The organism is Parcubacteria group bacterium, from assembly GCA_016204045.1.
GTDB lineage: Bacteria > Patescibacteriota > Minisyncoccia > Phycocordibacterales > UBA2135 > JACQLQ01.
Map to the genome: position 1 here is coordinate 111,633 of JACQLQ010000001.1, position 56,775 is coordinate 168,407.

Below are 56,775 nucleotides of genomic sequence, written 5' to 3' on the forward strand. Positions count from 1 at the left end.
CTTTGTATAAGTGAGAGCAACTCTTCATGGAGTATGCCATTAGAACAGAGCTGCCCGTCCATCTCTGTATCATACCGCTTGGGAACGTTTCCGTGTAGGTCAGTAACCACACCACCAGCTTCCCGGACGATGATTGCCGAGGCCGCCATGTCGTGTGGGGGTCTGCCGCCGAAGAAAGAGGCGGCAAACTCGCCTTGAGCAACCAAACCGGCCATGTAGTGGGTAGAGAGACCAGTGATGAAGGAAATACCCTTGTCATAGCCCTCTTCCATGGCGGGGAAGAAATTAAACACTTTCTTCATCTTGCCCATGCCGATAAGAGCGCTTTTAAGTGAAGCGTGCTTCGAGACAGTAATGCGCTTACCATTCACGTATGCTCCCTTTCCTTTTTCTGCGCTCCACATTCGATCAAGGAATGGGTCGTAGATAATACCGAGCACAGGTTCACCATTTTGGATGAGCGCAAGCGCAAACGTTGCCGTGGGTATGCCGTGCGCAAAGTTGTGCGTTCCGTCCACAGGGTCGCAGATCCAAACATTGTCGCTATTCTCTAGACAGTCATTACCTTCCTCTGAAAGTATGCTACAGGTCGGGTAGCAGCTTCGGAGTTTCTTCAGAACCATCTCGTTCACGAGGAGATCGGTCGCAGTGACGGGGGAGCGCTCGTCCTTCCACTCCTTCGCCATGTTACTCGAAAAGTTTTTGCGAATAACCTCACCAGCTGCGCGGGCAAGGGAGGAGGCCACTTCCATGGGTATGGGGTTCGGCATAGAGATAACTATAAGTATAACCCGTAACTCGATTCCCGAGTCACCTAGCCGGAAATGGGAAAGTATTGTTATGTGGACTCACCGGGAATCGAACCCGGGCCTCGGCAATGCGAATGCCGCGTAATACCACTTTACTATGAGCCCCCCTACCTCTAATCGGGGTGGGCAGACGCTTCGCTATCTCACTCTTTGGAAACCCACGTCCCTATTGCCTGCCAGCATACGCTGGCAACGGCAATTTCGCTTTGCGAATCGGATGAAAAGCAAAGCAGTTTGCTTTTCATTTCTACTCCGCCCCTCGACGGGCTCGGGGCTGCCTTCCTCCACGGGAAAACTACAGTTTTCCCGACCCCTTTCGTGTTCGGTTCTGCCCACCCTCTAAAAATATACTACACAAACAAAAAAGTTTGTTTCGTCATTTTTATAATCGGGGTGGGCAGAATCGAACTGCCGCTACGGAGTCCCGAACCCCGCGTACTACCACTATACTACACCCCGATGGGCGATGGAGGATTCGAACCTCCGACCTCTGCAATGTGAATGCAGCGCTCTAACCAGCTGAGCTAATCGCCCTGTTTCGCAAAAAGAATACCAAAAAATCCACGGTTTTACAATGAACGATACCGCGCTGTCTTCTACAAGATTGCGCGTTGATAATACTTCGTGTATGGTCTTTGGTAGAAACATCTCGTAGGGGATGTCATGGCTACGCAAGAACAGGCTCGTGCAGTTTTGAATTCTATGAAAAAAGATCTTCGCGAGAAACGTGTTGGTAGTAGTTTGAGCCGAGACGCTCGTGGGAATTGGTTCATAACACTCCGGGTAACGCGGCCCCTTAAGGATGGGACTTTTCCGAAACAGAAAGACGGCGTACGGATTGAACAGAAGTTTGTCGGGAGGATTCGCGCTCTGCCGAAGGATTCGGAGACAAAGAAAAAGCGTCCGACAAGACGAAGACGAGCGTAACAATTCAACATAAAAAAGCCAAAGGTCGTCTTCGGACGTCCTTTTTGTTATGATAAAGAGCCCAATCGGGAGTAATCCACAGGACGCTTGTGGCAATCTCTTAGGAGGGGTATACTACGGAAGTACATAAAAAGTGCCTATAAACTAACCCCAAAATCTTTTTTATGGCGAATGCAGCCCTAACAAAACCATTGAACTTATCTGCTGACCTCGAGGCCGTTGTGGGCAAGGGTCCAATGCCGCGTTCAGAAGTTGTTAAGCAAATATGGGTCTACATTAAGAAGCATGACCTACAGAACCCTAAGAACAAACGCAATATTTTGGCCGACGAAAAACTCAAGGCTGTGTTCGGGGGCAAGAGCGAAGTTACGATGTTTGAGATGACAAAGCTTGTGTCAGCCCACATGAAATAAGGGTATTTTAGAGACGTTAAGCAAAAAACAAAAAACTCTGCCAACTGGTGGGGTTTTTTGTTTTACTAAATATCAAAATCCCCCAGAATTATCCGGGGGATTCTCTACTGCTTAAGACGAAGCGTCACGAATTCAATGACTGCAACAGTGGGAATGCCACATGAATTGAGCCACATGCGCATCTCTCGCACAATGTTTCCGTAAAGACCAGAGGGCAATGTGACCAGGAATACCGAATCTCGCGCTCCAGGGTTGTCCTTTGCGCGGTACCAGAGGGCATCATCCGCTGTTCCCATTTGCATTCTCACTTCACGGCTTGAGGCATCGCGATCACGCAGTTGCACAACAGGGATACTGCGCTCTCCTCCGGGGTTCATCGGACCGTATCGTCCAGTCATCATGTTCAGCGCTACGGTGAGAGGATCACCTTCACCACTCCGCGGAATATATTCTTTAACCTCGGTTTTGTCGTCGCTACGCGTTGTTCGTATGCGAAAGAGCCTGCTTCTAAAGGTGTTGTCCGGAGCAAGAAACATTTCTGAGGTGTATTCGTATGTGGCATTCTTCAAGGGTCCACTTACTTCTAGCTTGAGCCGCGCGCCAGAAACACCCGCTGCGGTCCCCTCAAAAATAAATGCTCCCTCGATTGTGTGCCCGAGGAAAGAGTCAGACACGTACTCAAGCCGCTGCGGGACGACGCATTGGGCAAATGCTTCAAGCGGCCAGATAAAAAACAAAAGAAGAGCATACAAGAAGGCGCCGCGTTTCATGACAATTCCATCGCTACATTCTTCGCGTAGTATAGCCCGCGCCAATAGTGTGTCAACAAAAACCCCGCGTCATGAGACACGGAGTTACGAAATAAATATGGCGACTTAAGCTTTTTCTCCTTGCTCTGCTGCAAGAACGTTTTGGATTGTCTGCGGCACAGCATCGGGCATGACCGAAATAGAGTCGATGCCACAATCGACAAGGAACGCTGCGTAGTCGGGATGGTTTGAAGGGGCTTGGCCACAAATGCCGATCGGCTTGCCGAGGGCGTGTGCTTTCTCAATTGCCATTTTCATTAACTTCTTGACGCTTGGGTTGCGCTCATCCGCAATGTGGGCAAGCGCGCCGGAGTCACGATCAATGCCAACAGTCAATTGTGTCAGATCATTTGATCCAATAGAGAAGCCGTCAAAGTGAGGAGCAAATGATTCAAGATCAATGACATTAGTCGGAATTTCGACCATCATATACACCTCAAGATTATTTTCTCCGCGCACGAGACCGGACTTCTCCATTTCCCTGATGACGCGCTCGCCTTCATCGGGCGTTCGGCAGAAGGGGACCATCACCTTTACATTTGTGAAGCCGTATTCATCGCGAACACGTTTGATTGCCTCACATTCAAGTGCGAACGCTTTGCGATAGCGCTCATCTGCGTACCGTGATGCACCTCGCCAACCCAGCATAGGGTTTTCCTCATGCGGCTCGAAGAGGTGTCCACCCAAAAGGCGGCGGTACTCGTTCGTCTTGAAATCGGAGAAACGGACAATAATCGGGTTCGGATACATTGCTCCAGCGAGTAGGGCAATGCCTTGGGTTAGTGTGCCCACCACATATTCGCGGAGTGTATCGTATCCCGCCGTAAGCTGCGCAACTCTCTTGCGCTCCTCGTCTGCAAGCGGAAGAAGTTGAAGGTCTTGTGTGGCGAGTGAAGGATGAAGCCGAATCAGGTTCTCCATGACAAACTCGAGCCGTACCAGACCAATGCCATCATTGGGGTACGCATAGAATCGTTCGGCGCTTGCCGGATCCGCCATGATGAACATCACTTTCGTGCGAGTTTGCTTCTTTGCCTCAAGGGCAGGACGGAGATCGGTAGTCTTGGTCTCAAGGATCAATGTTCCTTTGAAAATAGTACCCTCGCCGCGCTCATTCTGATTTGCGTCAACAGTGACATCGCTCTTGCCTTGAAGGACCTCGGTCGCATGCTTTGCGCCAACAATACACGGAATACCAAGTTCGCGAGCAACAATTGCCGCGTGCGAGGTTTTGCCGCCTTCGTCAGTGACCACTGCCTTGGCTCTCCGCATAGCAGGAAGCCAATCTGGATCAGTCATCTTCGCAACAAGAATATTGCCAGTGCTAAACTGCGAAATGTCTTCGGGAGAATCAACGACTTGCGGGACACCACAGACGGCTCCGGGGGAGGCTGCTGCACCGATAGCAAGCACTTGAGCAGACTGGCCAACCTTGACCAGCGTCGTTATTTGAATAAACGGATCTCGAAGTGCTGTCGCGGGACGCGTTTGGACAATATAGATTTTGCCGTCACCAATCTTCTCGCCATCACCAAACTTTGCCCACTCGACATCAATGGGGCGGCCGTAGTGCTCCTCAAGGAGAATCACTTGTTCAGCGAGGTACATCATTTCTTCTTGAGAAAGGCAGAAATGCTCGCGCTCTTCTTTTGTCGTATCCACAAGACGGACTGGTCCATGCTCGCCATATCCATAAATACGCTTGACAGTCTTGGTGCCGAGCTCTTTGCGAGCAAGTATGGGACGCGCGCCCTTCGTCGGCGGCTTCAAGAGCATAAACGTATCCGGAGTGACTTCACCCTTAACCACAGTTTCGCCGAGCCCCCAACTTCCTTGGATACAAACGAGGAAGGGTGCTTGGGTCACTGGTTCGTGTGAGAACGCAACACCGGACGACGCTTTGTCGGAGCGAACCATCTTTTGCACGACAACGGCGATGCCATCTTCTGGGAAGAGTGGAATGCCACGTTCGTGTCGATACGCGATTGAACGTGCGGTAAAGAGGGACGCGAAACACTTGATAATGTGTTCAATCACATTCTTTGTACCGCGAATGTTCAAGTATGTCTCGTGCTGTCCGGCAAATGAAGAGTCATTACTGTCTTCACATACTGCCGAAGATCGCACGGCGACATCGGTGTTTTGGTCTCTGCTGTATTCTCTATCCAAAAGAAGGTACGCCCGGTGTACGGCCTTTTTCAAGCGCTCTGACATTTCTGTGTTTGCAATGTCTCGCCAAATGTAGCTTGCGTATTGACCGAGAGAACCGTCATTTGCGTCGAAGTTGATATGTCTCAAGTGCTCCTTGATAGTTGCTACGAGGTTTCCTTCCTCCATGAAGAACCGCCACAACACAGTAGTGACTGTGAAGCCATTTGGAACGGCAACACCCTTTGACACCAACTCTCCCAGATTTGCACCCTTACCACCAGCAAGGTTGAGAGAATCTCTCGTCATGTCCTTAAACCAGAGAATGAGTGGCTCCCTTTTCATCTGTGCCTCTTTCAAACATCTGTCTCTCCACACTATAACTAGAAGATAAGGGTGTAGAATACTTGCCCCCACACCTTTCAGTGTGTTGTGTTTTGGTCAAGTAGGAGAGTTGTCGTGCTACAATATTTCTAATGAAAGGATATAACGCAACACTTTTTCTCATCATTCTTTTCCTCATCATTGGCGCCTGGTTTATTCAGGTGTTAGGGGAAATCCTTCATGTTTCGATATCAGTTCCCACAGAGACGATGATAACCAGTTTTGAAGAATGCGCTAAAGCCGGAAACCCTATTATGGAGTCATACCCTCGGCAATGTCGCGCGGGCGGAGAGACGTTTGTGGAAAACATCGGAGACGAACTCGAAAAGCAAGACCTGGTTCGTATTGCCGCGCCGCGGCCAAATATAATTATCAATAGCCCGCTTGTTGTAGAGGGTGAGGCACGAGGCTTTTGGTTTTTTGAGGCGACATTTCCTTTGGTACTTGTAGACTGGGACGGTAAAATAATTGCGGAGTCATACGCACAAGCAGATGGGGAGTGGATGACCGAAGAGTTCGTGCCGTATAAAGGCACGATCGTATTTGAAAAACCGATTTTTGTCGGCGATTTCTCCAAACGAGGTGCGCTCATCCTCAAAAAATCAAACGCATCGGGACTTCCGGAACATGATGATGCTCTAGAAATCCCCGTTAGATTTGAGTAAAAACATTTTTGCAATGAAACTACTTTCGTGGAACGTTAATGGTCTTCGTTCGGTGCATCGAAACGGCTACTGGCCCGCGTTTTTGAAAGAGGCCCCGGACATTTTTTGTTTTCAGGAAACAAAAGCAGAGGTAGAACAACTACCACTCGAAGTCAGGGATGTGCCCGGTTATTTTTCGTACTTTTCCTCTTCAAAAATTAAGAAGGGGTACAGCGGTGTTGCAACATATACAAAAAAAGAGCCGGATAAGGTGGAATACGGAATGGGGATTGAGCGTTTTGATTCCGAAGGGCGTCTGCTCGCTGTGTATTTCGGCAAAACAGTACTTTTCAACGTGTACTTTCCAAATGGTGGAGGTGGACCAGAACGCCTGGCGTATAAGTTCGACTTCTATGATGCATTTTTAGAGCACATTGAAGCTTTACGCAATGATGGGTACAAAATTATTTTCTGTGGCGATGTGAATACTGCGCATGAGGCAATTGACCTGGCTCGGCCCAAAGAGAACGAGATGAATACCGGCTTTCTCCCGGAAGAGCGCGCATGGATTGACGGGGTGGTGAACCATGGATATCTCGACACCTTTCGCCTTCTCCACCCACGCGACGCAGGTGCGTACTCCTACTGGGACATGAAGACACGCGCACGTGATAGAAATGTCGGTTGGCGTATCGACTACTTTTTCATAAGCAGTAATCTGCGACCTCGATTAAAGGATGCTTTTATTTTGCCCAACATCCTCGGTTCTGACCATGCTCCCGTTGGGATAGATATTGATCTATGAATAAGCTTTCGTCTCGAGACATCGCGCGATTTCAAACTAAAATCTGGCAGTATTACAAAAAACACGGGCGCGATCTCCCTTGGAGACACACAGTACACCCCTACAGAATCGTCGTTTCGGAGATAATGCTTCAGCAGACGCAGGTGAAGCGGGGACTTGCGAAGTACCCCTTGTTTATCAAAGCGTTTCCCTCGTTTCGTGCGCTTGCGCGAGTCCCTCTTGCTCGGGTACTCCAGGAGTGGAGTGGTCTCGGCTACAATCGCCGAGCAGTCAATCTTCATCGCCTCGCGAACATAGTTGTAAAAGACTATTCTGGGCGATTGCCGAGCGATTTTGAATCGCTCAAAAACCTTCCCGGCATTGGCAGTGCAACAGCCGCGTCCATTCGCGCTTTCGCTTTTAATGAACCCACCCCGTTCATCGAGACCAACATACGAACAGTTTTTATTCACCACTTTTTTGAGAATCGTACACGACAAAAAATAAAAGTAGACGACAAAGATATTTTAAAATTGGTAGAGCAAACGCTTCCCGCGGACAATCCGCGTGAGTGGTATTGGGCGCTTATGGACTACGGCACTCATATCAAAGAAATGTATGGAAATCCGAATGTGATCGCGCGAGCGTACAAGAAACAATCTCGTTTTAAAGGTTCAGACCGAGAGATTCGTGGAGCGGTACTCAAGGCCCTTATTGGGAAACCCGAGGCTCTTTCTTTGAATACAATTATCAAATATGTAGGAGGGGAGAAACTTCGTATACAAAAACAACTCTCAGCGCTCATTCGCGAAGGATTTCTTGAGGTCACTAAGAGAAAAGGCCTGCTTCTGTATTCGCTGTCGACCTCTACAAACACAAAGCCCTCCACCCGCATTCTCTCTTGAATGCTTACGGTGGAGGGCTTCCTACGTTCCCCAACATGGTTTCTCCTTTCGTTGGGTGCTGGTTAGGGTTCGACGCCGCGCTGTCGCCACGCAGGCGTCTGGTCACGGATCCACTCGAGGCAGGTGTCCAGATTGCTCTCGGCGCCCAACTCAATCGGCGGAAGCTCTGGAACCCCAAGCCACAGGCTCTGCACTCGACGCGCTTGATGCTCCATCAAACTCCAGTTTTCGCGCTTCAGCCACGAGAGGTTTCTTTCCTCTTCCTTGGCAAGGCGCGTGAGGGCATGCATCTGCGCGTGGTGTGTCAGTTCGTGCACGAATACTGCGCGCGCGCACGGATTCCCAACGATGTCGAGACCACTACGGATGTAGATTGTCCAAGTGGTGTCGTTGTAGACCCCCAGGGCGTGTCCGGCTGCGGGGTCGTACCCCGGGATCTCCTCGACGTTCTCGAAGATTTCCAAGCGGAATGGTCCTGGGTCGGTAAAGGGACCCCTGGGGCCGGGCGCGTGGAGTACGCTCGCGCGCAGGATGAATGTCATCTCCGCGGCGTACTCGACGAGCGGATCAACGTTCTGCGCCTCGGCTTCGAGACGCGGAACAAGTACGGCGATCGTTGTGGCGACCACCAGGGCGCAAGCTATTCGGAACATGATTTCTCCAATTCTTCCGTTCTGGGTTGATGTGGCTCAAAAACCTAACCAAAAATCAAACAACGCTTACTGGTTCCATTATACCAAAAAATAATCAGTTTGTCAATCATTTTTAGGCTCCCAAACAAAGGCTTTAATTGCTATCGCCGCCAAGAGAGTCCTCGAGGAGTTTTTTTAGTCGTGGAGCGTCGTGTTCGTCAAAAACATGCTGTATTTCCACCATGTCTTTTTCGAGAAATGCTTTTAATGTAAGCCCTATACTTGCCTGCAGGCTCTCGTCTATATGGAACAGTGTTATTGCTCGTAGTTCGCGTTCGGATGTCGTCTCTCCTTCTGTGCGGGCAGTGATGAGCCCCACGAGTGTTCCATCTTCCAAGCTTACAACGGCGCCACCCGAAGATCCCTCTTGGGCACCAACAGTACCTGCTATGCCAAAAATATCGGGGGTATATGGTTCTGTTTCTCGAAAGGTGTATACACCCAAGACTGTTGTGACACTAGAGATTCCCCACAAATCGCGGTTTATGGTCGTGCCACCCAGGAAGCCTGCAGGGTAGCTTGCGACGAGAACAGGGAGCCCCTTCAAATCCGCGTCATTCTTTATGGCAGGAGTGAGTGTGGGCACAGATGAAGGAAGTGCGTCTTCTTCCAATATTCTCCCCGTAATGCGGAGAAAGGCGTAGTCATCTTTTCCGGTGCCTCTATTGTCGTCTTGGGAAAGTTTTTGCGCACTCCTCTCGACCCACGAGGGTGAGAGATAGACCAACTCTGCGCGATAGGTGGGGTGCGCAGGGCTTCCCGTGCGGATGATGCAGTCAATGAAATCCTTAATACCCAAGTAATCACGGAGCAGAAAATATTGCCCAACATGGGCGTTGGTCAGGATGATGCCGCGCGGGTCGATCAAGACCCCACTTCCCGAGAGTGGTTCAAATAATCCTCCGCTTTGCGACAGGCAAAATACATTCACAACAGCACTGCGCGCATCGGTGTTAATCTCCGGAATCGAAACGCGCACTTCGTGTTTAGGTGCACGAATGCGACTCAAGGCTTCGTCGATAAGCGCCTGAGAGATTAACTCTTGTTGTGGCAGTACCTCCGCCGAGACAACAGAAGCCGATGGTTCGCTTGGCGTACTCTCTTTCACAGGAGTTTCTTTTGCGGCCTGTTCGGTCACGGCTTCGCTTTGCACCTCCGTTCCCACGACAGAGACCGGTTGGAAATGAGCCACCGGGTCTGTTGTAGCATTGCCTCCAATACCTAAAAAAAGGGCGATAGTTGCCACAAATGTCGCAAGCCCCTTTAAAATGGTAAGAAAAAAGGTTTCCATAGAAGGGTTTTCTGCTATTTCTCGGGGACAGAAAAGTTATACCCAGCACAATACCACGGATTAAGAGAAAAATCTATTCAAGCATTGAAAAATAAAGAGGTTTTGTTTATTGACAGAAATATTTTTTAGTAATCTAATATTGACAAATGTGATCAAATAGAGTAAAATGCAACTACAGCTTGGACATACCAAGTTGTTTGCTTTTTACCAGCTGGTTTGGGGCCTAGCGTTTGCTACGCCCTTGGCTTGTCCCAAGCCGTCGAGGGACTGTAACGCAAGCAATTTACCATGATTTACAACGACGAAGTAACGAAGGCAGGAGATGTGGCAACTGAAGGAGCACAAACTGAAGCTCCTGAAGCTACGGAGGCAGAGAACGCCTAACACAAAACACCCCCGACCAGAGGTCGGGGGTGTTTTGTGTTAGCTGTATGTCGCCTCAAATGTGTGATATATAGTATGACTAAGGAAGCGGGATTAGTTAAATGGTATAACATCAGTTTTCCAAACTGAGGTCGGGAGTTCGATTCTCCCATCCCGCATTAAATGAAATTTTCGTACCTTTAGGTACCGAAATTTTATCTCATTGGGTATAATGGGAGAATCGAACGGGAAGGGGGTCGGGGAAACACATGTTTCCCCGTAGAGGAAGGCAGGGCGAAGCCCGTTGGAAAACCGCAGGTTTCCAAAGAGTGAGATAGCGAAGCGTCTCCCATCCCGCATCAAATGCAAAAATACGCCTTTTTAGACAGAGATGGAACATTCCTTTGGGAACCAGAGCGTCCCGAGGGTGTCGATCCGCGAGAAACTTTTCCATTGAAATCCATGGATGAGTTTAAGTTCATGGAGGGTGCTATTGAGGGCATTCGTAAACTCGCGGATAAGGAATACAAACTCGTTATGGTAACGAACCAAACTTTCCTCGGGACACCAAAACATCCCAAAGAAATGTTTGATAAAGTTATGGAAAAAATTGACGAGGAGTTGGCGAAATATACTATCACTTTCGAGTTCAAAATGGTCTGTCCACACGGACCGGATGAAGGGTGCGATTGTCGAAAACCGCAAATTGGCGGCTTGGAAGATTTTTTACGAGAGCATGAGGTCGATTTCACGCACTCGATCATGTTCGGAGACAGAACAACCGACGAGGAGTTCGCAAAAAACATTGGTATACGATTTGTAAAAGTGAAGACAAACGAACACTTTGTTGTTCCGGACGATATTTAAGTACATAATGAGGATGTGAAAGACTTTAGTCTCAAATTCCTTGATGTCATGATTGGGCTCGTGCTCGGTTTGGGTTTCCAGTGGTGGCCCAACCTCGTGGAGCCGTGGCAGTACATCGCATTCGTATTCGTGTATTTTGATATCGTCGACCATTGGATTGACTATAGTCCGCAACTTAGGAAATTCCCCCCCAAAAGAGAGCTCGATATTTTGTTGAACATCGGGCTCATGTTCGCATTCTTCCTCTACATATATACAACACAACTCACACTCGTACATTTTTTGGCCGCCTTCGTCTTGTTCCGTGTCCTCGACTTTTTCTGGCTCCTTAGTTCAAAGCGCGAATATCATCCTACGGGGAATGACAAGTCCTATGTCGATGTGTGGTTAAGATATAACGTCTTTGAAATAGTGACCACTCTCGGATTACTTGCGGTCGCCTATTTCTATACATTTCCCACGCTCTACCTCCTACTTGCATATATAGGGATACGAGTACTAGTGAGGGTCTTTGCAAGCTGGCAGTACAAAAAGGTACATTTTGTTTGATTAAATAATGCCAGCAAGAGAAGTGTAAAATAGTCCGCCCCGCCCTATTTTTGGTGGGGCGGCAAGGCGTCGTCATACCTTTCTTGCGTCGTCAAGGAAAGCGCGCTACACTACGAAAACTATGCAAACTGTTGAGGTCAAACCACTCGATAATTCTGAAGTGGAAATCACCGTAGAGATTGCTACAGAAGAATTTGAAAAGCACCGGGCAAAAGCATTGAAAACGCTTGGTCTACACGTCGAGATTTCTGGGTTTAGAAAGGGTCATGTACCGGACGATGTGCTCTTGAAGCACGTTGGAGAGGGGACCATCTTAGAGGAGATGGCCGAGCGAACCATTAACGAGTGGTACCCAAAGATTATTATCGAAAAGAATATACACGCGATTGGTCAACCGTCGATTACGATAACAAAGCTCGCGACTGGCAATCCTCTCGGTTTTAAAGCAAAGACTGCCGTAGTACCAGAGGTTGCTCTCCCCGACTACAAGCGACTCGGAGAAGATATTCGCAAAGAGCCAACAGAGGCAATCATCGTGACTGATGAGGAGGTGGAAAAGGCTATTCAGCAGATACAGGAGAACTTTGCGCGGCACGACGCGCACGCACATGACGAAGCCGAGGGGGGCGAAAATGGTCCCATGCTTTTAGGCGCGGATGGTAAGCCTATAAAAAAAGAGGAAAAGAAACTTCCAGAACTCACGGATGACTGGGTGAAGAAATTGGGGAAGTTTGAGAACGTTCAAGGTTTCAAAAACAAAATACGCCAGAATCTTGAGGAAGAGAAGCGTGGACGCGAGAAGGAAAAACAGCGCGCCAAACTCGTCGAGAAACTTCTAGAAAAGACGAGCGCAACCCTCCCGGAAATTTTGATTGGGCACGAACAAGACCGCATGCTCGCCCAGTTCAAGGACCATATTGCGCTCGCGGGAATGCAGCCAGACGAATACTTCAAAAAGGCGGGCAAGAGGGAGGTGGACATTAGAGAAGAAATGCACGCGGAAGCACTCAAGCGAGTGAAAACGCAACTTGTGCTCGCCAAAATTGCGGAGGCAGAGAAACTTGTCGCCGCGAAAGACGACATCGAGAAAGAGGTAACGCGTCTTCGTGAATACTATCAAGGGGCGCCAGAGGAGAACATTCGCTCCTACGTCGAGAATATTCTCATCAACGAGAAACTCTTTGAGACGCTGTTGGGGGGTGCGCCCGAAAACGAGGAGCCTTCCCAGGACAATGCAACAAAAAACACTGATGCCTAATTGGCAATCAGTGTGTGGCCGTATTCGCGTGCCATCCACCAAATAAGTAGGGCGAAAACAGGCGCGACCGCGACCAATCTTTCGATAGTAATGGAGAATACTGGGCTCCCATCACGCACAATCCCGGCTTCGTCGTACTTTATTGGTCCGTTGATAAGGTAATCCCAAAGTTCGTCAGTCATGCCGCTCAATTGTACCTGTTCTCGTATGTGGTGGTATCTGCGAATGAGTGCCGCAACAAACATCAGGAGAATACACGCGGCAATGAGTGAAAATAAGAGTACGATTATTTGTAACGCCCCAAGGACTTCTGTAAAAAACATTGCGACACCTCCGCCTTCTTGCTTGACAGTAGCACATTTTATGATACAGTCAAGTCATTGTAAAACCCAAATACTACTAAGACCGAAAATACTGTATACTATTTAAACATATGAGTATCTTAATTCCCACAGTTATAGAAAAGTCCCCGTTTGGGGAGCGTGCTTATGACATTTACTCGCGCCTCCTTCGTGAGCGCATCGTCTTTTTGGGCGGGCCCATTGACGATCATGTTGCAAATCTAGTGATAGCCCAACTTCTGTTTCTTGAGTCGGAAGACCCAAAGAAAGATATTAGTCTCTATATCAACTCACCCGGTGGTTCTGTAACTGCAACGCTCGCCATTCACGACACCATGAAGCACATTAAGCCCGATGTTGGCACAATGTGCATCGGTATCGCCGCATCGGGTGCCTCTGTCATCCTTTCGTCGGGTGCAAAGGGCAAACGCTACATCTTGCCGAATGCGGAAGTGATGATTCATCAACCGCTTGGGGGTGCCGAGGGACAGGCCTCCGACATCATCATCACCGCGAAGCACATCCTTAGTGTCAAAGAAAACCTGAACAAAATACTTGCCGAAAACACGGGTCAACCACTTGAGAGGATAGAAAAAGACGTTGACCGCGACTTCTTCATGACCGCAGATGAAGCAAAGAAGTACGGCATCGTTGATGAGATATTAAAACCAAAGAATCACAGAAAATAACTAAAAAATCCTCCCAGCGGAGGATTTTTTAGTTATTTACCGGGGGGCTTGCCATTAAGAATTTGACATTAACAATTTTCTATTGTAGAGTAGAAACATAGTTCTTCCGGTAGACAAGTACAAGGGGATAACCGAATGGCAGCAGTGTTTGTTCTTTGTGCACGCAACGGTCCGGGTGGCCTAGAAGTTCTTTTGGGCGAAAAACTCGATGACAGGAAACAAGACCAAGGACTTACGGTTCCAACTGGGCATATCCGGGGCAAGCAGGAAAGAAAAAGTCGGGTGTTCGCAGCAACGCGCGAGCTTCGTGAAGAAACGGGTATCGCTCTTTCTCACGAAAGATTTCTTGGGTTTCGCATAAAAGGCGGTGATTACTGGTTTTGGTCCATGCTGACATGCGAAGAACCAAGGCCTGAACCAGAATTCGACCGTTTTGGACGTGCGGTATGGGGACCCGCTCGATTTTATCCGATACAGGAACTTCCAAAATTACCAATTGCCCGGTGGCACAGAAAGAAGTTGTTGAGAGCCGTGGGGCACCTTTTAGAAGAGGCATCTGTCGGAGAGATCGCTCAAATAGAGCCGCCCAAAACATGAGGCGGCTTTTGCTTGTAGGAAAAATACAAAAAACCAACAAAATTGGACAGATTATTTTCTGCGTGCTACGCTCAAAATATACTGATTGATTGACTTTGGATGAACGATATCTTTAGCTTTTTACCAACAAATTAAGGCGGATAAGCCCTCGCAGTTGCTCAAAGAACGGCTTTCCGCTTCGTGTCAGTGCTTTCAGAGAACGGTTTTCTCTTGAAACAGAACAGCTTCGAACTCTTGCCTGACGGTTCCTCATGGGAAATTTCTTCATAGCTTTTCAAAAGACCATTTCCTCTTCGGGGCGAGCACTCGTGGCCCCCAAGCATACGCGCACTCCCGTGCGCGCCTTTCCGTTTTTGTAGTCCTACGTGAGAGAAGGACGCTCATAAGCTCGAGAATGCATAGTTCTGAAAGCACTCATACCACATTCGTATGGGTCTGAAATTATTTGTGCTTATTGCAGGTAGTGCGGGGATCGCCGGCATTCTTGTCGGCTACTTCCTCCGCTGGCTTGTGTCGCTCGGCAAACAAGGCTCAATCGAGCTTCGGGTTAAGCAGATGGAGCTGGATGCCAAAGAGAACGCAAAAACAGTGATAGCTGAAGCTGAGCGAAAAGTGCTTCAGCTGATGGAAGAACAGAAAAAGGTGGAGCGTGAGAAGACTACGGACTTCAAAAAAACAGAAGAACGCCTTGTAAAAAAGGAGGATTTTCTCGACAAGCGACAAGGGGACATAGACAAGGAAGCAGAAGCTATAAAAGCAAAAATTGAAGAGGTAAAAGCCATCCGAGAGCAAGCATTAGCCCTTGAGGAGACAAAGAAGAAGGAGCTCGGGCGAATAGCGAACCTTTCGGTTGAAGAGGCAAAGAAAGAACTACTTGGGGTCTTGGAAAAGAACCACCAGGAGGATTTGCTCATTCGCATGCAAAAACTCGAGATCGGTGGCATGGAACAGTTTGAGAAGCGAGCAAAAGAGATTTTGGCAACGGCGATACACCGTCTCGGGAATGCTGTTCCAAACGAGGTGTTCACAACAAACATCCCAATCCCAAACGATGAAGTAAAGGGCAAGATTATTGGAAAGGAGGGGCGAAACATTCGTGCTTTTGAACGTGCCGCGGGAGTTGAGCTTATTGTCGACGACACCCCCGGGATGGTCATCATCTCTTCCTTTGACCCGCTTCGTCGTCAGATAGCTCGTATTGCGCTCGAGAATTTAATCTTGGACGGTAGAATACAGCCAGCGCGCATCGAAGAGATTGTCCAAAAAGCTCGAGAAGAAATCGGCCGCATTGTAAAGGAGAAGGGGGAGCAGGCGGCATATGAGTGTGGTGTTCACAATATGGACCCTCGGCTTATTGCCATTTTGGGACGTCTCTATTTCCGAACGAGTTATGGCCAAAACGTCCTTCAGCACTCAACTGAAATGGCGCATATTGCGGGAATGCTTGCCCAGGAACTCGGTGGAGATGTCGCCATAGCACGAGCGGGTGCATTATTTCACGATATCGGCAAGGCTGTTGACCACGAGGTCGAGGGAACCCATGTGGCGATTGGAAGGAGAATACTCCAAAAGTTCGGGGCTGATGAACGAATCATCAAGGCGATGCAGTCACACCATGAAGAGTATCCATACGAAACACTCGAATCAATCATTGTTCAAGTAGCCGACGCCATTTCCGGCGGACGTCCCGGTGCTCGCCGTGATACAGTCGAAAATTATCTCAAGCGACTCCAGGACCTCGAAGCGATAGCAAACACCTTCCCAGGCATTGAGCGATCTTTTGCCATTCAAGCCGGACGAGAGATTCGCATTTTCGTCTACCCCGATAAAGTCTCCGATCTTGAGGCGCGCAACATGGCCCGCGAAATCGCCAAAAAAATCGAACAAGAGCTTAAATATCCCGGTGAAATCAAGGTAACCGTGATCCGCGAGACAAAAGTCATAGAATTTGCCAGATAATCTGCAACATACTTGTTTTTGTGTCAAAATATCCGTGTGGACACCAAAATGCTTGTTATTATTAGGCCTCCTGGCTATAATTGGGCCAGGTCATATTAAGCGGTAAGCTTTTATCAATCTAAATGTTTGTTATGGCGCACAAAAACAAAAACACACTTGTCGAAAAGGTTCACGAAGTACTCGGCACCTCAAAGGCAGACGCTGAGCGAGCAGTTGATGCGGTGATCGACACTATCGTCAACGCGCTTAAGGCGGGAGAAGAGGTGTCTATCGCAGGGTTGGGTATCTTTGTTACCAAGCAGCGCGCTGCTCGCATGGCAAGAAACCCAAAGACGGGAGCACAGGTACATGTTCCCGCAACACGCGTTCCGAAGTTTAAGCCAGCAAAGGCGCTCAAGGAAGCGGTGAAGCAGTAAACTAGAAAGGTAATTAAAAGAAAACACTCGCCTAGGCGAGTGTTTTCTTTTGGATTTGGGACGCTATTACAGATTTCCGAGCTCTGCTTCGATTTGTTGTAGTTCTGTGTCTAGGCCACCAAGTTCAGTTCCGCTCAAGTCTGCTTCTATGGCGGTTATCTCATCGGACGTACCCTGACTCTCAAGAGCTTCTTGTACTGGGTCTACTGCGCCGAGGATTGCTTCTTCAGTTGGGGGAGGGGTTAAGGATTCCTGTTCCACCAACTTCTTTCCCCAGAAATAGAGGCCGCCAAGGACGAGGACAAGGACGACGATAACGATGCCAATGGTTGCCCCTACTCCACCCCGCCTTCCACTCGAGGACGGGACAGGAGTTGGGGTACCGCTTTGAGGAGTATACATTTCTTCTGCCATGGAAAAGTATTGTTGATTAGTTATTAAAACCTATTCTTCTTCTGTCTCAACTCTGTCATCTGCCTTTAGGGCGCTAATGGCTTCTATCAATGCTTTGTGCGCCATTTGTATTGCCTCAACGGCTTCCTCTTGTATCCTTTTCTTCAGTTCTCCAAAGAGTTCGCGAGCGGTAGAACCCTCTTCTGCAAGAGTGGGAACTTCTTCTCGAAGTGTTTTCAGAATTGTTCTTGCCTTTACTATCGCATCCCTTGCTTCCCCAAGTTTTTCTCGCGCCTCGCTTACGTCAACACCGCGCTCTGCGAGTTTTTCTGCGCGAGACTCGACGCGGTCGGCGAGTATTGTGAGGCGATCGAGAGCGGCGTCCAAGCGGCGGAACATTTTTTCAAAGTATGCCTTAATTGCCGTCCTGCGTTCTTCTTGTAATTGCTCACGCTTTTCAGCACGCTCCTTTTCTTGTTCAAGACGCTTTTCCTCTTGTTCTGCTCGCTTCTTTTCTTGTTCAATGCGACGTTCGTTCTGGAGTTTCTCTCGTTCCGATTGTTCTTTGCGGAGCTTTTCTACGCGATCAGTTTCGGCGGCAGCATCGTCAGTCTTGTTTTCTCTGCGGATTACGGGAGTTGGTCCGCGCACCTCGGAGGTCCTGGTCTCTACGGCGTTTACACGTTTGATCTCTGGTATAGCGCGGACTGGGACTGGCTCTGTCCTTGCTTTTGTTTCCTCCGCCTTCTCTTCGGCGGCATTTTGCATACGCAGAAGAATCGCACGTTTTTCTTCTGCCGTGACCGACACCTCTGTCCTAACCCCCTCAACACCTTCAATCTGGGCAGATTGACGAGATGCATCAATGGCCGCCTTGGGTTTCTCCACTCGATTAAAAAGAGAAAATGCTCGTTTCTCTACTGGTTCTTCGGCGCGAACGCTTACTTCTCGAGTTTCTGTTGGGGCGGCGATTGCTGCATTGTCGGTGCCACGCTCTTGTGCCTCAGTTGTAAGTGGGGAGAGAAGCACAAGGAGGGCCATGGTCGCGATGATACTTTGTGTTGGTCGCATAGATACTAAGTTAGTTAAATAGGTTACCAATAATGGATAGCATAAGTGTATCGCGGAGCTCTACCAAATTCAATCCCCAGTCGTTTCAGGCGACTGGGGATTGAATTTGGTAGCTATTTCGTTTTCTCTCTATGCAGGAAACTTGTCTTTATAGAGGGCAATTGCTCTTTCAACCACTTTCTTGGCGGCAGTTTTGTCTTGCCACTCTCCTACTTTCACTTCTTTTCCCTGGAGATCCTTGTAGACAGTAAAGAAATGTTTGATTTCAGCAAGAAGGTGTTGCTCAAGGTCTTTGAGATCAACCGTTTCTTTGAAACGAGGGTCTTTCGCTGGTACGCTCAACACTTTTGCGTCGTCTTCTCCGCCGTCAACCATGGGGAGCACGCCTATCGGGCGCACCTCAACCAATGCACCAGGAATAATCTCTTCGTGCGTCATTACCAATACATCAAGAGGATCGCCATCATCCCACAATGTTTTCGGCACAAAGCCGTAGTTTGCGGGGTAGTGCATTGGTGAGTAGAGGACGCGGTCAAACTTAATCAACCCCGTCTCTTTGTCGAGTTCGTATTTAATGCGCGAAAGCTTCGGGATTTCAATGATGACATTGAGACTATCGGGTGTGCCTGGTTCAATTGAATGCCACAAATTGCTCATACAATGAGTATATAGTATTTAGTATCTGGTATATAGTATTCCGACCTTACTCACTTTTCTCATTAGCTTTTGACTCCTCCTTCGTTTTCTCCGCATCCACCGTTACATCCCCCGTCTTGAGTTCTTGTTTACCCGTCGACTCCTTAATATCAATTCTCCAGCCCGTAAGACGTGCAGCCAGTCTCGCGTTTTGACCGCCCTTGCCAATCGCAAGAGAGTATTGGTCCGGGGAGACCATTATTTCTGCACGACGCTCCTCACTTTTTAGTGTTACATCAATGACATCTGCCGGCGAAAGCGCGCGTGCGATGAACTGTTCTTCTTGGGCCGCCCACTCGATGATATCGATCTTTTCCCCTCCGAGCTCGTTCATCACGGCGGTGATGCGGACGCCTCGTTGTCCGACACACGAACCGACTGGGTCTATGTGTTCATCATTTGAGGCGACAGCAACCTTGGAACGGCTCCCTGGTTCGCGAACGATACCCTTAATCTCCACTGCGCCGTTTGCGATTTCGGGGACTTCAATTTCCATTAGCTTGTGGAGAAAGCGAGGGTGCGACCGCGAAAGGCGGAGAGTAATCTCTCGTGCCCCCTCCTCGATGTCGTAAAGATATGCGCGGATCCGGTCTCCTTGGCGGAAGTACTCACCCGGGATTTGCTCATCTCGTGGCAAAACACCAGTTGTTCTTCCCAGGTCAACAAAGATGGTCCCACGCTCAATGCGTTGCACGGTCCCGTTCACAACCTCCCCGCGTCGCTTGCCGTATTCTTCAAATGCAGATGTTCGCTCTGCTTCTCTGATGCGTTGGATAATCACTTGTTTTGCAGTTTGCGCGGCGATGCGGCCGTAGTCGTCCTTGCTCTCAAGGGGGAAGATGATCTCATCTCCGATCTCCGCGTCCTTCTTCATTCTGCGCGCTTCCTCGGGGAAAAGGTGCTGTTCTGGATTGTAGCGAATTTTTGTCTCTTCTTCTGCTTCCACACCCTCGCCCGCAACCTTCGTTTCATCAAGCACTCGTCCGCGCCTTTCTGGTGTCTGCGGAAACACATCAATCTCTTCTTCTCCTTCTTCAGGCATGCGCACCTGTTCTTCGTCCACAACAGTCTTCACCTGTGAAAATTCTATAGAACCCGTGTCGGAATCAAAACGGGCACGAATAACTTGCCCACGTTTTCCGTAGTCTTTTTTGTATGCGGCGGCAAGGGCATCTTCGATTGCCGCAATAATCTTTTCTCGTGGGATACCGCGCTCTCCCTGGAGTTGGTCAAGAGCAACGTTTAACGCCTTCAAGTCAAGCATGGCCATAAAAATGAAACAATGATTATTAAATGAGTCCGCTTTTGGGCGGACATAGAGTATTTTTCAAGTATACCAGATACCAACCCAGTTTGTCAACAGGTTGGGTTATGCACACATTTGTTTTTAAGTATATTTCGTTCTGCGATATAATAATGATATCTCCTTTTCTCTATAGTTATTCCCTATCCCAATCCCCAACTTTATGCAGCACCCCTTCGCACTCAATGAAGATGGACGAAGAAACATAGTTGCTTGGCTCATCCTTCTTGTCGTGCTCATTGTTGTCGCGTGGTATACACTCATCCGTGATAGTGTCCCTCTTCCCATCGAGACTGGCACGCTCTTTACCAAAGATGAGAAACTTCACGTTCTTCAAGCGATTTCAGAGAGGAGTCAGGACAACGGTCTTACGCGCGCTGACAAGCAAGCAATCCTCGAAAGCATCGCGCGGGACAAGGAGCGCACTGCGCAAGAGTAGGACTCTACGCACTAGAACTGCCTCTATCATATGCCCAAGACAATCTCATTCTTTATCCTTGCCCTCTTAGTAATCAGCGCAGTCGCCTTTTTGGGGGGTGCTGATACTACAAACGCTCAATCGGGCAGTATCCCGCTTAATGGGTGGGCGTGGAGCTCCAATGTCGGGTGGGTTAGTTTTAATTGCGCCACGACAGGCACATGTTCAGGTGTGAACTATGGAGTGACCGTGGATTCAAATAACGGTCAGTTTTCAGGATATGCGTGGAGTCCTACCATTGGGTGGATTAGTTTTCGCGGGAGCGATACAACAGGCTGTCCAGCGTCTTCTTGTCAGGCAACACTCACAAACGGCGTAGTTTCTGGTTGGGCAAAAGCGCTTGCGGGGTCTGTTTCAAACGATGACTGGGATGGATGGATCAGGCTTGCCGGGTCAAATTACGGAGTAACATTAAGCGGTAGCAACTTTAGTGGATATGCATGGGGTGACGATGTTGTGGGTTGGATGAAATGGAACCCAGTCACCTACGGGGGTGTTACTTTGGCAGCAAATCCACCCACAGTGACTATGAGCGGCGATCCTCTTTCGGTGCCCGCCGGTGATACTGCGACATTGACGTGGAGTTCCACAAACGCAAATGCGTGTACGGGTACCGTGGGTACGGCTGATTGGCTTGGCGCTAAAGCGCTCTCAGGGTCTGAAGTCGTTGGCCCCGTTGATCAGACAACCACGTATACGATTGAGTGTACAGGGCTTGCAGGAAGTGATTCAAAAAGCGTCGTTATCAATGTACTTCCACCGGATTTTGCACTCACCCACACCAATGACCCAGTCCTTAATTTTGTGGGTGCCGGTAGTGATACCTCCAACCCGACGAGAATTAGGGTGACGGCACTCTATGGGTTTAGCGGTGACGTAGCACTCTCCGCATCGCCGAGTTCACTTGATGGTGAAAGTGCTACCTACACATTTGGTGATGCCACACTTTCCTCAAGTGAATACAATGCCGGTTCGTCCTTGACCATCACCCTCAATAACCCAATTTCAGAAGGAATATACACCATTACTGTTCGAGGAGAGGCGGCTGGGGGGCTTGTCCGAACAGTGAGTATCCCCGTGGAGGTCAATGTGTTTACGCCGGGCTTTGAAGAAATCTGAGTTTTCTACGTAACGTTAAAGTTTTTAAAAATTAATTTCTAATCGCTAACAGCTAATAGTTCAATACTATGTCCCACACCATCATCCACTTCGCTAAAGGATTCCTACTCGCCCTCATTTTGGTCGTCGGTATCTCCTACGTCCATGCCGCATGGTCAGAGCCGACAGCGACACCCCCCAACAACAACACCGCTCCTCCCATTAACGAAGGTGCTGTGGACCAAGTGAAGGACGCGGGTCTCTCGGTAGACGCACTCACCGTCTTCGGTGACTCCTATATCACAGGAAAGGTTGGTGTCGGTGTTGTGCCCTCTGGCTCAACACAGAAGATCGAAGCTGCTGGGTATGTGAAGGGGACAGGCCTTTGTATTGGTAGCGATTGTCGAACCTCATGGCCATCAAGCGGCATTGGCTCTGAAACAGATCCAACCGTAACCTCAAGCGTGAAGGATGGTGTCTCATGGAGCGAAATCCAGAGCATGCCCGGTGGTTTCTCTGATAACGTCGACAACACAGGTGTGACTTCAGAGTCCGATCCGACCGTCACCGCATCAGTGAAAGACGGCGTCAGTTGGGGTGAGATCTCAGGACGCCCTTCTGGACTTGATGACGGTGACCAGATTGGTCTCACGTCTGAATCTGACCCCACCGTTCCGGGGAACATCAAGGATGGTATAAGTTGGTCAGAGATTAGCAGTCGTCCCTCGGGCCTTGATGATGGTGATCAAGTCGGGCTTACGAGAGTTTCGCCAAGTGATGTGGACTTTCGGATCGCAAAATGTACTGATACCAAAAACAACTGCACTCCCTCTTGTCCCGGGGGATATACTAAAGTCTCCAATGATATGGGGATCTCTGGGTACACACAATGGTCTCGCATTGCAATTTGCATGAGGAACTAAAATCCTGGTTCAAAGGATTGCAGATTTAATAAATAGGAAAGTACGAAAAACACACTGGAAACAGCGTGTTTTTCGTCTTTTGAAAGAAATACCTTGATTTTCCATAGAAAGTATGCTATAATTGACTTAGAAACTGCGGCGTGGTGTTGCGTGCTGGTGCATGCAAACTAGAACCGCAATGAATGAAGGAGCACGTTGATGAGAATCGTTCTATCGCTTTTCGCTGCGGCGCTTCTCGCCGCATGCGCAGGAAGTATCGATATCCCCCCGCCGCGAGGAAATATCGTTCCCATGACCTTCGAGCGTAACGAGCTCGACGGCAAGCTCCACAAAGTCGGCGAGGAAGAGTCCATCCAAGCAGGCGTTGTGGTGCCGCTTTTCGAGTTCGACAATCTCCCCGGTGAGTGGGGCGAGTCCTGCATGGTAGGCGCGAGACGGGTGGCCAAGCAGACGGACTGGTACAACATAGGTGAGATCTGTGCCCCCGACTTCCACGGTGTCTACCGTCTCGGGGGCGGCAAAAACAAGGATGTTTGGATTACCGTGCGTCCGCTTGTCGCTACGGGGCAGGTCCCTGCTGCAACAGTCAAAAGCTTCGCGCTCGACTTTGTCAGCAAAGCATTTGCCGACCTCAACGGCCGCCAAGGCCCAGTCACAGTGTTGGTCGCGCCTTCGGTGCAGGAGCTTCCAATTGCTGGCCACATCGCTTACTGTGCTACGGTTGACGCGGTGTGGGAGGCAACATCGCGCGACGGCCAATTCGTTCGTCGCTTCTATGACTGGTGTCACGTTTTTGTCGGTAAAAACGCGATCCTCGCCTTCACGTTTGAGTATCGCGCGACCGACGGGGATGTCCCGCTCGACTTCAAGGCGTACATTGAAGCGACGATTCGCGATCTCCGCTTTTTCGACTGAAAGCTAACACGTTACAACAAAAGATGAATGACTGTGTCCGCCGGCCCAACTCGGGATCGGCGGACTTTTTTATCCAATTATCCACACACCACGTTCTCCCCATTCCTTATTTCCTGTAGTATGGAGGTATGCATTACATGGGGCATGTTGCTGTTTGGGGTTTTGTGCTCACTCTTTTTTTCTTTGCACCCACCTCTCCAGAAGAGCGTTTAGAGGTTTTCTCTTTTGAAAATCAAAGTAGTTTTAACGTTTTTGCCGCTCTTGGGGATGTGGATGAGCAATTAGATGAGTTAGGAGCGCCGCCTGACCCGGAGGGACCACCACTTTTAGATGAGCCAGTCATCATAGTCACTAACGAAGACGGTGGATGCCAAGGTTTCTTTGATTGTTTAGGAGATTTTCTTGATGATATAGGTGATGCAATATCTGGCCTTTTTGGCGGCGGAGGCGATACTGGTGGAGGTGGTGATGAAGGAAGGGGGTTTGGCGAGGGAGGAGGTACGGGAGCTGCTCCAACGAGCCCCCAGGGTGTTGCATGGAATGCGCCACAAGTGGGGCGAGGCACAGATGGGTGTCCTTTGGAGGATTGCCACCTTGTTTCGCGGTCATTCGTCACAGAAACTGGTGATCGCGCGGTTGTGTACTCTGGCTATAATACTAAGGGCGATCTTGTTTATATTACACCCGTTGAGCCCCCCGAAGCGGGGGAGGCCCCAGGAGGTGACGAACCCTCGTGTATATTCTTTGGTCTCATATGCCCAGATACCGGTACTGAAACTACTACCACGACTACTACCACCACAGATGATGACGATGATGATACTAACACCACCACAAATGGCAACGGGACTAACAACACCGTAGACACCGATGGTGATGGAATTAACGACGCTATAGACACCGACGACGATGGTGATGGAATTAACGATACTGTAGACACTGACGACGATGGTGACGGGATTGACGACGCCGTGGACACCAATGGTAGGGCCACAAGCGGAACACCCGGAGGAGGCACTAGTGGCAGTAGCGGTGGATGCAACCCTCTAACACAGGACTGTGACGGTGGTAATACCACGAACGTGAGTGGATGCGACCCAGCAACAGCAGATTGTGATGGCGGAATTGCTGGTGGGACATCGTGTGTCTCAAACTACAATGGGAACTGCACAGGGACACCAAATGCATGTGGAATGTCTTATTCTGGACGAATCACCTGCACGGGTTCTTGCAACGCGCCAATGCGTCCCAATACCGACTGCCCAAGGCCGACTATCTCATTAAGTGCATCTCCGGATTTTGTCGAGCGAGGGAATGCGTGCACACTTACGTGGAGTGCGCAAAACGCAACCGAATGTGTAATCACTGGTTTTGGTGTCAATCACACAGGCGGACCCTCTGGTTCCACCCTGACCCCAGGCCTTGATCGTCAAGAAACGTATACCGCCCGTTGTTTCAATGGCCCCGATGTCTCTGGAACTGCCCAAACCACCTGCCGGCTCAATCCTGAATTTGAAGAGATCTAAATCCAACTAAAACAGAAAGGCGCCTTCTCCACAGCTTGAAAGGGAGAAAGGCGCTTTTTTGCTATACTTAAAGCATGCTAGTGAGCCAAGACAAACTCAAGGAGTTTCTTGTTGATTCGGATCTTGTAAGCCGCAATGATGTGGAACGCGCCGCGAAAGAGGCAGAGGAAAAGCACACTCCTCTTGCAGAAATACTTGTACGCGGAGGAGTTCTTTCGGAAGACGAAATCCGGCGTGCGCAGGCGTATGTCATCGGTATCCCCTTCATATCTCTACAAGGGGAAAAGATTCCTTTTGAGATACTTTCGCTCATCCCGGAACCGATTGCGCGAAGCCACAACGTCATTGCGCTCAAGAAGAATGACAATGCTCTTGAGGTGGCGATGCTCGATACCGACGACCTCGGAGCAATTGACTTTGTGAAGAAAAAGGTTGGCTTGAAGATACTTCCTCGCCTCACTGACAAAGAATCGATTAAATCAGCCCTCCTACAATACCAGAAGAGCCTGAAGGCCGAGTTTGGCGATATCATTAAAAAAGAGGCGGGCACTCTGGAAGAGATGGGGACATCCCCAGATGTTTCTGATGCCGGGGAGTTGAAGAAACTTGCCGAAGATATCCCTATTGTCCGTATTGTAGACACCCTGACATACCACGCAATTCTCCAAGATGCCTCCGATATTCATATTGAGCCCCAAGAAAAACTCGTACTCATTCGGTACCGCATTGATGGGATTCTGCACGATGCGATGGAGTTGCCGAAAAATGCTGCGTCCGGGATTATAGCCCGTATCAAAGTTCTCGCGGACCTAAAACTCGATGAGAAGCGTTTGCCACAGGACGGGAGATTTAGGATTGAGAAAGAGGGACAAAGAGTTTCGTTTCGTGTTTCGATACTTCCGACCTTTTACGGTGAGAAAGCCGTTATGCGGCTACTCAAGGAAGATATTAAGGGATTTACCCTCGAAGAACTGGGTTTTCATGGCGAGGGTCTCGAGCGTATTCACAAAGCGTTGCGCAAGACCACAGGTATGATTTTGGCAACGGGACCGACGGGGTCGGGCAAGACGACAACACTCTACACAGCTCTCGAAATTTTGAATACCCCGAAAGTCAACATCTCCACTATTGAGGACCCTATTGAATACCAACTACCACGCATCAACCAGACCCAGGTCAGACCGGAAATAGGGTTTATGTTTGCAAACGGACTGCGCTCGCTTGTCCGCCAAGACCCAGACATTATTATGGTCGGTGAGATCCGGGATAGAGAAACGGCGGGGCTCGCTATTAACGCCTCACTAACGGGGCACCTCGTATTATCGACACTGCACACTAATTCTGCCGCAGGGGCTATTCCCCGGCTCCTCGACATGCAGGTCGAGTCCTTCCTCCTCACCTCAACCGTCGATGTCATCATAGCGCAACGTCTTGTGCGTCAACTCTGCCCTGACAAAGAGAAATATTTTCTCACAAAAGAAGAAATCAAGAATCTTGCAGAAAAAGCGGATCTAGACAAAGTCCTGTCAGTGCTCAAAGAAGAGCATGTTGTTCCAGCTGAAGCAGAGTGGGAGACAGTACCTTTTTATCGCCCCAAAGAAACAGCAGATTGTAAAGAGGGGTATCGGAGTCGCAAGGGCATACACGAGGTGTTGAAAGTGACCCCGTCTATTAAAGAGCTCATTATGCGAGGAGCGAGTACAGATGAGATTGAAGCACAGGCACGAAAAGAGGGAATGCTCACCATGATCGAAGACGGGCTTTTTAAAGCGGCTGGGGGGATCACTACCATAGAAGAGGTGTTGCGCGTTATTTCTGAGTAGTACTATGCGTTTTACATACAAGGCACAAACCAGAGAGGGCGAAATCACGCAGGGCGAAGCTGAAGCCGCTGATCGTTTTGCATTGGCTCGCTCACTACATGAGGGCGGGAAAACGGTAATCACCGTGGAGCCACTTCACGATGATGAGGAAAACCTTTTTACGCGCATAGAGAGCTTCTTGGGAAGCATTCATCTTCGCGACAAGATACTCTTTGCGCGCAATCTCTCGTCGATGATTGAGGCGGGGCTACCACTTTCGCGTGCACTTAGTATCTTAAAGCGTCAAACACGGAACGAAACACTGAGGAATGTTACAAGTTCTCTTGAAGGAGATATCGCGAAGGGCTCCTCTTTCCATGGAGCTCTCCGCGCATTTCCTGATGTTTTTTCACCACTCTTCGTCGCTATGGTGAAGGCGGGCGAGGAGAGTGGTAAGTTGTCGCCCTCGCTTGCAATCGTCGGTGAGCACCTTGAGCGTGTCTATATCTTACAAAGACGTATTCGCGGCGCGCTTGTGTATCCGGCTATCATTGTTATCGCGATGGTTATTGTCGGTGTTTTGATGCTTACGTATGTAGTGCCCTCGCTAGCAGCGACATTCAAAGATTTGAACGTTGATCTGCCCGCGAGTACGCAATTCATCATCATAGTGAGTGATTTTTTTTCAGAAATGCCCCTCCTTTCATTCACACTTCTCTTTATTGTAGGGCTCGCAATATTCTTTGCGCTCCGATCACGTGTGGGGCGTGCAAAATTGGCCGAATTCTCCATGAGAATCCCAGTTATTGGGGAAATCATTAAAAACATAAACTCTGCCCGTACTGCCAGGACACTCTCTTCGCTACTTGCTTCCGGGGTCAATATGGTTGAGGCCATCACGATTACAGAAGAGGTGCTCCAAAATCGAGAATATAAAGAGGTAATGCGCGAAGCAAAAGAGCGCATCCAAAAAGGCGAGACGCTTTCAAAAGTATTCATTGAACACGAAGATGTGTACCCGGTCCTCATTGCGGAGATGACTGCCGTCGGGGAGGAGACAGGCGCTCTTTCAGGGATGCTCCTTAAGGCCGCGACGTTTTATGAAGACGAAGTTGAGCAGGCGACAAAAAATCTTTCGACAATCATTGAGCCAGTTTTGATGGTCGTCATCGGAGTCGCTGTCGGCTTCTTTGCTTTTTCCATGATAACTCCTCTCTATTCAGTCTTAGGCGGTATCTAAATACCATGAGAGGAATTACCTTACTCGAAATACTTGTTGCTCTAAGCATCTTCGGGCTGCTCGGCACATTTGGTGTCACGACGCTATCAGGATTTAAGAAAGCAATTGATCTCAGTGGAGCAGCAGATACAACAATTGCGATGCTTGAAGATGCGCGATCTCGCACCCGGTTTTCGAACGATCGTTCGCAATACGGTATTCACTTTGCGACAAACAGAGTGACACTCTTTCGCGGCGTGTCGTATGTGGAGGGGGCTCCAGAGAATGAGAGTACAACCCTACCGCAAACGGTTGAGATTTCTACCGTAACACTAACCGGAGGGGGTTCAGACGTTCTATTTGAAGTATTAACCGGAGAGGCAAATAAGACAGGTACCGTTATCATACGACTCAAAAGTGACGTTTCAAAAACACGCATCGTCGAGATACAACAATCCGGAGTTGCTGGAATACAATGAATTACTGGCGCATAGGAGCCACAACCGAACATGTTCGTTCAACATTTACTAAAAACCATACGCTATAGACCAAAGACTAAACAAGGGTTTGGTCTGTTGGAGATTGTCATTTCATCGGCCATCATCTCAGCTTCGCTCATCGCGCTCGTTACAGCAACCCAACTTTCGTACAGGGCAGTGGAAGAGGTTTTGCAAAGGACGCAAGCGGAGTTCCTCGCAGAAGAAGGCTTTGAAGCGGTGCGGGTATTGCGCGGGGCAGGATGGTCCCTTGTTATTACCCCGCTTATTAACGGAACGGTTTATTATCCAACGTTTGCTACCTCAACATCGGCCTGGTCACTCTCACTCTCTAATCCGGGCTTAATAAACAATCTTTTTACTCGCACTGTTGTTTTTGCGGCCGTGTGTCGGAAAAACGCTGATGATGACATTGTCGCTTGCAACGCTCCCGACCCACACTATACAGACACTGGCACACGAGAGGTGTTGTCCCGTGTGACATGGGGGGTGAATGAGGAGGTTGAATTCCAGGGCTACATTACAGATTTGTTTGATAACTAGTCTTCTAGGTATTGTTTTGGCGTGCATATCTATGCAAAAAAAAAGGCACAATCAAAGACACGAAGGAGTTTCCCTTATTGAGGCGGTAGTTTACGTCGCTATTTTTGCAATGGTGTTTGCAATCGTCGTAAACACCGCGGTGGTGCTTGCTGACTTGCACGGCAAAACGAGGGCAAAAAAAGAGATCTTAACCGAGACGCGTCTTGGGGTTGAGCGCATGTTGCAAGAAATTCGTTTTGCCCAAAGCATTGATGTCGCTGGGAGTTCGTTCGGAGTTAACCCGGGGACATTGAAGCTAAACACAACAGTTGCTTCTGACGATGATACGCCGATTACCCGGGCATTCTTTGTCCAAAACGGCGCCCTTATAATGAGGGAGGGGGTCTCAAATGATATTGCACTTACATCTGGTATTACGTTTTCTCGTCTTGTTTTTTACAATATTACGCAGGCGTCTACTTCGGAAGCCGTCCGCCTTGAGGTTACGGGAGAAAGAGGGATCGGGGTGCGTAGGGCCGAGCGTAAGTTTGAAAGCACAGCGGTACTTCGAAGGAGTTATTAATGACAAAACATGCTCGCGTATACGCAATCCAAAGATTTACATAGGGGGCAAGCGGCACTTATCGGTGTGTTCCTTTTTGTCGGCGTTACGTTCTCAATCGCTTTTGGAGCCTCAACCATTGCTCTTAAAGAGACCGAATTAGTTCGCGACAATGCTCTCGCTAAGCAGGGATATTATGTGTCAGAGTCTGCGCAAGAAGATGTCGTGTATCGCCTACGCACAGGCATGGATGTCAGTAGTCAGGAAGTGCTCAACGTCGGTGACTTCTATGCCACAAGCACAGTGGTTGATGATGATGGTACCAAGACGACGACAACAAGTGCCTATGTTGGGGAAAACTTACGAAAGACAGAAACAATAGTTTCTATAGCTGATGGGGTCACGTTTAATTACGGTGTTCATATTGGGCTTGGAGGGCTCCTTCTCGAGAACTCCTCGTCTATAGCCGGAAATGCACTCTCGAATGGCCCGGTGACAGGTAGTGGCAACCTCATCAAAGGGGATGTGATTTCAACTGGTGCAGTCGGATTAGTTGATGATATCCACGCAACATCAACAGTCTATGCAAACACGATTCGCGACTCGTACATTGAAAAGGATGCATATTATCAAACTAAACAAAACACCACGGTGCTCGGCACAAGCTACCCAGGAAGCCCCAACCAATCAGCGGTTCCTCTCCCCATCTCGGATGTGCTTATCACAGAATGGGAGGCGGCCGCGGCTGCGGGTGGTACCCTCACGTGTAACGAGGGTGACGAGCATGAAATTAAAACAGATACCACACTCGGTCCTGCCAAAATCCCCTGTGATCTAGAAATTACGGGATCTCCAACAGTCACCTTGAACGGCCCCATTTGGGTAACTGGTAACATTGAAATAGCCAACTCATCCCGCCTTATCACCAACGTGTCCCTTGGGACCGATGACGTCGTCGTAATTGCAGACAATCCTTCTAACCAATTATCTTCAAGCAAGATTGACATCAAAAACTCTGCTTCTTTCGAAAGTGGCACAACCGGCTCCTACATCCTCCTTCTTTCACAAAACAAAAGCACTGAACAAGGGGGTGGCGAGACAGCGATTGAATTTCAAAATACCGCTACCGGATTGAACTCGTTGCTCCTCTATGCTGGTCATGGCGCCATTCTCATTCACAACTCGGCGAAACTTCGAGAAGTCTCCGCATACAAATTGCATTTAAAGAATACCTCTCAGGTAGAATACGAATCAGGCGTCGCGAACTCTATCTTTGAAAGCGGCCCTGGCGGCTCGTATGATATTATTGATTGGAAAGAAATAGAGTAAGTACTATCTGGTTGCATGGCCCAAAACAAGGTAATTGTTGCTAACTGGAAAATGAATCCCGCTTCAGTAGGAGAAGCGGTGAAGCTTTTTGCTGCAATACAGAGGACAGCAAAGGATTTAAGAAGGACACAGGCAATCGTATGCTCGCCATCCATATTTTTACAGGCGCTTTCTAAACGTCTTAAAACAGCGAAATGTGTGCTTGGTGCACAAAATGTTTTTTGGGAACCCGATGGTGCCTTCACTGGAGAGACCTCACTCCCACAACTCGAGCGATTCGATGTCGGATTTGTTATTGTCGGGCATTCGGAGCGTCGATCCCTCGGAGAGACCGATGATGTGGTGGCAAAAAAGGTTAGGGCATGCCTCGTGCGTAACTTCACTCCAATCCTATGCATTGGTGAACGCGTGCGAGACGTAGACGGAGACTATCTTTCTTTTGTTAGAGGAGAATTGGTGAAATCTCTCGAAGGCATTTCGGCAGAAAGACTTTCGAGAATAGTGATTGCGTATGAACCCGTTTGGGCTGTTGGCCCAGAGGCAAAGGCAGCCGATACACCCCATGCATTTTTTGAGATGTCAGTCTTTATCCGCAAGACACTCGTCGATATGTTTGGAAGGAAACACAAGACAATGATTATGGGGATCCCCATTCTCTACGGGGGTTCTGTTGATGAAGATAATGCAGAAGGGTTTCTGAAGGAAGGAAACGCAGCGGGACTCTTGGTGGGCAGGGCTAGTTTAGATGCAAAGCAATTCTCTCTAATTTTGAAAATAGCGGAACGTATACGTTCTTAAATCAAACCATGAACATACCACCCCTTAAAGACATCTCAGATCTAAAAGGAAAGCGAGTACTCTTGCGTGCTGATTTCAACTTGCCGATTGTTGGAGGTGAGGTAAGAGACGATTTCCGTCTTAAGAAAGCTCTTCCGACGATAGCGTTCCTCCAAGAAAAGGGGGCAGAGATTATCATTCTTTCGCACCACTCTGATGCGGCACAAACACTCCATCCTGTTGCGAGACGTTTAAACGAAGAGTTTCCAACATACTTCGTAGAAGACATTTATAATGAAAACGAATTTGCAAAAGCGCGTGATATTGGAAAAAGAGGGACGAAGCACATTATTTTTTGTGAGAACCTTCGAAAGTGGCCTGGCGAAAAGGGGAATGATCCTGCTTTTGCGGGCCACCTCGCATCACTAGGTGATGTATATGTTAATGACGCATTTTCGGCATCGCACAGGAAACACGCCTCCGTGGTACTCCTCCCAACACTCCTGCCGTCGTATGCGGGAATGCTTTTTGAGGCGGAAGTGGAGGCGCTTTCTCGTGCATTTACACCGGAGCATCCCTTTCTTTTTATTCTTGGGGGTGCCAAAACTTCAACAAAACTTCCTGTAGCCGTGAAGCTTCTTTCCACCGCAGACTCCGTTTTTATCGGTGGCGCTTTAGCCAATACTTTTTTTAAAAAAATGGGATATGAAATCGGACGCTCCGTCTATGAAGATATGGACAAAGAAGTAGCTCTTCTCCTCGAGAGCAAAAAACTTACGTTGCCCGTGGATGTTCTTGTTGACAATGAAGATGGCATTTTTGCCAAAAAACCAGATGAAGTTCTGCTAGGAGACAAAATATTGGATGCGGGCCCTGAAGCGGTTAAATTTCTTGAAGAAGAAATACGCAAAGCCGCATTTGTACTTTGGAATGGTCCACTGGGAGCGTATGAAGAAAAAGGGTTCGCGCATACTACAGAAGTATTGATTCAAGCAATCACAAAGAGCAAGGCATACTCCGTTGTTGGCGGCGGTGACACAATCGCAGTTATTTCTAGCATGGGCTTGGAAGACAAGTTTGGTTTTCTCTCAACCGCCGGGGGCGCAATGCTCGTCTTTTTGTCAGAGGGGACATTGCCAGGTATAGAAGCGTTAAAAAAGTAACAAAGGACGGCGTGTAATCGCATTGACACACAGGCCCCTCAAGCGCATACTCCATCCAGACGGATAGGGGTTGCAAACATGAGAAGCGCTGGTTTTTTCGCTGTCTCCGTGATCAGATCCTTTCTGGTAGTGACCGCCTGTTTTCTGTTGCTATCTTTTTGGAGGGTTGTTTTCCCTGAAACGATTATCTCTCCGGAAAGCGGATTTCGCATTACCAGAGCTGATACGCCCTACATCTTGTGGACTGAAGTTGAGTATCGTTTTGACGGAGTGAATGGACGGGGCACAGTTTCAAGACATGGCCTCGGTCCTAGCTTTTACGTAACGTACGATTACATGTGCGCGTGCGTAACCTATTTTTATGACTACCGGAGCGAGCGTACAGTGAGTTATCATCCGTCGAGCCGCACTTATCGGCTTGACGATGGAATTTCTGACAGAGAAGTGCCGTTCGATGTTGTGAGAGATGATCTCGATCGTGCGATATTGTTCTACGCAAGATACTCGACCAAATATTGGCCCAAAGAATACACGGTTTAGTACAAACACAAAACTCGGTCCGATTATGGTCGGACCGAGTTTTTATAAGAGTGTTTTACAAAGCAAGATTCTGTCGTATTTTCTCTGCATTGCCGGCAAAATCTTTTTTGTCCCCCGTCGCTTCATATGCCATCGGGAAGAGCCATACATGTGCGTGTGGCACCTCTTCTCCCATCACTTTCATCCACACCGTGTCTGTCCCAAATGTTCCCTGAATTGCACGGGCAATTTTTTTAACAAGAAGAAAATATTCTGCAAAGTTCTCTACGTCCCACACATAGCGCACATGTTTTTTTGGAATCACTTGCACGTGCCCAGGCGCTTGCGGGTTGATGTCCATAAACGACACAAAGTCGTCGTTTTCGTACACAACTTCTGCGGGGATTTCTTTGTTTGCGATTTTGCAGAAAATACAATTTTCCATGTACTAAGTATCTCGCAGAAGACCACTCCCATGCAAGCGTCAGGGGTGGCTTGTCTCTGGAACCACGCCATATGAACCCTGCACCTAATCAAAAACCACTCGCGCGAGGCGAGTGGTGTGTTATGAGTGCCGTTAACCAACCCTTGACGTTTGACGATCTTCGCGCCAAATAATCTTCATGCTCGCCGTGGAGCCGATACGATTTGCTCCCGCCTCTATCATTTTGAGAGCATCACCATACGTTTTAATGCCACCTGATGCTTTGATACCCATATCTGGTCCAACAATTTTTCGTATGAGGCGGACATCTTCCAGCGTGGCGCCCGCAGTAGAAAATCCAGTTGATGTTTTCACAAAATCAGCCCCAGCCCTTTGAGCGATCTCACACGCAAGCTTTTTTTCGATCGCATTTAGGAGACAGGTTTCAATAATTGCCTTGAGGACCACCTTGTCTGGAGGAGCATTGCCACGATAGGTTTCTCGATACGTCTCGTCAATCCTTCTCCGCACTTCTCGAATTTCGTCTTCAACAGTGTCCACATCACCGTTTTTCAAGGCGCCGATATTTATGACCATATCGATTTCTTGCGCCCCATCTCGAACAGCAACGGCTGCCTCCAACGCCTTCGCATACTTCCCGTTCATTCCAAGGGGAAAGCCGATCACCGCGCATACTTTTGTGCTGTCTCCGTTCAGAAGATCTGCGCAGACCCGCACCCAATAGGGGTGTACGCAGACAGCAGCAAATCCCAAGCCAAAACCAAGTCCGCGGCTTTCCATGCAAAGACCTCTGATTTGCTGCTCCTTTGCATCGGGTCTAAGGAGTGTGTGATCAATGTAGCGCGCAATGTTCGACATTTCGTGTCGCACCCGTGCCGTATCTACTGAGAACGTATCAGGATTATTGTGGGAACACAATAGCCGCAAAGCTCTCACCTCTAGATGCCTGTAGAAGGCAACCAAATGATTACGCAGTGCCCCCACAGTTGACTTTCTTGCTATATAGGAGTAGTATAGAAAGTAAGAAAAAGATTGCCCCCAGGGGCAGTTTTTTAGAGGTTTAGTGGTATAATCTAGAGAAGCTTTTTATGGCAAAAATACTCAATTATCTCAAGGAAACCAAGATGGAAATGCGACACGTATCCTGGCCAACCAGGAAACAGGTTACGTATTTTACGATTCTCATTATTGTGATTTCACTTTTAACAGCGATTTTTCTCGGCTCCTTTGATGTAGCGTTAACACTACTTATAGAGAAGTTTATTCTCTAGCGGCTAACTTATGAGTAGACAGCAACCAACACAAGAGAGAAGCTGGTACGCAATTCATACCTATTCCGGGTACGAAGATGCTGTCGCCAGGAACTTAAAACAGCGTATCGAATCCCTCGGCATGGAGGACAAGATTTTTAATGTGGTCGTCCCCAAGGAAAAGAAAATTAAGATCAAGGGCGGTAAGCGCGTCGAAGAAGAAGAGAAGATTTACCCAGGATATGTCCTCGTCGACATGACGGTTACTGACGATTCGTGGTACGTTGTTCGTAACACGCCGCGCGTGACCGGGTTCGTTGGCACGGGTGTGTATCCGGTACCGCTTCGCAAGGATGAAGTTGACTTCTTCTTCAAGCAAATGCAAACTGATGTAACGAAGCACGCCATTGATTTGGGAGTAGGCGAGCCCGTGGTCATCATCGACGGACCATTTAAAGAACAGGAGGGGAAGGTAAGCGAAGTAGACGAAGAGCGCGGCAAGGTAAAGGTCCTCGTCCCCATTTTCGGACGTGAGACACCCGTTGAACTCGACTTCCTCCAAGTAAAGAAAATCTAGCAATCACTATATGGCAAAACTTACACGTAAACTCAAACTACAACTTCCTGCTGGTGCAGCAACTCCTGCTCCGCCAGTTGGTACGGCATTAGGTCCTGCCGGTATTAACATTGGTGAATTTGTCACACGCTTTAACCAAGCGACACAGGACAAGAGAGGAAGCATCATTCCCGTAGAGATTTCTGTCTACGACGACCGAAGTTTCGATTTCATCTTAAAGACCCCTCCCGCTTCTGACCTATTGAAAAAGGCCGCTGGCGTAGAGAAGGGATCTGGCAAGAACACACTCGTTAAGGCAGGCAAAGTCAGCAAGGCGCAAGTTCGTGCTATTGCAGAAGAAAAAATGTCAGATCTGAACGCAAACGATGTGGATCAGGCGGCAAAAATCATTGCCGGAACAGCACGCTCGATGGGTATTGATGTAACTGAATAACTTTTTAACAAAACACGGTCCGACGATCGTCGGACCGTGTTTTGTTAAGGCGTTGTCTTTGTCTCAAAGATATAGTACCTTTGCCGTAGAAATAGTCGCGGGAGCTTACTGTGACTACGCGAACGGAAGTGTCAGTGCCAAGGCTAGAGGACTTCAACATCGCTCCTCGATGCGGGTTCCTGCCAGAGCGAGAGCCGCTCGAATTTTTTCAAGAAGATGGTGCGGGCGGTTACTGGCCATGGGCACGCGGAATTCAAGATGTCGCAAACGTACTCCCGAAACTTTTGACGACAAAACATGTGCGCAGGTGTATTGCAGAGGAGGTCGAAGGCAAGTGGTCTTCACGCGATAATGAAAGAATCCTCAAGCTTTCCAAATCCGCCCAGCACTGCTTAATGCGCGTAGTCTCTTTTGTTGGCAATGCGTGGGTTCATGGTGGCATCATTGATATGTGGGGCAGTAAGGCAGAGGCGCATGTGCCAGAGTGGCTTGCTCAACCTTGGTGTCTCCTCGCAGAAGAGCTGGGCACTACGCCAACACTTTCATATGCGTGGTACGCGCTTCACAATTGGAAGCTTACCGATCCTTCAGGTCCGATCTCGCTTGAAAACGTCGTGCTCATCAATAATTTCCTTGGGGGACTCGACGAAGAGGGATTTGTGAAGGTTCATATCGCCGTCGAGGCCGCTTGGGCCAACCTTCCGCTTGCGACGACGCGTGCTATCAAGGCTGTTTTCGATGACGACCCGAGAGAGCTCGAAGATGCGCTTAAGAGCGTACGAGACGGGCAAAAAGCTGCTCTTCAAGAAATGGAGAAAATGTGGCAATGGTGTTCGCCAAAAGTGTATTATGACCGCGTGCGCCTTCACATTGCAGGATGGCATAACAATCCCGCACTCCCGAATGGTATTGTCTATGAAGGGGTGGAAAAATTTGGAGGGAAGCCGCAGCAATTTGGCGGTGAAACGGGTGCGCAGAGCTCGGGTGTGCCTCTACAATACGCCTTACTCGGTGTTCAGCACGAGGATGATGCATTCCTCAAGTATCTCCTTGGGATGCGGCAACACATGCCGCGCGAACACCGAATGTTTATTGAGAAAATAGAAGAAGTGAGTCGATCAGGGCTTTCTATCCGTGAATACGTGCTCGTGCATAGGATTTCGCATCACTCACTCCTCAAGGTGTATCGAGAGTGCCTCGCCATGCTCGAAGCGTTTCTTGCGCTCCACTACCGGTTTGTTGAGGAATATATTGCTGCGCAGGAGCAAACACTTGCTTTCAACACCACAAAGTACGGGACCGGGGGCACACACGCGCTTCCGTACCTCATGAAGCACCTTGATCGCATCCGAGTATTAAGGGAGGAAACATAACCACCGCCCACGGCACATCCGTGGGTTTTTTATTGACCACGTACGAAGTCGCGAATGCCAATTACAAAGTGATGCAACACGGCATACACCACCTCCTCCTATTTTTTATCAAGAAATTTCTATTTGTCTGTTCGCGTTCTACTTTGTACGTGGTTGACACCGTTATCGCAACTCTATACATTTGAAAAAGAAAAGTAGCAATGAAAAGAGAAAAAAGATGCAACAGTATCTGGATGTCGTCAGAACTGTTTTGACAGAAGGGCAGTGGAAAATGCCGCCGCACGGCATACGTCGTCTCTCCGTCCCGGGGCTTACCATGCGTTTCGATTTGGACGAGGGTTTCCCACTCATCACAACTCGCGATGTGAGGGGTTCGTGGAAGGCAATGCGCGCGGAGCTTCTCTGGCTTCTCTCGGGAAGCACGGATGCGAATGAACTTGCCGAAAGATTCGGCATCAAATTGTGGAAACAATGGGCAACCAAAGAAATTTGCTCGGCGTTTGGTCGTCCGGAAGGGCAGCTCGGCCCTCTTTACGGGCATCAGTGGCGCAATTTCGGGGCAACAGTAAAGAAGACAACTGCTACCGGACATACGCTTGAATACAATCAAGACGGTTTTGATCAGATTGCTTACATGATCAAACTCTTGAAGACGAATCCCGATTCGAGCCGCATTCGCGTGAGTGCTTGGAATCCAAGGGATGTTTGGAAAGAACCAGTGGAAGACTTCAACGAGAACGTATTCATTACCCCGTGCCACGGCACTTTCCAGATTTTTCACGCGCAAGGCGAATTGACGCTCATTCTTACCCAAAACAGTGCTGACGTACCAGTCGGCGTTCCTTTCAACATTGCTGAATACGCGCTACTTCTTAAGATGATCGCACATGTGGTTGGGATGAAGGCAAAATGTCTTGTTCATGTGCTCAATGACGCCCAAATCTACGAGGATCAGATTGATAACATGAAGGAGCTCTTAGGGCGTGAGCCGCTTTCCCTGCCACAGGTGAACATAGTCCGCGATGTAAAAGACATCTTTTCCTTTGCTCCGGATGATTTCGAGCTCGTGGGGTACAACGCGCGTCCAAAGATGAACATTCCGGTCGCTGTATGAGCGAGGCAACACGCGATGCGGTACACATTAATGACTCTTCGCCGAACGAGGATTACAAAAAGGTTCTCCGGAGGATATTGAAAGATGGTGTGTGTCCCTTTTGCGAAGAGCACTTCAAGTACCATGACGAGGCTATTCTTCATCGGGTTGGCGATTGGGTTATCACCAGGAACCAATATTCGTATAAAAACGCGAAGTTAGCACTTCTCATTTTGAATCCAAAGCGGCATCTTGAGAGGTATGAAGAACTTAGCCCCGCGGATCACCTTGCTATCTCAGAGCTCGTCTCTTGGGCAATCCGTGAGTTCCGTATCGAAGGTGGTGGTGTTGCACTTCGCTTTGGCGAGCCCAAGCACACAGGTGCATCAGTGCGCCATCTGCACGCACACCTCATTGTTCCAGAGATTGGGAAAGATGGTAAAGCGATCCCAGTGTACTTTCCGTTTGGATAACAAACATACAACAAAACTCCGTCATTACGACGGAGCTTTTTTAAATCAGATAACCTGCACAATCTCGACACCCTGTGAACGCATGACTGTTTCGCCGTCTAAGCTCGCGTGGCCTGAGCCGAAGAAACATTTGGTGATTCCAGAGAATGCAATAAACTTTGCACACACTGGGCAAGGAAAGGTGGTCACATAGATGTGTGCTCCCTTGAGCGACACCCCTTCACGCGCGGCGCGGACGATCAAGGCCCACTCCCCATGTAGTGTTGTGGAGAGGTCGCTTCTCTGCCCTGCCTTAATGTAGTCTCGTGGATCCCCAAGAGCATACGGCATGTGTTCACTTGGAACATGACGGTTATGTTCCGCAAAGAGGACTGTCTTTCCGGAGACGGCTACTGCCCCCACATGTCTCCACCAGTCGGATGATTTTTCCGCCTCCCCTTTAGCGAGCTCCATCATGGAGCGGTCAAATGCGTCATCAGATGTCCTATCGTGCGTGACGACTTTCTGCGAGAAGACAGAAGCCTCATCCCACCTCAAGAATACTTTGTCGAAGACGGGAGAGGCGTCAGCAAGATATTTTTCGGCGAACTTCCTGGAGATCTCTTCTTGGGGCAATATCACTCTTTTGCCCGCTAAACGCGTTAGTTCGTCCTTTGTAAGAACGCTGACGTTGGCTAGGAACAACGTGGAAATCAGTACTTTTACAACCGCCGGATTCAGTCCGCGTATCTCGGTATGGAGCGGCATTAACTCTCCGACAAAATCTGCCCCAAGGATGAATACTTCACGTCCTCCATCCCCCAGAATCGTACCTGTCACGTTTCTATCGAAGAAATCAACGTACCCCTGATGAAGAACAGGTACGTACGCGACGATCGCAATCTTCTTTTCACTCACAGCTTGCCCAAAAGTTTGGCAATATTGTTTTTCAGGAGATTGCGGATCATGTCAGAGGTAGAAGTCTTCGCCTGCCGAGGAAGGACAATAACTTCTTTTGCTCCGTTGGCTTTGATTTCCTGAATCTGCCAGTCGGGGTAGCTGTCTTCCACCGCGATGAATACATCAGGTTGGACGAGCTTAAGAAGAGCGTATTGCCACTTACCCGCATCATCAACGTCGTCAATCAATGTGACGAGGTCAACGTTCAAGTAGCACAGAAGCTCCATTCTCTCGTCTTCGGGAACAGCTGGGCGGCCCGGGTCCTTGTATAGTTTCATGGTTCTGTCACTATCTACTCCGGCTATCAGCACGTCTCCGTGCTCTAACGCGGCCGCTAGGTAGCGTGCGTGGCCGATGTGATACAGATCCCAAGAGCCGATGGTCATGACGATTCTGTGACCCAACATTCGCCACACCTCTACAACTTGGCGCACCTTATCGTAATCCAGTACGATCTTTCTGCGAAGATGCTTCACTGTATCGCATACCTGAGGTTCTTCCCGTGTCTCGGTCGTACTCACAGTATCCTCTTTTGCTAAGGGTCTAGCAGCATCTTATGGGTAGAAAAAAACGGCGTCAAGATTGACGTCGTTTAACTAACAGCACCCTTTCGTTCGTAGAGAATAAGCGTTGCGCTATGCTCACTTTTGTCATATCGGTTCGCAAAGGCGGCCTTATACGCGATATTCCACTCCGAAGGGTCAAGTTCCGGAAAGAATGCGTCACCTTCCGGCTCGGCATTAACAAGTGTGTAGTAGATGCGCGTGGCGTATGGCAAGAGGAGTTTGTAGATCTCTCCGCCACCAATGACAAAAACCTCACCCGCCTCATTTTCAAGGAGCGTTTCCAATTCTTCGATTGAGTGGGCAACAATACAGCCCGGTGCCGCAAAGTTTGCTTCACGAGCGAGCACAATATTCTTTCTCTTGGGAAGCGGTTTTCCTAACTTTTCTACGATTGATTCATACGTCTTTCGTCCCTGTACCACCGTGCTCTCGGGTTGTCTAGTAGTGAGCCATTTGAAGTGCGCCATGTCATCGGGGAGATGCCATGGAATCTCGCCCTTATTGCCAATGCAACGATTCCTCGCGGCTGCTACGACGATCGAAAGATTTCTCATTCTCGCTCCCTCAACCACACTACGTTCTGTAGTAAGCGTATGGTTTTTTGAAATAAGGTCAAGCCCCCACACCTTTCATGCTGTCGTTGTGCGGAGGACGATGATGCACTGACCAGTATGGAGCTCCGCAGACCGACGTGGAATATATAATTGTTCCCAAAAACAACAGTCCGCAACAGCACGAAAGGTGTGGGGTCAAGTTTAGCACCCCAATAGTGTTAGTGGTATTATGGTACTATCGGTTCAAGTCATGATTCAGGAAAAACTTAAAGAGATGATACAAGAAACGTTGCGTGAACTCGGCATTGAAGCTGGGGACATTCACTTGGAACATCCGACGGAGTTTGTGCATGGAGATTTTGCGACAAACGTCGCTATGTCCGTGGCAAAAAAGGCAAAAACAAATCCTAAGGCGCTTGCAGAGCAGATTGTCGCAAAGATAAATGAGAGCAAAGATAAAGATATCGAAAAAGTTGAAGTGGCTGGTCCCGGCTTCATTAATATCCACCTTTCGCCAGCTTTTTTTGCGGACAGCGTTAAAAAAATCGTGGACCAAGGAGATGTGTGGGGCAAGAATGATGCATTTGTGGGAAAAAAGGTGATGGTGGAATACACAGACCCAAACCCGTTTAAGGAGTTTCATATCGGACACCTCATGTCGAATGCGATTGGAGAATCCATTGCCCGGCTTATTGTATTTGGTGGCGCAGAAGTTAAGAGATCAAATTGGCAGGGTGATGTTGGTCCTCATGTTGCGAAAGCTATTTGGGGAAAGATGCAAAAGCCTGAACTGAAATGGGGCGAGGCGTATACATATGGAGCAGAACACTATGAAGAGCGGAAAGAAGAAATTAATGGGATCAACGAGAGGGTGTATGCCAAAAGCGACCCGACGGTTAACGAGTTATATGAAGAAGGCCGCGCCTCTTCGCTCGCACACTTTGAAGAACTCTATAAAATACTGGGGACATCTTTTGATTATTACTTCTTTGAGGGAAAAGAGGGACTCTTGGGAAAACCAATTGTCGAAGAGTTTCTAAAGAAAGGCATTTTTGAGGAGAGTGACGGAGCGGTCATTTTTAAGGGCGAGCAACACGGTCTCCATACACGTGTCTTCGTGACTTCGCGCGGATTGCCGACCTATGAGGCGAAAGAACTCGGGCTCAACAAAGTAAAGTTTGAAAGGGAGCCGGATTTGGACCTCTCAATTATCGTAACCGCGAACGAGCAAACTGATTACTTCAGAGTGCTGCTTAAAGTGATTGAGCTTATTTTTCCTATTATTGCTGCAAAGACAAAACACATTGCTCACGGTGTCATGAAACTTGCCTCGGGCAAGATGTCCTCGCGCAAGGGGAACGTGATAACAGGCGAGTCGCTCATCTCCGACGTGAGAGCATTGGCGCGGGAAAAGGTTCGAGAGGGAAATCGTGCCCAAGACAATACCGAGGCCCTTGCTGAAGCAATAGCAGTTGCCGCGATCAAATACTCGATATTGAGACAAGGAACAGGCAGAGACATCGTCTTCGATTTTGAACAATCCCTCTCCTTTGAGGGCGATTCGGGTCCCTATCTCCAATACACCCATGCGCGGGCGAAATCGATCTTACGTAAAGCAGGAGAACGCGGGACGGTGTCCACCAAGGAAAACAGAGATGTGGGCGAAGTCGAACGACTACTATATCGTTTCTCAGAAGTTACAGCGCGCGCTGCGAAAGAGTATGAACCGCATTATGTCACGACGTATCTTACAGAACTCGCGGGAGCGTTCAACACTTTCTATGCGAAAGAACGTATTTTAGACGCGGGAGAAGATGCGCCCTATCGCTTGCTTTTGACGCAGGCGGTGGCAACGACACTCAAGAATGGTCTCCACCTCCTGGGCATTAAAGCACCGGAGGTAATGTAATCCCGATAGTGTTAACACGAGTATAGAGCGTTCGCTCACTTGGGGCGTATACTATTGGGTAGGATGTTTTACAAGGTATGAAAATTACGGTCGTGCAAGCACGACCTAACACTATCGGGATGTAACAGCACACTTGCAAAAAACGGTTCGAGGCCGATAATGTGGAAAGAGGGTACATGGGGGCGTATATGGCTGATAAGACCCCAGTTGTTAGATTGCAGTGGGGAAGCAACGGATGGGTTGTCGAAGACGTCACGGAGACGTCTCTCGAGGGGGTTATAGCCATCCTTACTTTTCTCGTAACCAAAGCGCCACGTTTTGTTGCCTCTTATGGGAACATTCGATTTGCAATGGAATCTCCATTCCCCATTGCAGAGAAGATTCGCTCCGTGCTTATACCCGTTGTAGAAGGGTGGGCTCTTTGGAGGGCGAACGATAGTTGTCGCGACGATCTTATTTTTACTTTTGAGAAAGGGCCCCAGTAAGGCCTTTTTTGTTTTTGCATAATGTCTCGAAACTGGTAGTATTTTAATATGTCGAAGGCAGAAGATTCTCAAAAAAAGAGCATTGCTGACCTCGAAAGAGGAATACTCCGCTTCTGGAGTGATAACAAGATTTTTGAGAAGTCCCTTGCCAAGAAGTCTCCTAAGGGCGAGTTTACTTTTTATGATGGCCCTCCTTTTGCGAATGGCTTGCCCCACTACGGTCACATCCTCACTGGTGTTATTAAAGACGCGATACCTCGTTTCCAAACGATGCGTGGCTATCATGTTAACCGTCGCTGGGGATGGGATTGCCACGGCCTTCCTGTCGAGTATGAGATAGAAAAAGAACTTGGACTCAAGACAAAGCGCGAGATTGAGGAATACGGCATAGAAAACTTTAACAAAAAAGCCCGCGAGGCAATCATGCGCTATGCGGGTGATTGGCGCCAAATCATCCCAAAAACAGGGCGGTGGGTTGATATGGATCGCGACTACCGTACGATGGACTCGTCGTACACCGAATCAGTGTGGTGGGTCTTCAAGTCGCTCTATGATAAGGGACTCGTTTACGAAGGCTTCAAGCCAATGCACCTTTGTCCTCGCTGTGAGACAACGCTCTCGAACTTCGAGGTGAGCCAGGGATACAAAGACGTGACCGACATTTCTGTGACGGTGAAGCTACCGTTAAAAAAAGAGCCGGAAACCTCCCTCCTTATTTGGACTACAACGCCGTGGACACTTCCTGGCAATATGGCTGCGGCGGTTAATCCGAGTACCTCATATATCAAATACAAACTTCTTGATACCGAGGTCCCCGCGGGGGAGTTTGTTATTATCGCCAAAGATCGAGGTGCCGAGATCCTCAGAGATAAGAAGTACGAAATAGTCGAAGAATTTACAGGTGACAAACTTGTAGGTCTTTCTTACACCCCACCCTTTGCCTACTACACGGACGCCACACTAAAGCACAAAGGGCATGCATGGAAGGTATACGCAGCAGACTATGTTACAACGACTGATGGCACTGGAATTGTGCATCTGGCGCCAGCGTTCGGAGAAGATGACCTAAGGCTCGCAAAAGAAAACGACATACCTGTCGTGCATCATATTGGAACAGACGGAAGATTCAAAAAAGAAGTTACTGACTTTGTCGGTGAAATGGTAAAGCCCATACAGGATTTGCAGGCAACTGACGTGCTCGTCTTGAAGAACTTATCTCACCGAGGACTTCTTTTCGCAAAAGAGAAGATTACTCACTCGTATCCGCATTGTTGGCGATGCGATACACCGCTTTTGAATTACGCCGCAAGTTCATGGTTTGTAAAAGTGACCGCCATCAAAGATGATCTCATAAAAGCAAACAAGAAAGTTTCATGGGTCCCGGAAGATATTCGTGACGGTAGGTTTGGAAAATGGCTCGAGGGTGCGCGCGACTGGGCAGTGTCTCGTTCGCGGTTTTGGGGAGCGCCAATCCCCGCATGGAGATGTCAAAAATGTGAACGCTTAGAGATCGTCGGCTCACTCACTGAACTGCGAGAGAAGAGTGCGGATTCAGGTAATACGTTCTTCATCATGCGGCACGGCGAGGCGCGAAGTAACAAAGAAGGATTTGTGAGCGCCTCCATCCATGCAGGCAACCACCTTACGGAAAAAGGCAAAAAAGAAGTTGATAAAGCAGCGAAGTTTCTGCGGAGACAAAATATCGATCTCATCATTGCCTCTCCACTCGAACGTACCAAAGAGACAGCGCTTCGCACAGCAAAAAACATCGGGCTCAAAAAAGATAAAGTTATCTTCTCCGACCTCATTCGAGAGGTGGGCGTTGGTGTGTATGAAGGGAGGCCACTTTCAGAATGGCGTTTACAATTCCCTTCATTGGAAGATAAATTTAAAGTGCGTCCGGATGGTGGCGAGAACCTGCCCGACTTGAAGGGGCGCGTTACATCTTTCCTCTACGAACTTGAGCGTAAATATACAAATAAGAACATTCTTATTGTTTCCCATGCTGATCCGCTTTGGGCGCTTTACACGGGGGCACTCGGGTACACGGAAAAACAAGCGATTGAAGCGCATGGGAGAAAGAAGGATTTCATAAAAACAGCAGAAGTAAAAAAACTTCCTTTTGCACCATTACCGCATGACGAAATGCATGCACTCGATTTGCACCGCCCCTACGTCGACGAGGTGAAGTTTAAATGTCTCTGTGGAGGGAAAATGAAGCGCGTACCAGAAGTCTTTGACTGCTGGTTTGAGTCTGGCGCAATGCCGTATGGGCAAATGCACTACCCGTTTGAAAACAAAGACACCTTCGATCCAGAAAAGAAACGGGGATTTCCTGCGAACTTTATTGCAGAGGGACTTGATCAAACAAGAGGCTGGTTCTACTCACTTATCGTCCTTGGGGTTGCGCTCTTTGGAGAGAGCCCATACAAAAACGTCATCACCAACGGTCTCGTTCTCGCGGAAGATGGACGAAAGATGTCGAAACGACTCAAGAATTACCCTGAGCCAACAGATATTATGGCGAAGTATGGTGCGGATGCATTGCGTCTCTATCTCATCTCATCTCCTGTAGTACGCGCAGAAGATCTTCGCTTTAGTGAAGATGGTGTTCGAGAAATACAAAACAAAATAGTGAGTCGCCTTCGAAATGTGGCATCTTTTTACCACACGTATGCCCTTGATGCAGTGAAAGGGACGAGTGTTCCAAAGTCAAACAACGTTCTGGATACATGGATCCGTGTGCGTCTTACTGAAGTAGTCAACAAGGTCACAGAGGCGATGGAGCACTACGAGCTTGATAAAGCCATCCGTCCGATTGGCGAATTTATCGAAGATCTATCGACGTGGTATCTCCGAAGATCGCGCGACCGCTTTAAGTCAAAAGACGATCTTGACCGCAAGAATGCAATAGCAACGACGAGCTATGTGCTGACAGAAATTGCCAAACTCATTGCTCCGTTTGCGCCTTTTGTTGCCGAAGAAATATATCAATCTATTACCTCCAACATGGAGAGTGTTCACCTCGAAACGTGGCCCAAGTATGAACCTCGTTTCCCAATCTGGCCCAATCCGATGGCGCTTTTTCACCGTATTTTCAGATCCCATGGTGACATAAAGATTCTCGAAGACATGGCAGAGGTGCGACGCATTGTGTCAGTGGCTCTCGAAGCTCGCGCAAGCGCGGGTATTAAGGTGCGTCAACCATTAGGGAAACTTACTGTTAAGAACAGTAAGACAAAAATTGCGGGTAATGAAGATCTGCTCACGCTCATTAAGGATGAGGTTAATGTAAAAGAAGTTATTTTTGACGCCGCTCTTGTTACAGATGTCGCACTAGACACAGAAATTACCGAGGAGCTTAGAGAGGAAGGAGTCCTTCGCGACCTCGTTCGCGTTGTGCAAGATCTGCGTAAAAAAGAAGGATTGCATCCTGGAGACTCTGCGACGCTCTTTATACGCGGGGGTGTCCAAGAAGTTCAGTTTATCAAGAAGTTTGAAGAGCAACTTAAAGACTCAACAACCGTCGGCGTCATTGAGTTTCGAGATGATGTACAAGGGGAGGAGGCGAAGATCGACACATTTTTGTTTGCTTTAGCTCTAAACACTCCGACGCTTTCGGCATCTACTAAAAACGAATAGTCTTGTGTATACCATCTTTCACACTGACGCCATTGTGCTTGGGGGTCAAGATCGCGGTGAAGCAAGCCGCACACTCGCACTTTTTACACGTGAGCACGGGCTCATACATGCCCACACCCAAGGCCTTCGTGAGCTCAAGTCAAAACTGCGCTACGCACTACAGGATTTTTCGTGTGCCCACGTTAACCTTGTACACGGCAAAAACGGTTGGAAAGTGACAAGCGCCATCCACAAGCGCTCATTTCTACCTGGGGGTGAAGAGAAGGCGCGACTAGGGGCTATTGTACGTGTCTCAAAACTTCTACGTCGCTTGCTTCCAGGAGAAGAGAAAAACGAAACGTTATATGACGAGATTCTTGAGACTTTTTCCGTAATTAAAAACACACCTCTTAGTGCTGAATATGTTTTTAACATCGAAGTAATACTTGTCATGCGCATCCTCGCGCTCCTTGGGTATTGGGGCGACGATGCTCGGTTTGCTCCTTTTTTGGAAAAAGGCACAACAAGGGAGGAGTTACTCCAACAAATGATGAATATAAAACCTTTTGCTATTCGCGAAATCAACAAAGCGCTTAAGGAGACACAATTATAGTTGGCCCTGGGGGGTCGTATTCAAAACAGTCGCCTTAGTTAGGCGACTGTTTTTAAATTAAAAACCCGCCTGTAGCGGGGTTATGGGGCGGGGAGAACTTTCGTATTCTCTCCCCACGTGAGGATGTATACATTTTTTTGGACATAGACTTCGAAGCGCGTCGCGCCTGGGTCTGCGTAGCGGCCGTGCACAAAGCGGAAAGGCACAAGCTCATCATCGATCGTCACGACGACATCTTCACCCAGTTGCCGTACAATCGTAATCACGCCATTGACCGTTTGACACCCAGATTCTTCGAATACCGAGCGCATTGCATTGAGCCCAAAACGTTTTAGGGTGTTTAGCACGCTGGAGGCCGCTTCTTCATCGAAACAGGCAAAATAGACGTCATCGGTTAAATGTTTTTGTTGACCGATGATATAAGGACCTTCGTGTTCAGCATTTACGACCGGTGTCCAGAGTAGCATCGCGATGCCAACGACCGTCACCTTGAGCAGGGACTGCAAGATGCGCACGGCTTTTCCTCAAGACCAGTACCTAAAAGTTAGCGTATACCCACACTAAGGCTTTTGCAAACAAAAACCACTACGCAGGGGCGTAATGGTTTTAGCGGATTGAAAGGTGCTTCCCTGCCTTAATACACTTTGTGCAGGCCTTCATTCTCTTACCTGAAAGTAATTTTGCCCATTGCAAATTAGGCTGTCTTCGACGCTTTCCTGTTGGGTTGAACTGTGTCGCACGGACCCTGTTAGAGTAACCGCCGCCCATACTAGATTTTTTTTCGCACAATGGACAGATTTTTGCCATAGAAGACTTGGCGGGCAAGTTAGTACGTTCTCTGCTTTGCCCGTTCGTTCCCAAGATGCTATCATACCTAAGTAAATATGGCAATTGAGCTTCTCATTCCCCTTGTTTTGATCCTCATTATCTCGGTCGTCGCACATGAGGTGTCGCACGGGTATATGGCCGAGATGTTGGGAGATCCCACCGCTCGTCTAGAGGGACGCCTCACCCTCAATCCACTGAAGCATCTTGATTTGTGGGGCTCCATCTTGATCCCGCTTCTCCTTATCGTCACGAAGGCCGGGTTTCTTATTGGGTGGGCAAAACCAGTACCGTATAATCCATATAATCTTCGCGACCAGAGGTGGGGAGAGGCAAAGGTGGCCATTGCGGGCCCCCTCGTCAATCTGTGTATCGCGCTTGTTTTCGGACTCCTAATTCGTTTTGGTGCACAAGGTGGGCTTCTCTCAAGTGTTGCCCCTGAAGTAGTGCATCTGCTCGCGTTCGTGGTGTACATAAACCTCTTGCTCGCATTTTTTAACCTCATCCCAATCCCGCCGCTCGACGGGTCAAAGGTGTTGGCGGCAATTTTACCCTTTCATCTAGCAGAGCGATATCGCGCGTTAATGGAGTGGGCACTACAATACGGCTTTTTTGTCACCATTGCGTTTGTTTTCTTATTCCTCTATTTCCTCTGGCCGTTCTTCTTCGCATTTCTCACAATGCTTTTCGAGATCATTACAGACATTCCTTTCGAGGTGTTTTTGGGGTAGGGGGTTTGCATTTTGAAACGCCTTGCTTTATAGTACCTAGTACTTGGCTTCCGTGCCGAGTTTTGTTTTAGCGCATGGCAACAATAAACCAACTGATTAAAAGACCGAGAAGGACACCAAAGAGAAAGTCCAAAACACCCGCAATCGCGCGTGGTTTCAACACGCTCAAGAACAGGCCGGTCTTTTACCCATCTCCTTTTAAGCGTGGTGTGTGTGTGCAGGTTCGTACCACAACCCCTCGTAAACCGAACTCTGCGGTCCGAAAGATTGCACGTGTACGCCTTACTAATGGTCAGGAAATTACAGCGTACATCCCCGGAGAAGGACACAACCTTCAGGAACACTCCGTGGTCCTAGTTCGCGGCGGAAAGGTTAAGGACATCGGCGTTCGCTACACGATCGTTCGCGGTATTCTTGATGCGGCCGGTGTTGATAAGAGGCGCCAGGCAAGAAGTCTGTACGGCGCGAAGCGTCCCAAGAAATAAATCAAAACTCCTAAGTAACAATGAGGCGTCCAGTAAAAAAACGACATATCGTACCAGCCGATTACAAATACAATTCTCAAAAGATTGAGAAGTTTGTTAACTATGTAATGAAAGACGGCGAAAAGACCGTTGCAAGGAAAGTCGTATACGGAGCACTCGACGAGATTGCCAAGAAGGTTAAGACAGACAACCCACTTGAGGTGTTTGATAAGGCAATCAAAAACATTGGTCCGACAGTCGAGGTGAGAACGCGCCGCATTGGTGGCGCGAACTACCAAGTACCACGCGAGGTCAAAACCGATCGACGTCTCGCGCTTGCTATGCGCTGGCTTCTTCTCGCCGCGCGTGGCAAGAAAGGGCGCCCCATACACATAAAGCTTGCCGATGAGATTATCGCCGCTTCAAACAACGAAGGTGAGGCGGTGCAGAAGAAAGCGAATGTTCACAAAATGGCCGAAGCCAACAAGGCGTTTGCCCACTTTACGTGGTAATTTGAACGGCTTTACGACCGAATATTTTTATGCAACGCGACTATCCTCTTGAACGAGTTAGAAACTTCGGAATTATCGCACACATTGACGCAGGAAAAACCACCACATCGGAGCGGGTCCTTTTTTATACAGGGATGACGCACAAGATTGGTGAGGTGCACGAGGGAGATACTGTTACTGACTGGATGGAACAAGAGCGCGAGCGTGGCATTACCATCACAGCCGCCGCTATTACGTGTTTTTGGACGAAGACCGACGAGGCAGACAAGAGCATCAACAAGAAGTATCGTTTCAATATCATCGACACTCCCGGTCACATCGACTTTACCGCAGAAGTGAAGCGTTCTCTTCGTGTGCTGGACGGCGCCGTCGTCGTCTTCGACGGAGTGGCGGGCGTTGAGCCACAATCAGAAACAAACTGGCGTTATGCAGACGAAGCGCAGGTGCCCCGTCTCTGTTTCATAAACAAACTCGACCGTACGGGAGCATCTTTCGAAAGATCCTACGCGAGCATTCTTGATCGTTTGAATAAAAACGCTATACGTATGCAGATTCCGATTGGCGAAGAGAGTGGTTTTGAGGGAGTTGTGGATCTCTTGAAGATGAAGGCATACCACTTTGTGGGGGAAATGGGGGCAAAAGTCGTTGAAGTCGAGATTCCAGAAAACCTCAAGGCCTCGGCAGAGAAGTTCCGACATGAGCTAGTCGAAAAGATTGCTGGAGAAAACGATGAGTTAATGAGCGCGTACCTCGAGGGCAAAGAAATTCCCATTGCTGATTTGAAAAAGGTGCTTCGCGAACTGGTTATTAAAAATAAGATTTTTCCAGTGTTTGTTGGTTCTGCACTTAAAAATAAAGGAGTGCAACTGGTGCTCGATGCCGTTGTCGATTATTTGCCAGGACCTCTCGACATCCCTGCGGTTGTTGGAACTGATCCGAAAACTGGAGAAAAAATTGAGCGTCACCCTTCCGACGAAGAGCCCTTTACCGCACTTGCTTTCAAATTACAAAGCGATCCGTTTGTTGGCCAGCTCACATTCTTCCGTGTGTATTCCGGTTCTGTTGAGGCGGGTTCATATATTTACAACTCCACAACTGGTGAAAAAGAGCGCCTCGGCCGTATCGTGCGTCTCCAGGCAAATGAACGTGAAGAGGTGAAAAAAGTTTTTGCCGGGGAAATTGCCGCAGCCGTCGGGCTCAAAGGCACAAAGACATCTCATACGCTTTGTGATGAAAACAACCCTGTTGTTCTTGAAAAAATAGTATTTGCAGAGCCAGTTGTCTCCATGAAGGTTGAACCAAAAACAAAAGCCGACCAGGAACGTCTTGGTATGGCGCTCTCGCGACTTGTTGATGAAGACCCGACATTTCGTGTTAAGACAGACACGGAAACACTTGAGACCATTATTTCCGGAATGGGCGAACTCCATTTGGAAATTCTCGTTGATCGCATGAAGCGCGAGTTTAAGGTCGAGGTAAATGTCGGCGCACCGCAGGTTGCATACCATGAGACAGTTACAACTCTTGCAGAAGCAGAGTCTAAATACATTCGTCAGACAGGTGGCCGTGGTCAATATGGTCACGTCAAGATTCGCGTTAAGCCGCTTGAGCCAATTGCAGAAGGCGAGAAGATCCCAAAGAACGTGAAGCGAGGTGATCATTTCGAATTCGTCAACTCGATTAAGGGAGGTGTTGTTCCACAAGAATATATTGCACCAGTTGAAAAGGGTGTTAAAGAAGCCATGGAACGAGGCATTTTGGCAGGGTTCCCTGTAGTTGATGTGTCCGTCGATCTTTATGACGGGTCGTACCACGAAGTCGACTCTTCGGAGCTTGCCTTCAAGATTGCTGGATCCCTCGCATTCCAAGATGCTGCGAAACGCGCAAAGCCGGTACTCTTGGAGCCTATTATGAAGCTTGAGGTAATTGTGCCGAAGAAGTTCATGGGTGATGTGACTGGAAACTTGAACTCCAAACGAGGTCAGGTCACAGACATGGAGGAACGCGGGGAGCTTCAGGTCATCCACGCGCTCATTCCTCTTGCAGAAATGTTCGGCTATGTCACCACCCTCCGTTCTATGACCGAGGGCCGAGGCACATCCACGATGGAATTTGAGAAATATGAAATAGTGCCACGTCACGTTGCCGAGGAAATCATTGCAAAACGAGCGTAATAAAATAAGCACCAACAAAACCCGCCTGAAGGCGGGTTTTGTGTTAGCGGTCTTCGCGTAAGTGGGGAGCATATCTTGACTCGTATATTTATATGTGCTACTATTTTGCCGGAAGTACCAGGATTTGCCACAAGGGAGTTTCATGGCAAAAGTGACAAAAAAAGATTGTGTTATGAACCTTTCTGCGTTGGGCGCGCTTGTACATGGCGAACCGGGCGAGAGTAAACAGGTGTTTGAGCAAAGGAAAGAAGCATTTAGGCGTAAGTTTTCGAGGCAACCAGCTAGAGTGCTTCGTAGAAAGGTGAGGGCCATAACAATACAGACGCTCTCAGATGATCCCGAAGAACAGAGAAAGCTTAGGCGTCTATCGACCCCGAGGCTTCGTGCAAAAGCATTGAGATTTGCACAAAGCGCTTTGAAGCAAAGTCAGGAGCGGGCTAATGGCCAGGTATAGTCCTGAACAAATCGAAACCTTACGTCAACTTCGCGCATCGCTTCTTTTGCTCTCTGGATACATGGAGAGTAAACCGTTTGGGACGTTTGGTTTAAGGCCATCCAGACGTAAGCACTTGCTCGAGTTCGTATTCGTACAGCCGCACGGTAATGAGGTGTTTAACACGGCGGCAGTCGTGCGCCTCTATCGGGGGAAGGTGCGTATCCAGTTCTTTTACGCAAATACGTGGCCACGTATAGTAACAAGGGCTCTTGTGAAAGAATTTGGTGAACGCGTTCAATTTGCTGAAAAACCAATATGGGGGCATCGTGAGCTCCTCTCATCGGGGCCGGCAAGGACATGGAAGGAATATGCCGACCCCGAACAGATTAAGAGCTTCATTTAGCTAATAAAGAGTACGCAACCGAGGTTTCCCCTCGGTTTTTCTATTGAAATGATAGGGATTGACCCCGATAGTGTTAGCGGACGTCTTATTGATTGTGGTGAGTAAAGATAAAGGGGTTGTGGAGCACCACAAAAGATGAGAAAACGGACTTAAATCCTGCATCCGCGTCCTAACACTATCGGGGTTGACTCTTTCTTGCAGTTTGCTATAGTGGTAGAAATCGCAATCGGTGCGCGTTTTTCGTTTTGAAGGTAGCGCCGAATAAGCATTAATAAGTAATTAATTATTAGTAAAAAACATTTTTATGGCAGAACAATTTAAGCGAGACAAGCCACACGTGAACGTCGGTACTATCGGCCACGTCGACCACGGTAAGACAACTCTCACCGCGGCTATTCTTCACGTCCTGAACCTTTTGGGACACAAGGTGAAGTTGCGTGGCGTTGACGAAATCGACAACGCACCAGAGGAAAGGGAGCGTGGTATTACTATTGCGCTTTCGCACAACGAATACGAGACCGCAAAGCGCCACTACGCGCACATCGATGCTCCAGGACACGCAGACTACGTCAAGAACATGATCACGGGTGCTGCGCAAATGGACGGCGCCATACTTGTCGTTGCCGCGACTGACGGTGCAATGCCCCAGACACGTGAGCACATTCTCCTTGCAAAGCAGGTTGGTGTTCCAAAAATCATTATCTTCTTGAACAAATGCGACATGGTAGACGACAAGGACATGATTGACCTTGTTGAAGAAGAAGTACGCGAGCTTTTGACAAAGTACGGTTACAACGGCAAAGAAGTGCCTGTAATCCGTGGTTCAGCACTCAAGGCTCTTGAGGCAACCTCCAAAGATGATGAATGGGTAAAGCGCATTGCTGAATTGGCAAACGCTCTTGATGAATACATCCCACAGCCGGATCGTGACCTCGACAAGCCATTTCTCATGCCTGTTGAAGACATCTTCTCCATTGAAGGTCGTGGTACAGTCGTTACGGGCCGTATCGAACGTGGCAGGATCAAGGTTGGTTCTGACATTGAAATCGTTGGTATTAAGCCAACAACAAAGACCACAGTCACAGGTATTGAAATGTTCAACAAGTCTCTTGACGAGGGTCAGGCAGGTGACAACGCAGGCATTCTCCTTCGAGGTAGCAAGAAAGAAGACATCACGCGTGGTCAAGTTCTTGCGGCTCCTGGTTCTGTTACACCTCACACAGAATTTGACGCAGAGATCTACGTTTTGACAAAAGAAGAAGGTGGTCGTCACACCCCGTTCTTCACGGGCTACAAGCCACAGTTCTACATTCGTACTACAGACGTAACAGGCGAGGCCATGCTTCCTGAAAATGTGAAGATGGTTATGCCTGGTGACACAATTACTATCAAAGTGAAACTCATTGCTCCGGTTGCACTTGAGGAACAGCAACGCTTTGCCGTTCGCGAAGGTGGCAAGACCGTCGGTGCGGGAGTGGTAACCAAGATTACCGTATAAGGCTCTAGGCCTTAGGCACTAGGCGCTAGGGCGGTGCCCCTAGCACCTAGACTTAAGTTCTCGAACACTATGGCAACAGAAACAAAACAACCCAAAACAGCACGTCCTCGAAAGAAGAAAGAGGAAGCGCAAGTGCACCGCCTTCGCATACGCGTCATGGCATATGAAAACAAAGTGCTCGACGCAAGCGTGAAGCAAATCATTGACACCGCAATGCGCTATGGAGCAGAGCTCCACGGGCCAGTGCCTCTTCCAACAGAAATCAAGAAATACACCGTTAACCGCTCAACGTTTGTGCACAAAAATGCCCGCGAACAGTTTGAGATGCGTATTCACAAACGACTGATTGATATTGTGAATCCATCACCGCAGGTGATTGAGTCATTAACCAATCTTACGCTGCCGTCAGGTGTTAATATCGACGTCAAAATGATCTAACATGTCGTTCCTACTCGCAAAAAAACAGAATATGATTCAGTACTTTGACGAAGACGGGCGGGCATACCCCGCTACTGTTTTAGTTGTGGGACCAACGACAGTGCTGCAAGTCAAGAATGTTGAAACCGATGGTTACAACGCCGTACAAGTTGGCTTTGGTGAGCAGACCCACACACGCCTCTCAAAAGCGCAGAGAGGGCACTTCAAGAAATCGGGCACAAACCCACGCCATGTTAAGGAATTCCGCACACCTGAAGCCCCGACACAAGCTGTTGGTGAAGTGGTACGAGTCGCCGATGCTTTTAAGGTGGGTGAGCGTATTGTGGTCACCGGAGTTTCCAAAGGTAAGGGTTTCCAGGGTGTTGTTAAGCGGCATGGATTTGGCGGCGGACCTCGTTCTCATGGACAGAAACACTCGGAGCGCGAGCCCGGTTCTATTGGCGCTACGTGGCCCCAGCGTGTTATTAAGGGCATGAGAATGGCGGGCAGAATGGGGGGTGATCGCGTGACGGTAAAAGGCCTCAAGGTTTTGAGCATTGATGCAGAAAACAACCTTTTGGTAGTGAGCGGTGCAGTGCCAGGAAGGCGGGGCACACTCTTAGAAGTCAGGAGCACAAAGTAGTGCCTTGAGTATCATGTAACAAAATGGAATCATCAATTTACAACCAAAAAGGGGAGGAAGTCGGGAAGATCTCTCTGCCGGAGAGCATCTTTGCTTTGCCATGGAACGCCGATTTGGTGCATAGGGCTTTTGTTTCCTACACCGTTAACGACCGGATGTCGATTGCGCATACGAAAAACCGAGCAGAAGTAGCTGGTGGAGGCAGGAAGCCATGGCGACAAAAAGGCACGGGTCGTGCACGGCACGGGTCAATCCGGTCGCCCTTATGGGTTGGGGGTGGTATTACGTTCGGGCCTCGCAGTGAGCGAGTGTATGAAGCAAAGATAAACAAGAAAGAAAAAACAAAGGCGCTCTACGTCGCGCTCTCTGAAAAGATGCGCCGGGGACAAATTTTCTTTGTCGACACACTCTCTTTTTCAGAACCAAAGACACGAGAGGCAAAAAATCTCCTCACAACACTCGGTACTGCGTTGGGGAATGATATGGGGGGCACTCGTACACATGGGGCGCTGTTTCTTACTGAGAAACATGAAGCAGCGCTGGCGCGCAGTTTTCGCAATATTGGAAACGCAGAGATTAAGAATATTTCTGATGTGAATCTACCCGATGTTTTGCGCTCTAAGTATCTTGTCGTTGTCGATCCGAACAAAAGCCTCTCTATATTGGAGGGGAGGAAGCTACACCGTCGCGCAAATGCCTAATC

The 56,775-nt window shown here is 48.7% G+C and carries 62 protein-coding genes and 4 tRNA genes (1 of these 66 cut by a window edge); 46 read left to right on the top strand and 20 right to left on the bottom strand.

Features of this window, described 5'->3' with window-relative positions; genetic code table 11:
• The 4 genes from HY455_00640 to HY455_00655 form a co-directional block, all read right to left on the bottom strand.
• Window positions 1-770, bottom strand: the 5' portion of a protein-coding gene (locus tag HY455_00640; GenBank protein ID MBI4118036.1) for an inositol monophosphatase. Its footprint begins 16 nt before the window's first position; only the first 770 of its 786 coding nucleotides appear in the window; the start codon lies at window positions 768-770; the stop codon falls past the left edge of the window.
• Window positions 771-843: 73 nt separating this feature from the next.
• Window positions 844-914: transfer RNA gene (locus tag HY455_00645), tRNA-Ala, on the bottom strand.
• 283 nt (window positions 915-1,197) lie between these two features.
• A tRNA-Pro gene (locus HY455_00650) sits at window positions 1,198-1,268 on the bottom strand.
• A gap of 1 nt (window position 1,269) precedes the next feature.
• Window positions 1,270-1,343 (bottom strand) — tRNA-Val (locus tag HY455_00655).
• 129 nt (window positions 1,344-1,472) lie between these two features.
• On the opposite strand from HY455_00655, the gene HY455_00660 reads away from it, so the two are divergent.
• Both HY455_00660 and HY455_00665 read left to right on the top strand, forming a co-directional pair.
• Window positions 1,473-1,736 (top strand): hypothetical protein, encoded by a 264-nt coding sequence (locus tag HY455_00660; GenBank protein MBI4118037.1) that lies wholly within the window; start codon window positions 1,473-1,475, stop codon window positions 1,734-1,736.
• 164 nt (window positions 1,737-1,900) lie between these two features.
• A complete protein-coding gene (locus tag HY455_00665; protein ID MBI4118038.1) occupies window positions 1,901-2,149 on the top strand; it encodes a hypothetical protein in 249 nt (82 codons plus the stop codon).
• Window positions 2,150-2,253: 104 nt separating this feature from the next.
• Here the strand turns inward: HY455_00665 and HY455_00670 are convergent, their stop codons facing one another.
• Together HY455_00670 and ppsA are read right to left on the bottom strand one after the other, a co-directional pair.
• A complete protein-coding gene (locus HY455_00670; GenBank protein ID MBI4118039.1) occupies window positions 2,254-2,919 on the bottom strand; it encodes a hypothetical protein in 666 nt (221 codons plus the stop codon).
• A gap of 105 nt (window positions 2,920-3,024) precedes the next feature.
• The gene (ppsA, locus tag HY455_00675) at window positions 3,025-5,451 is read right to left on the bottom strand and encodes a phosphoenolpyruvate synthase (protein MBI4118040.1); all 2,427 of its coding nucleotides are present in this window, start codon (window positions 5,449-5,451) and stop codon (window positions 3,025-3,027) included.
• A 131-nt stretch (window positions 5,452-5,582) separates the two neighbouring features.
• Between ppsA and HY455_00680 the strand changes: the two genes are divergently transcribed.
• Genes HY455_00680 through HY455_00690 form a run of 3 tightly spaced genes read left to right on the top strand, consistent with a single transcriptional unit; the run spans window position 5,583 to window position 7,823 of the window.
• Window positions 5,583-6,155, top strand: coding sequence for a hypothetical protein (locus HY455_00680; GenBank protein ID MBI4118041.1), 573 nt, complete (start codon window positions 5,583-5,585; stop codon window positions 6,153-6,155).
• A gap of 13 nt (window positions 6,156-6,168) precedes the next feature.
• Window positions 6,169-6,939, top strand: coding sequence for an exodeoxyribonuclease III (xth, locus tag HY455_00685; GenBank protein MBI4118042.1), 771 nt, complete (start codon window positions 6,169-6,171; stop codon window positions 6,937-6,939).
• Window positions 6,936-7,823 carry an A/G-specific adenine glycosylase gene (locus HY455_00690; protein ID MBI4118043.1) on the top strand — a complete coding sequence of 296 codons (888 nt, stop codon included), beginning with the start codon at window positions 6,936-6,938 and terminating at the stop codon, window positions 7,821-7,823. Before xth ends, HY455_00690 begins: the two co-directional genes overlap by 4 nt.
• Window positions 7,824-7,885: 62 nt before the next feature.
• On the opposite strand, the gene HY455_00695 is transcribed toward HY455_00690, so the two are convergent.
• Together HY455_00695 and HY455_00700 are read right to left on the bottom strand one after the other, a co-directional pair.
• Window positions 7,886-8,476, bottom strand: a complete 591-nt coding sequence (locus tag HY455_00695) for a hypothetical protein (GenBank protein ID MBI4118044.1) — start codon at window positions 8,474-8,476, stop codon at window positions 7,886-7,888.
• Between the two features lie 133 nt (window positions 8,477-8,609).
• Window positions 8,610-9,806: a trypsin-like peptidase domain-containing protein gene (locus HY455_00700; protein ID MBI4118045.1), complete on the bottom strand. Its 1,197-nt coding sequence runs from the start codon at window positions 9,804-9,806 to the stop codon at window positions 8,610-8,612.
• Window positions 9,807-10,277: 471 nt separating this feature from the next.
• Between HY455_00700 and HY455_00705 the strand changes: the two genes are divergently transcribed.
• From HY455_00705 to HY455_00720, 4 genes are all read left to right on the top strand, one after another.
• Window positions 10,278-10,348: transfer RNA gene (locus HY455_00705), tRNA-Gly, on the top strand.
• 184 nt (window positions 10,349-10,532) lie between these two features.
• Window positions 10,533-11,036 carry an HAD-IIIA family hydrolase gene (locus tag HY455_00710; protein MBI4118046.1) on the top strand — a complete coding sequence of 168 codons (504 nt, stop codon included), beginning with the start codon at window positions 10,533-10,535 and terminating at the stop codon, window positions 11,034-11,036.
• A gap of 15 nt (window positions 11,037-11,051) precedes the next feature.
• A complete protein-coding gene (locus tag HY455_00715) occupies window positions 11,052-11,585 on the top strand; it encodes a hypothetical protein (protein ID MBI4118047.1) in 534 nt (177 codons plus the stop codon).
• Window positions 11,586-11,706: 121 nt separating this feature from the next.
• On the top strand, window positions 11,707-12,843 hold the full coding sequence (locus HY455_00720; GenBank protein MBI4118048.1) for a hypothetical protein: 1,137 nt from the start codon (window positions 11,707-11,709) through the stop codon (window positions 12,841-12,843).
• Here HY455_00720 and HY455_00725 read toward each other — a convergent pair.
• Window positions 12,840-13,166, bottom strand: coding sequence for a hypothetical protein (locus HY455_00725; GenBank protein MBI4118049.1), 327 nt, complete (start codon window positions 13,164-13,166; stop codon window positions 12,840-12,842). The genes HY455_00720 and HY455_00725 overlap by 4 nt on opposite strands.
• A gap of 110 nt (window positions 13,167-13,276) precedes the next feature.
• On the opposite strand from HY455_00725, the gene clpP reads away from it, so the two are divergent.
• The 4 genes from clpP (at window position 13,277) to HY455_00745 (ending at window position 16,845) form a co-directional block, all read left to right on the top strand.
• Window positions 13,277-13,873 (top strand): ATP-dependent Clp endopeptidase proteolytic subunit ClpP, encoded by a 597-nt coding sequence (gene clpP, locus HY455_00730; protein MBI4118050.1) that lies wholly within the window; start codon window positions 13,277-13,279, stop codon window positions 13,871-13,873.
• 135 nt (window positions 13,874-14,008) lie between these two features.
• Window positions 14,009-14,470, top strand: coding sequence for an NUDIX hydrolase (locus HY455_00735; protein ID MBI4118051.1), 462 nt, complete (start codon window positions 14,009-14,011; stop codon window positions 14,468-14,470).
• Between the two features lie 429 nt (window positions 14,471-14,899).
• Entirely contained in the window at window positions 14,900-16,429 is a 1,530-nt protein-coding gene (gene rny / locus HY455_00740) for a ribonuclease Y (GenBank protein ID MBI4118052.1), read from the top strand.
• A gap of 131 nt (window positions 16,430-16,560) precedes the next feature.
• Entirely contained in the window at window positions 16,561-16,845 is a 285-nt protein-coding gene (locus HY455_00745) for an HU family DNA-binding protein (protein MBI4118053.1), read from the top strand.
• 66 nt (window positions 16,846-16,911) lie between these two features.
• Here the strand turns inward: HY455_00745 and HY455_00750 are convergent, their stop codons facing one another.
• The 4 genes from HY455_00750 to nusA all read right to left on the bottom strand — a co-directional run bounded on the left by HY455_00750 (window position 16,912) and on the right by nusA (window position 20,275).
• A complete protein-coding gene (locus tag HY455_00750; GenBank protein ID MBI4118054.1) occupies window positions 16,912-17,259 on the bottom strand; it encodes a hypothetical protein in 348 nt (115 codons plus the stop codon).
• Between the two features lie 30 nt (window positions 17,260-17,289).
• A complete protein-coding gene (locus HY455_00755; GenBank protein ID MBI4118055.1) occupies window positions 17,290-18,309 on the bottom strand; it encodes a hypothetical protein in 1,020 nt (339 codons plus the stop codon).
• A 129-nt stretch (window positions 18,310-18,438) separates the two neighbouring features.
• On the bottom strand, window positions 18,439-18,966 hold the full coding sequence (locus HY455_00760) for an inorganic diphosphatase (protein ID MBI4118056.1): 528 nt from the start codon (window positions 18,964-18,966) through the stop codon (window positions 18,439-18,441).
• A 46-nt stretch (window positions 18,967-19,012) separates the two neighbouring features.
• The gene (gene nusA / locus HY455_00765; protein ID MBI4118057.1) at window positions 19,013-20,275 is read right to left on the bottom strand and encodes a transcription termination/antitermination protein NusA; all 1,263 of its coding nucleotides are present in this window, start codon (window positions 20,273-20,275) and stop codon (window positions 19,013-19,015) included.
• A 196-nt stretch (window positions 20,276-20,471) separates the two neighbouring features.
• Between nusA and HY455_00770 the strand changes: the two genes are divergently transcribed.
• The 13 genes from HY455_00770 (at window position 20,472) to pgk (ending at window position 33,119) form a co-directional block, all read left to right on the top strand.
• Entirely contained in the window at window positions 20,472-20,747 is a 276-nt protein-coding gene (locus tag HY455_00770) for a hypothetical protein (protein MBI4118058.1), read from the top strand.
• Window positions 20,748-20,777: 30 nt separating this feature from the next.
• Window positions 20,778-21,905 (top strand): hypothetical protein, encoded by a 1,128-nt coding sequence (locus tag HY455_00775; protein MBI4118059.1) that lies wholly within the window; start codon window positions 20,778-20,780, stop codon window positions 21,903-21,905.
• A gap of 68 nt (window positions 21,906-21,973) precedes the next feature.
• A complete protein-coding gene (locus HY455_00780) occupies window positions 21,974-22,807 on the top strand; it encodes a hypothetical protein (GenBank protein MBI4118060.1) in 834 nt (277 codons plus the stop codon).
• A gap of 198 nt (window positions 22,808-23,005) precedes the next feature.
• Complete coding sequence (locus HY455_00785) at window positions 23,006-23,722, top strand: hypothetical protein (GenBank protein ID MBI4118061.1); 717 nt, start codon at window positions 23,006-23,008, stop codon at window positions 23,720-23,722.
• Window positions 23,723-23,859: 137 nt separating this feature from the next.
• Window positions 23,860-25,248: a hypothetical protein gene (locus tag HY455_00790; protein MBI4118062.1), complete on the top strand. Its 1,389-nt coding sequence runs from the start codon at window positions 23,860-23,862 to the stop codon at window positions 25,246-25,248.
• A gap of 74 nt (window positions 25,249-25,322) precedes the next feature.
• The gene (locus HY455_00795; GenBank protein MBI4118063.1) at window positions 25,323-27,071 is read left to right on the top strand and encodes a type II/IV secretion system protein; all 1,749 of its coding nucleotides are present in this window, start codon (window positions 25,323-25,325) and stop codon (window positions 27,069-27,071) included.
• Between the two features lie 4 nt (window positions 27,072-27,075).
• Window positions 27,076-28,290, top strand: a complete 1,215-nt coding sequence (locus tag HY455_00800) for a type II secretion system F family protein (GenBank protein ID MBI4118064.1) — start codon at window positions 27,076-27,078, stop codon at window positions 28,288-28,290.
• Window positions 28,291-28,295: 5 nt separating this feature from the next.
• The gene (locus HY455_00805) at window positions 28,296-28,748 is read left to right on the top strand and encodes a type II secretion system protein (GenBank protein MBI4118065.1); all 453 of its coding nucleotides are present in this window, start codon (window positions 28,296-28,298) and stop codon (window positions 28,746-28,748) included.
• Between the two features lie 30 nt (window positions 28,749-28,778).
• Window positions 28,779-29,309, top strand: coding sequence for a hypothetical protein (locus tag HY455_00810; GenBank protein ID MBI4118066.1), 531 nt, complete (start codon window positions 28,779-28,781; stop codon window positions 29,307-29,309).
• 31 nt (window positions 29,310-29,340) lie between these two features.
• Window positions 29,341-29,871, top strand: coding sequence for a hypothetical protein (locus tag HY455_00815; GenBank protein ID MBI4118067.1), 531 nt, complete (start codon window positions 29,341-29,343; stop codon window positions 29,869-29,871).
• A gap of 9 nt (window positions 29,872-29,880) precedes the next feature.
• Window positions 29,881-31,179, top strand: a complete 1,299-nt coding sequence (locus HY455_00820) for a hypothetical protein (protein ID MBI4118068.1) — start codon at window positions 29,881-29,883, stop codon at window positions 31,177-31,179.
• 15 nt (window positions 31,180-31,194) lie between these two features.
• Entirely contained in the window at window positions 31,195-31,977 is a 783-nt protein-coding gene (locus HY455_00825) for a triosephosphate isomerase (protein MBI4118069.1), read from the top strand.
• Window positions 31,978-31,985: 8 nt separating this feature from the next.
• Window positions 31,986-33,119, top strand: coding sequence for a phosphoglycerate kinase (gene pgk / locus HY455_00830; GenBank protein ID MBI4118070.1), 1,134 nt, complete (start codon window positions 31,986-31,988; stop codon window positions 33,117-33,119).
• A 595-nt stretch (window positions 33,120-33,714) separates the two neighbouring features.
• Here pgk and HY455_00835 read toward each other — a convergent pair.
• Entirely contained in the window at window positions 33,715-34,083 is a 369-nt protein-coding gene (locus HY455_00835; GenBank protein MBI4118071.1) for an HIT domain-containing protein, read from the bottom strand.
• Window positions 34,084-34,215: 132 nt separating this feature from the next.
• Window positions 34,216-34,941 carry a deoxyribose-phosphate aldolase gene (deoC, locus tag HY455_00840; GenBank protein ID MBI4118072.1) on the bottom strand — a complete coding sequence of 242 codons (726 nt, stop codon included), beginning with the start codon at window positions 34,939-34,941 and terminating at the stop codon, window positions 34,216-34,218.
• A gap of 230 nt (window positions 34,942-35,171) precedes the next feature.
• Between deoC and secE the strand changes: the two genes are divergently transcribed.
• From secE to HY455_00870, 6 genes are all read left to right on the top strand, one after another.
• On the top strand, window positions 35,172-35,354 hold the full coding sequence (secE, locus tag HY455_00845) for a preprotein translocase subunit SecE (GenBank protein ID MBI4118073.1): 183 nt from the start codon (window positions 35,172-35,174) through the stop codon (window positions 35,352-35,354).
• 10 nt (window positions 35,355-35,364) lie between these two features.
• Window positions 35,365-35,910: a transcription termination/antitermination factor NusG gene (nusG, locus tag HY455_00850; GenBank protein ID MBI4118074.1), complete on the top strand. Its 546-nt coding sequence runs from the start codon at window positions 35,365-35,367 to the stop codon at window positions 35,908-35,910.
• 10 nt (window positions 35,911-35,920) lie between these two features.
• Complete coding sequence (rplK, locus tag HY455_00855; protein ID MBI4118075.1) at window positions 35,921-36,343, top strand: 50S ribosomal protein L11; 423 nt, start codon at window positions 35,921-35,923, stop codon at window positions 36,341-36,343.
• Between the two features lie 110 nt (window positions 36,344-36,453).
• The gene (locus HY455_00860) at window positions 36,454-37,716 is read left to right on the top strand and encodes a hypothetical protein (GenBank protein ID MBI4118076.1); all 1,263 of its coding nucleotides are present in this window, start codon (window positions 36,454-36,456) and stop codon (window positions 37,714-37,716) included.
• 217 nt (window positions 37,717-37,933) lie between these two features.
• Window positions 37,934-38,830 (top strand): thymidylate synthase, encoded by an 897-nt coding sequence (thyA, locus tag HY455_00865; GenBank protein MBI4118077.1) that lies wholly within the window; start codon window positions 37,934-37,936, stop codon window positions 38,828-38,830.
• The gene (locus HY455_00870) at window positions 38,827-39,282 is read left to right on the top strand and encodes an HIT domain-containing protein (protein MBI4118078.1); all 456 of its coding nucleotides are present in this window, start codon (window positions 38,827-38,829) and stop codon (window positions 39,280-39,282) included. Before thyA ends, HY455_00870 begins: the two co-directional genes overlap by 4 nt.
• Window positions 39,283-39,327: 45 nt before the next feature.
• Here the strand turns inward: HY455_00870 and HY455_00875 are convergent, their stop codons facing one another.
• The 3 genes from HY455_00875 to HY455_00885 all read right to left on the bottom strand — a co-directional run bounded on the left by HY455_00875 (window position 39,328) and on the right by HY455_00885 (window position 41,341).
• Window positions 39,328-40,179, bottom strand: a complete 852-nt coding sequence (locus tag HY455_00875; protein ID MBI4118079.1) for a hypothetical protein — start codon at window positions 40,177-40,179, stop codon at window positions 39,328-39,330.
• Window positions 40,176-40,742 (bottom strand): adenylyltransferase/cytidyltransferase family protein, encoded by a 567-nt coding sequence (locus HY455_00880; GenBank protein ID MBI4118080.1) that lies wholly within the window; start codon window positions 40,740-40,742, stop codon window positions 40,176-40,178. The genes HY455_00875 and HY455_00880 overlap by 4 nt, the downstream gene beginning before the upstream one ends.
• 71 nt (window positions 40,743-40,813) lie before the next feature.
• Window positions 40,814-41,341 (bottom strand): dihydrofolate reductase, encoded by a 528-nt coding sequence (locus tag HY455_00885; GenBank protein MBI4118081.1) that lies wholly within the window; start codon window positions 41,339-41,341, stop codon window positions 40,814-40,816.
• A gap of 229 nt (window positions 41,342-41,570) precedes the next feature.
• On the opposite strand from HY455_00885, the gene argS reads away from it, so the two are divergent.
• The 4 genes from argS (at window position 41,571) to HY455_00905 (ending at window position 47,969) form a co-directional block, all read left to right on the top strand.
• Window positions 41,571-43,250 (top strand): arginine--tRNA ligase, encoded by a 1,680-nt coding sequence (gene argS / locus HY455_00890; protein MBI4118082.1) that lies wholly within the window; start codon window positions 41,571-41,573, stop codon window positions 43,248-43,250.
• Between the two features lie 188 nt (window positions 43,251-43,438).
• On the top strand, window positions 43,439-43,735 hold the full coding sequence (locus tag HY455_00895) for a hypothetical protein (protein ID MBI4118083.1): 297 nt from the start codon (window positions 43,439-43,441) through the stop codon (window positions 43,733-43,735).
• A gap of 48 nt (window positions 43,736-43,783) precedes the next feature.
• A complete protein-coding gene (locus HY455_00900) occupies window positions 43,784-47,377 on the top strand; it encodes a class I tRNA ligase family protein (protein ID MBI4118084.1) in 3,594 nt (1,197 codons plus the stop codon).
• Between the two features lie 4 nt (window positions 47,378-47,381).
• Window positions 47,382-47,969, top strand: a complete 588-nt coding sequence (locus HY455_00905) for a recombination protein O N-terminal domain-containing protein (GenBank protein MBI4118085.1) — start codon at window positions 47,382-47,384, stop codon at window positions 47,967-47,969.
• Between the two features lie 80 nt (window positions 47,970-48,049).
• Here HY455_00905 and HY455_00910 read toward each other — a convergent pair whose 3' ends face one another.
• The gene (locus HY455_00910) at window positions 48,050-48,484 is read right to left on the bottom strand and encodes a hypothetical protein (protein MBI4118086.1); all 435 of its coding nucleotides are present in this window, start codon (window positions 48,482-48,484) and stop codon (window positions 48,050-48,052) included.
• A 91-nt stretch (window positions 48,485-48,575) separates the two neighbouring features.
• Entirely contained in the window at window positions 48,576-48,776 is a 201-nt protein-coding gene (locus HY455_00915; protein ID MBI4118087.1) for a 50S ribosomal protein L28, read from the bottom strand.
• A 77-nt stretch (window positions 48,777-48,853) separates the two neighbouring features.
• Between HY455_00915 and HY455_00920 the strand changes: the two genes are divergently transcribed.
• From HY455_00920 to rplD, 10 genes are all read left to right on the top strand, one after another.
• Window positions 48,854-49,525, top strand: a complete 672-nt coding sequence (locus HY455_00920) for a site-2 protease family protein (protein MBI4118088.1) — start codon at window positions 48,854-48,856, stop codon at window positions 49,523-49,525.
• A 74-nt stretch (window positions 49,526-49,599) separates the two neighbouring features.
• The gene (gene rpsL / locus HY455_00925; protein MBI4118089.1) at window positions 49,600-50,010 is read left to right on the top strand and encodes a 30S ribosomal protein S12; all 411 of its coding nucleotides are present in this window, start codon (window positions 49,600-49,602) and stop codon (window positions 50,008-50,010) included.
• A 20-nt stretch (window positions 50,011-50,030) separates the two neighbouring features.
• The gene (gene rpsG / locus HY455_00930; GenBank protein ID MBI4118090.1) at window positions 50,031-50,501 is read left to right on the top strand and encodes a 30S ribosomal protein S7; all 471 of its coding nucleotides are present in this window, start codon (window positions 50,031-50,033) and stop codon (window positions 50,499-50,501) included.
• A 29-nt stretch (window positions 50,502-50,530) separates the two neighbouring features.
• On the top strand, window positions 50,531-52,675 hold the full coding sequence (gene fusA / locus HY455_00935) for an elongation factor G (protein ID MBI4118091.1): 2,145 nt from the start codon (window positions 50,531-50,533) through the stop codon (window positions 52,673-52,675).
• Between the two features lie 142 nt (window positions 52,676-52,817).
• On the top strand, window positions 52,818-53,129 hold the full coding sequence (locus HY455_00940) for a hypothetical protein (protein ID MBI4118092.1): 312 nt from the start codon (window positions 52,818-52,820) through the stop codon (window positions 53,127-53,129).
• Entirely contained in the window at window positions 53,116-53,514 is a 399-nt protein-coding gene (locus tag HY455_00945; GenBank protein MBI4118093.1) for a hypothetical protein, read from the top strand. Before HY455_00940 ends, HY455_00945 begins: the two co-directional genes overlap by 14 nt.
• Window positions 53,515-53,818: 304 nt before the next feature.
• The gene (tuf, locus tag HY455_00950; protein MBI4118094.1) at window positions 53,819-55,012 is read left to right on the top strand and encodes an elongation factor Tu; all 1,194 of its coding nucleotides are present in this window, start codon (window positions 53,819-53,821) and stop codon (window positions 55,010-55,012) included.
• A gap of 69 nt (window positions 55,013-55,081) precedes the next feature.
• Entirely contained in the window at window positions 55,082-55,450 is a 369-nt protein-coding gene (gene rpsJ, locus HY455_00955) for a 30S ribosomal protein S10 (protein ID MBI4118095.1), read from the top strand.
• A 1-nt stretch (window position 55,451) separates the two neighbouring features.
• Window positions 55,452-56,072, top strand: a complete 621-nt coding sequence (rplC, locus tag HY455_00960; GenBank protein ID MBI4118096.1) for a 50S ribosomal protein L3 — start codon at window positions 55,452-55,454, stop codon at window positions 56,070-56,072.
• 23 nt (window positions 56,073-56,095) lie between these two features.
• Window positions 56,096-56,773: a 50S ribosomal protein L4 gene (rplD, locus tag HY455_00965; protein ID MBI4118097.1), complete on the top strand. Its 678-nt coding sequence runs from the start codon at window positions 56,096-56,098 to the stop codon at window positions 56,771-56,773.
• The last annotated feature ends 2 nt before the right edge of the window (window positions 56,774-56,775 follow it).

Coding starts and splice junctions, on each gene's coding strand:
- HY455_00660 (MBI4118037.1), top strand. CDS start 1,473: ATGGCTACGCAAGAACAGGCTCGTGCAGTTTTGAATTCTATGAAAAAA.
- HY455_00665 (MBI4118038.1), top strand. CDS start 1,901: ATGGCGAATGCAGCCCTAACAAAACCATTGAACTTATCTGCTGACCTC.
- HY455_00670 (MBI4118039.1), bottom strand. CDS start 2,919: ATGAAACGCGGCGCCTTCTTGTATGCTCTTCTTTTGTTTTTTATCTGG.
- ppsA (MBI4118040.1), bottom strand. CDS start 5,451: ATGAAAAGGGAGCCACTCATTCTCTGGTTTAAGGACATGACGAGAGAT.
- HY455_00680 (MBI4118041.1), top strand. CDS start 5,583: ATGAAAGGATATAACGCAACACTTTTTCTCATCATTCTTTTCCTCATC.
- xth (MBI4118042.1), top strand. CDS start 6,169: ATGAAACTACTTTCGTGGAACGTTAATGGTCTTCGTTCGGTGCATCGA.
- HY455_00690 (MBI4118043.1), top strand. CDS start 6,936: ATGAATAAGCTTTCGTCTCGAGACATCGCGCGATTTCAAACTAAAATC.
- HY455_00695 (MBI4118044.1), bottom strand. CDS start 8,476: ATGTTCCGAATAGCTTGCGCCCTGGTGGTCGCCACAACGATCGCCGTA.
- HY455_00700 (MBI4118045.1), bottom strand. CDS start 9,806: ATGGAAACCTTTTTTCTTACCATTTTAAAGGGGCTTGCGACATTTGTG.
- HY455_00710 (MBI4118046.1), top strand. CDS start 10,533: ATGCAAAAATACGCCTTTTTAGACAGAGATGGAACATTCCTTTGGGAA.
- HY455_00720 (MBI4118048.1), top strand. CDS start 11,707: ATGCAAACTGTTGAGGTCAAACCACTCGATAATTCTGAAGTGGAAATC.
- HY455_00725 (MBI4118049.1), bottom strand. CDS start 13,166: ATGTTTTTTACAGAAGTCCTTGGGGCGTTACAAATAATCGTACTCTTA.
- clpP (MBI4118050.1), top strand. CDS start 13,277: ATGAGTATCTTAATTCCCACAGTTATAGAAAAGTCCCCGTTTGGGGAG.
- HY455_00735 (MBI4118051.1), top strand. CDS start 14,009: ATGGCAGCAGTGTTTGTTCTTTGTGCACGCAACGGTCCGGGTGGCCTA.
- rny (MBI4118052.1), top strand. CDS start 14,900: ATGGGTCTGAAATTATTTGTGCTTATTGCAGGTAGTGCGGGGATCGCC.
- HY455_00745 (MBI4118053.1), top strand. CDS start 16,561: ATGGCGCACAAAAACAAAAACACACTTGTCGAAAAGGTTCACGAAGTA.
- HY455_00750 (MBI4118054.1), bottom strand. CDS start 17,259: ATGGCAGAAGAAATGTATACTCCTCAAAGCGGTACCCCAACTCCTGTC.
- HY455_00755 (MBI4118055.1), bottom strand. CDS start 18,309: ATGCGACCAACACAAAGTATCATCGCGACCATGGCCCTCCTTGTGCTT.
- HY455_00760 (MBI4118056.1), bottom strand. CDS start 18,966: ATGAGCAATTTGTGGCATTCAATTGAACCAGGCACACCCGATAGTCTC.
- nusA (MBI4118057.1), bottom strand. CDS start 20,275: ATGGCCATGCTTGACTTGAAGGCGTTAAACGTTGCTCTTGACCAACTC.
- HY455_00770 (MBI4118058.1), top strand. CDS start 20,472: ATGCAGCACCCCTTCGCACTCAATGAAGATGGACGAAGAAACATAGTT.
- HY455_00775 (MBI4118059.1), top strand. CDS start 20,778: ATGCCCAAGACAATCTCATTCTTTATCCTTGCCCTCTTAGTAATCAGC.
- HY455_00780 (MBI4118060.1), top strand. CDS start 21,974: ATGTCCCACACCATCATCCACTTCGCTAAAGGATTCCTACTCGCCCTC.
- HY455_00785 (MBI4118061.1), top strand. CDS start 23,006: ATGAGAATCGTTCTATCGCTTTTCGCTGCGGCGCTTCTCGCCGCATGC.
- HY455_00790 (MBI4118062.1), top strand. CDS start 23,860: ATGGGGCATGTTGCTGTTTGGGGTTTTGTGCTCACTCTTTTTTTCTTT.
- HY455_00795 (MBI4118063.1), top strand. CDS start 25,323: ATGCTAGTGAGCCAAGACAAACTCAAGGAGTTTCTTGTTGATTCGGAT.
- HY455_00800 (MBI4118064.1), top strand. CDS start 27,076: ATGCGTTTTACATACAAGGCACAAACCAGAGAGGGCGAAATCACGCAG.
- HY455_00805 (MBI4118065.1), top strand. CDS start 28,296: ATGAGAGGAATTACCTTACTCGAAATACTTGTTGCTCTAAGCATCTTC.
- HY455_00810 (MBI4118066.1), top strand. CDS start 28,779: ATGTTCGTTCAACATTTACTAAAAACCATACGCTATAGACCAAAGACT.
- HY455_00815 (MBI4118067.1), top strand. CDS start 29,341: ATGCAAAAAAAAAGGCACAATCAAAGACACGAAGGAGTTTCCCTTATT.
- HY455_00820 (MBI4118068.1), top strand. CDS start 29,881: ATGCTCGCGTATACGCAATCCAAAGATTTACATAGGGGGCAAGCGGCA.
- HY455_00825 (MBI4118069.1), top strand. CDS start 31,195: ATGGCCCAAAACAAGGTAATTGTTGCTAACTGGAAAATGAATCCCGCT.
- pgk (MBI4118070.1), top strand. CDS start 31,986: ATGAACATACCACCCCTTAAAGACATCTCAGATCTAAAAGGAAAGCGA.
- HY455_00835 (MBI4118071.1), bottom strand. CDS start 34,083: ATGGAAAATTGTATTTTCTGCAAAATCGCAAACAAAGAAATCCCCGCA.
- deoC (MBI4118072.1), bottom strand. CDS start 34,941: ATGTCGAACATTGCGCGCTACATTGATCACACACTCCTTAGACCCGAT.
- secE (MBI4118073.1), top strand. CDS start 35,172: ATGGCAAAAATACTCAATTATCTCAAGGAAACCAAGATGGAAATGCGA.
- nusG (MBI4118074.1), top strand. CDS start 35,365: ATGAGTAGACAGCAACCAACACAAGAGAGAAGCTGGTACGCAATTCAT.
- rplK (MBI4118075.1), top strand. CDS start 35,921: ATGGCAAAACTTACACGTAAACTCAAACTACAACTTCCTGCTGGTGCA.
- thyA (MBI4118077.1), top strand. CDS start 37,934: ATGCAACAGTATCTGGATGTCGTCAGAACTGTTTTGACAGAAGGGCAG.
- HY455_00870 (MBI4118078.1), top strand. CDS start 38,827: ATGAGCGAGGCAACACGCGATGCGGTACACATTAATGACTCTTCGCCG.
- HY455_00885 (MBI4118081.1), bottom strand. CDS start 41,341: ATGAGAAATCTTTCGATCGTCGTAGCAGCCGCGAGGAATCGTTGCATT.
- argS (MBI4118082.1), top strand. CDS start 41,571: ATGGTACTATCGGTTCAAGTCATGATTCAGGAAAAACTTAAAGAGATG.
- HY455_00895 (MBI4118083.1), top strand. CDS start 43,439: ATGGCTGATAAGACCCCAGTTGTTAGATTGCAGTGGGGAAGCAACGGA.
- HY455_00900 (MBI4118084.1), top strand. CDS start 43,784: ATGTCGAAGGCAGAAGATTCTCAAAAAAAGAGCATTGCTGACCTCGAA.
- HY455_00915 (MBI4118087.1), bottom strand. CDS start 48,776: ATGGCAAAAATCTGTCCATTGTGCGAAAAAAAATCTAGTATGGGCGGC.
- HY455_00920 (MBI4118088.1), top strand. CDS start 48,854: ATGGCAATTGAGCTTCTCATTCCCCTTGTTTTGATCCTCATTATCTCG.
- rpsL (MBI4118089.1), top strand. CDS start 49,600: ATGGCAACAATAAACCAACTGATTAAAAGACCGAGAAGGACACCAAAG.
- rpsG (MBI4118090.1), top strand. CDS start 50,031: ATGAGGCGTCCAGTAAAAAAACGACATATCGTACCAGCCGATTACAAA.
- fusA (MBI4118091.1), top strand. CDS start 50,531: ATGCAACGCGACTATCCTCTTGAACGAGTTAGAAACTTCGGAATTATC.
- HY455_00940 (MBI4118092.1), top strand. CDS start 52,818: ATGGCAAAAGTGACAAAAAAAGATTGTGTTATGAACCTTTCTGCGTTG.
- HY455_00945 (MBI4118093.1), top strand. CDS start 53,116: ATGGCCAGGTATAGTCCTGAACAAATCGAAACCTTACGTCAACTTCGC.
- tuf (MBI4118094.1), top strand. CDS start 53,819: ATGGCAGAACAATTTAAGCGAGACAAGCCACACGTGAACGTCGGTACT.
- rpsJ (MBI4118095.1), top strand. CDS start 55,082: ATGGCAACAGAAACAAAACAACCCAAAACAGCACGTCCTCGAAAGAAG.
- rplC (MBI4118096.1), top strand. CDS start 55,452: ATGTCGTTCCTACTCGCAAAAAAACAGAATATGATTCAGTACTTTGAC.
- rplD (MBI4118097.1), top strand. CDS start 56,096: ATGGAATCATCAATTTACAACCAAAAAGGGGAGGAAGTCGGGAAGATC.